This window comes from Terrabacter sp. Soil811, from assembly GCF_001429655.1.
Taxonomy (GTDB): domain Bacteria; phylum Actinomycetota; class Actinomycetes; order Actinomycetales; family Dermatophilaceae; genus Terrabacter.
Genome location: NZ_LMSX01000001.1, coordinates 1,189,275 through 1,233,416 on the forward strand (window position 1 = coordinate 1,189,275; position 44,142 = coordinate 1,233,416).

The window sequence follows — 44,142 nt, forward strand, 5'->3', positions numbered from 1 at the left end:
CGGATCGCTCGCCATGACGATCGTCGGGAAGAACTTCGTCGACCGCGCCCGCCCTCCGGCCTCGCTCGCCGTGCCACCGCTCGAGCTCTCGCCGTCGTTCCCGAGCGGCCACACCCTCAACGCGACGGTGCTGACGACGATCGTCGTCTACCTCGTCCTCATCGAGACGACGGCCGCCTGGCAGCGGACCCTCGCGATCACGGTCGGCACGATCTTCGTCCTAACGATGGGGCTCTCTCGGGTCTTCCTCGGGCACCACTGGCTCACCGATGTGCTCGCCGGCTGGCTCATCGGCCTCGCCTGGGCCCTCGCGGTCATCACCGCGCACCGCCTCTGGCTCACGCTGCGCCAGCGACCTCAGGCGGCGGGTGGGCCCATCACCCCTTGACGCCTCCCTCGTTCGCACCCCGGATGAAGTAGCGCTGGAGCGCGAAGAAGAGCAGCGCGACCGGGATCGTCGTCAGCAGGGCGGTGCCGAGCTTGAGCGGGTACTGCGTGCCGGCGCCGAGCTGTCCGCTCGTCATGCTGGCCAGACCGGTGACGAGCGTCTGGTGCTCGGGGGTGCCCTTGGTCACCACGAGGAAGTGTGAGAACTCGTTCCACGAACCCTGGAACGACAGGATGGTCAGGGTGATGAGCGCCGGCTTGGCCATCGGCAGCACCACCGACCAGAAGGTGCGGAAGATGCTCGCGCCGTCCATCCGGGCCGCCTCCTCGATCGAGATCGGCACCGAGTCGAAGAACTGCTTCATGATGAAGATGCCTGCGGCGTCGACGATGAGGGGCAGGATCATCGCGGTGTAGGTGTCGTAGATGCCGAGGTAGTTGACCATGAGGAACTTCGGGATGAGCAGGGCCACACCCGGCACCGCCATCACCGCGAGGAGAGCGGCGAAGACGGCCTTGCGGCCACGGAACTGCAGCCGCGAGAGCGCATACCCGGCCAGCGAGTCCAGGAAGACCCGGCAGGCGGTGACGACGAGGGTGATGAGGACCGAGTTCTGTGCCCAGGTGGTGATCGGCACCGACGAGTCGCCGGTCTGGCCGAAGATGCGCTGCCACACCTGGGTGGTGAAGGGATTGGGCACGAGCGACAGCGGGTTGTTCGCGGCGTCCGGATCGGTCTTGAACGAGGTCGCGATCTGGATCAGGAACGGGTAGATGAAGAGCACGGCGAACGCGAGCACTGCCACGTAGAGCAGGATCGTCTTCACGGGGTTGGACCTGCGAACGTTCATCTGCGGCCTCCGCGTCGGAAGAAGGGCTTGCGCTCGTCCTTGTCGGTCAGCACGTACCGCTGGACGCGCGTCAGGACGACGATGATGAGGAACACGACGAACGCCATGGCCGCGCCCGAGCCGTAGCGGAAGTTGCCGAAGCTCTGCTGGTACGACAGGAAGGCGGGGCTCAGTGTCGTCCCCGCGGGAGCGCCCTTGCCCATGACGTAGATCTGGTCGAAGACCTGCCACGTGCCGATGAGCCCGAGGGTGATGACGAGGAAGAGCGCCGGTTTGATCATCGGCAGCGTCACGTGCCGCAGCTTCTGCCAGCGCGAGGTGCCGTCGAGCGCCGCCGCCTCGTCGATCTCGACGGGCAGGTCCTGCAGCGCCGCGATGAACATCAGCATGAAGGTGCCCGACGTCGTCCAGATGACGAGGAAGATGATCACGAACATCGCGACCGACGGCCCGGAGAGCCAGTCCCAGAGACTGCGTCCGAAGATCTCGCCCTGGGCCCACGCGGGGTTGTCGATCCCGACGGCGTTGAAGGCGAGGTGGAGCAGGCCGCGGCTGTCGCTGAACCACTGTGGGCCGTCGATGCCGAAGAATCCGAGGAAGGCGTTGACGGCGCCGGTGTTGGAGAAGAGGAAGAGGAACACCGTCGCGATGGCGATCGAGCTCGTCACCGACGGGAAGTAGAAGGCGGTGCGGAAGAAGCTGCGGCCCTTGAGCATCGTGTTGTTCACGAGCAGCGCGAGCGCGAGTGCGAGGACGGTCTGCAGCGGGACGACGAGCAGCACGTAGTAGAAGGTGTTGCCGATCGACTGCATGAAGTTGTCGCGGGTCAGGCCGTCACGCGCGAAGAGGTCGGTGTAGTTCTTCAGACCCACGACGTCGGTGCCCTGCCCGACCACGAACGGGTTGGTGTTGCCCTGCCAGTTGGTGAAGCTCACCCACAGGGCCATCCCGATCGGGATGACGAGGAAGAGCCCGAGGATGACGATCATGGGAGCGACGAAGATCCAGCCTGCCGCACCTTCACGCCCCCGTATGCCGCTACCGCTGCGGCGTGGGGCACGTCGGGCTCCGGGGGCGCCGGCCGGCCCGGTCGGGGTGCCCGCGGAGGCCGCGGCCACCTGTCCGGCTCGCGCGCCGGACGCGGAGACGTCGTCCTGCGGACGTTCGTCGATGGATGCCATGGAGCCCTCCTGGGGATCGGCGACCGTGGGGAGAGGGCGTCCGCCCGCCGCGCCATGGGGCGGGCGGACGCCGTGGCTGGGTCAGTCGGAGATGGCCGAGGTGCCGTTCTTCTGAAGCTCCGCGAGCCAGGCGTTCGGGTCGCCGCCCTTGCCCAGGGTCGCCAGCTGCGAGTTGAACTTCGTCATGACCTCGTCGAAGCCCGGCAGGTTGACCGGGCCCTGCGCGTACTCGCCGCCGGCGACGAAGGCCTGCTGGTCGGGGAACTTCGCCGCGAACGCCTTGGCGCCCTCCTCGGTCGAGGGCATGACGCCGAACGCGTCGGCGAACTTCATCTGCTGCTCAGTCGTGATGAGCGACTTGACGAGGTCGACGGACTGCGCCTGGTTCTGCGACTTGGCGGCGATGCCCCAGCAGTTGCTGAAGAGCAGCGTGCCCTTGCCGGCCGGGCCCGCGGGGAGCTCGACGACCTTGTACTTGAGGTCGGGGAAGTCCTTCTTGGCACCGCTGATCCAGTTGCCCTCGATGGTCATGGCCGCAATGCCCTTGCCCAGCGCCTCGCCGCCCCAGCCGGTGGCCGGGGAGGTGTCGGAGCTGAACTTGAGGACGCCGTCCTTCATCATCTTCTGGACCTCGGCGAGGCCCGCCTTGGCGGGTGCGCTGTCGGCCGTCATCGTCTTGCCGTCCTCGGAGACGATCCACCCACCGGCCTGCTTGATGAAGGCTCCGCTGCGGTTGATGTCGTTGCCGATGACGAGACCGGTGACCTTGCCCGACGTCAGCTTCTTGGCGACGGCCTCGAGGCCGGCCCAGTCCTTGGGGATGTCGGCGTCGGTGAGCCCGGCCTTGGTCCACAGGTCGGGGTTGATCTCAAGAGCGAGGGTCGAGTAGTCCTTGGGGGCGCAGTAGAACTTGTTGTCGTAGGTGAAGGCCTTCACGAGGGCCGGCAGGAAGCCGGCGTCCTTGACCTGGTCGCCGTAGGCGTAGAGGTTTCCGGCCTTGGCGAACGTGCCGACCTTGGAGGCGTCGGTGTAGAAGACGTCGGGAGGCGTCGTCGACGCGAAGGCCTGACCCAGCTGCTGGCCGAGGTCCGAGGCGGCGATGACCTCCACGGTGTTGCCGGTCTTCTTGGCCCACGCCTCCGTGGCCGCCTTGACCGCGTTGGTCTCGGCGTCGCCCGAGCTGCCGATCATGACTGTGAGCTTGACCGGGCCCTTCGCGGTGGCCTGCGGCGCGTTGTTGCCACCGCTGAAGCCGCCCCCGCCGCAGGCGCTCAGGGCGAGCACTCCGGTGAGGCAGGCCGCTGCGGCGGCCGTGGTGGTCTTGCGTGACATCGTTCTCTCCTGTTTTCGGGTGTGGTGTGGTCAGCGGCACGTACCCGTGGATCACGGGCGTATGCCGGGTGGGTCCTCGTCGGGCCGCGCTTGCTTGGCGGTGGGTCGGGTGTCGGCACGCGCGGGGGCGGCCGGTTCGCGCACGCTCGAGGCGCGCACGGTCAGGGAGGGCTCGAGGAGCACCGGTCCGGGTGTGGTCGTGGGGTCGACGAGCATGTCCCAGGCGGTGCGGGCGGCCTCGGCGACGGGCTGGTGGACGCTCGTCAGCTGCATGGCGGCAGCCACGTCGGTGTCGTCGAAGCCGACGACCCCGACGTCGCGTCCGGGCTCGAGGCCGCGGTTGCGCACGGCGCGCAGCACCCCGAGGGCGAGCAGGTCGGAGGCGCAGACGACGGCGGAGTCCGGACCGAGCCGGTCGAGCAGTCGGGCGGCGGCGTCCGTCGCCTCGTCGAGGTCCTGGACCGCCTCGGCGGTCGGGGCGTCGCCCGTGACGCCGAGCTCGGCGAGGCCGTCGGACCAGCCCTGCCGGCGGTTGTCACCCACGGGTGAGCCGGTGGGCCAGCCGAGCCAGCCGATCTGGGCGTAGCCGGCCTCGGCGAGGTGCCGCACGGCCTGGAGCACGCCGGCGTGGCCGTCGACGTCGACCCAGCGGGTCAGCTCCGGCAGGTCCCAGACGCGTCCGAAGGACACGAAGGGCACGTGCTGCTCGAGCAGCCAGGGCGGACGGGGGTCGGAGTGCCGGGTGTCGGCGAGGACGAAGCCGTCGACGAGACCGCTCGCGAGGGTCTGCCGGTAGCCGGCGATGACGTCATCGGGGTCGGGTGCGAAGGCCACGAGGTGGCTGGCGTGCGAGGGCGCCGACACGGTGAGCTCGACGAGGAACTCGTCGAGGATGTGGCCGAGGCGGCGGTGGCCCGACGGGTTGACCTCGAAGCCGTAGGCCGAGGCACGCTGACGGCGCAGCTGCTGCGCGGACACGTGCGGGGTGAAGCTCAGCCGCTCGATCTCCCGGAGCACGCGCTCGAGGGTGTCGGGGGCGACCTTGTGCGGTCGGTTGAGGGCGTTGCTCACCGTCTGGCGCGACACGCCCGCGGCCTCGGCGACGTCGACGATGGTCGGGCGCGACGGGGCGGCGACAGCGTCTCGCCGGGCCTCTCGGCTCTCGTCGGTGCTCACCCGTCACGCTCCCTTGCGCTTGGTCGCGGCCCGCCACGGGCCGTGTTGATCGTTCAAAACGGAACAGACTTGAACGTTCATACGTGAGGGAGCATGCTCTTGTCTGCCCCGATGGTCAAGCGTGCTTGACCATTCCGTGACAGGTTGGTCGGGCGCCCTCGGCGTCCCCCCGCACCTCTCCGGCAACGACCCCTGCTCCCGACGGAAGGCCCCTCGGTGTCCGAGCGCGACGCGCCGCTCCCCCCTCGCCAGCCCTGGCTGCACGAGCTGTCCATCGTCGTCGACGGGAACGCGACGGTGCTCTCGGACCGCTCGGGTGACGTGCTCCCCGGCACGAGCCAGGGGCTCTACGTCGACGACCGGCGCATCCTCGGCACGCTGCGCCTCGAGATCGCCGGCGAGACGCCGGCCTTCGTGGCCGAGCGCGCGTCGGGCGCCGCCGCCGACTACGCCGCGGCCGCGCGCGCGCTGGGCAACCCCGGCCCCGACCCGACCGTCGAGGTGCTCCGCAGCAGGCGCCTGCTCGGGTCGGGCACCCGCACCCTCACCGAGCACGTCGCCATCACCTCGCGGGCCGCGCAGACCGTGCACGCTCCCCTTCGCCTCGTCGTCGCCGGCGACGGCCTCGACATCGGCGCCGTGAAGTCCGGCCACCTCAGCGGGCCCGCCACCGCGGCCACCGCGACGGCCGACGGTCTCGTCCTCACCGACGACTGGCACCGCACGACCGTCGCCCTCGAGGAGCTCCCCCCGGGCGCCACCGTGGCCGTGCGTCCGGGTGACGACGGTTCCGTCGCTCTCGAGACGACGCTCGTCGTCGAGCCCGGACTCACCGCCTCGGCCTGCCTGCGCATCACGACGGAGCGGCTGCAGGCCTCCGCCTTCGACGCCGACCCCGGCTCCGACGCGCTGGCGTGGGACGACGTGCGCGTCACCGCCCAGGACCACCGGCTCGCCCGCACCGTCGAACGCGGCCTCGACGACCTGCGCCACCTCGTCCTGCGCGACCCGGCATCGCCCGAGCACGTCTTCGCGGCCGCCGGAACCCCCTGGTACCTCACGCTTTTCGGCCGCGACTCCATCTGGACGGCACGCATGCTGCTGCCGTTCGGCACCGAACTCGCCGAGGGCACGCTGCACACCCTCGCCCGACGCCAGGGCACCACGCACGACCCCGTCACGGGCGAGGCGCCCGGCAAGATCCCACACGAGCTGCGGCGCCACGTGCACCGGGACACGACCACCGGCATGACGCTGCCGCAGGTCTACTACGGCACCGTCGACGCGACCGCCCTCTGGGTCTGCCTCCTCGCCGACGCGTGCGACTGGGGCCTCCCGCTCGAGCGCGCCCGCCCCCTGCTGCCGGCCCTGCGGGCAGCAGTCGCCTGGCTCACGGGCGACGGGCAGCCCGACGACGACGGCCTGCTCAAGTACCTCGACACGTCCGGCACCGGCCTCGCCAACCAGGGCTGGAAGGACTCCGGCGACTCGATCCGCTGGCGCGACGGCACCGTCGCCGACGCCCCCATCGCGCTCGTCGAGGCGCAGGCGTATGCCGTCGAGGCCCTCCGCGCCGCCGCACGCCTCCACCGGTCGCTCGGTGACGACACCGCGGGAGCCACCGAGGCCGACGCCGCGGACGCCGCGGCGACCGCTCTCGAGGGCCGGTTGCGCGCCCGCTTCTGGGTCGACACCGACGCGGGCCACCACCTCGCCATCGCGCTCGACGGCGCGGGCCGAGCGGTCGACGGGCTCGGCTCCAACATGGGCCACGTGCTCGGCACGAGCGCCCTGTCCCCCGACGAGGCCGCCCGGGTGGCGGCCACCGTCACCGGCCGCGAGCTGCTCGACGACTTCGGCGTGCGCACCTTCGGCACCGGCAACGGCGGCTTCAACCCCATCGGCTACCACACCGGCTCGATCTGGACCCATGACACCGCGATCACGGCGATCGGCCTGTCCCGTGAGGGATTCGGCGCCGAGGCGAGCGAGGTCGCGCGGACCCTGCTCGCGTCGGCCGAGGCCTTCTCCTACCGCTGGCCCGAGCTCTACTCCGGTCTCGCGCTGGCCGGTGCGCCGACGCCCTACCCGGCGTCGTGCCGGCCCCAGGCGTGGTCGGCGGCCTCCGCCGTCGCGTTGCTCACGGTGGCGCTCCGTCCCCGACCCGACGCGGCCACCCGCACGCTGCACCTCTCGCCGGTGCGGCCCGCCCCCTACGGGGCGCTGCGCGTCGAGGGACTGCGCTTCTGCGGCGGCCGCGTCGACCTCGCCGTCTCGGCCGACGGTGACGTCGAGGTGCTCAGCGCACCCGACGACGTCACGGTCGTCACCGACTGAGGCGACGGCATACTCCACGGCATGTTCCCGGGGGGCCGGGGCTCCTAGGATCGGCAGGGTGAAGCCGGCGATCATCCTCGTGTCCGAGACCCGCTGCGACGAGCTGCTCGACGAGTTCGGGCGCTACGCCCGCGACTACGAGCTGCCCACGGCGACCTCCGCCCACGAGGCCAAGCTGGCCGCGAAGCGCGTCGTCGCCGAAGGCGGCCAGGTGGCGATGATCGTCACCGAGTCCCGCCTGCCCGACGCCGACGTGCACGAGGCCTTCCACTGGTGGCGCCAGACGGTGCCGACCGCCCGCCGGGTCATCGCCGCGCACGTGTCGACCTTCAGGGAGGACGCCGAGCGCCTCCGCGGTGGCATGGCCAAGGGCAAGTACGACGCCTACCTGCTCGCGCCGCGGGGTGCCCGCGACGAGGAGTTCCACACCGCCATCTGCGAGCTGCTGTCCGACTGGGGCTCGACGGTGGCCGAGCCCGAGGTCGTGGCGGTTGCCCTCGTCTCGCCCGTCGAGGACGCCCTGACCCTGAGCATCCGCGACTACCTCGACCGGATGGGCCTGCCCAACCGCGTCTACGCGCCCGAGAGCGAGAAGGGCCGGCACGTCCTCGCGCTCGTCGCTGCCGAGGGCGGCGAGGCGGAGTTCCCGCTCTTCATGGACCTCAACCAGCGCGTCGGCAGTGCCAGGAGCGTGCGCGACGTCGCGTCCGCCATCTACGGTCGCCCGGCCGACGTCGATGTCGACCGCGTCGTCGACGTCGCCATCGTCGGAGCCGGCCCGGCGGGTCTCGCGGCCGCCGTCTACGCCTCGTCCGAGGGACTGAGCACCGTCGTGCTCGAGGCCGAGGCCGTCGGCGGACAGGCGGGCACGTCGTCGATGATCCGCAACTACCTCGGCTTCCCGAGGGGCATCAGCGGTATGCGGCTCGCCCAGCGGGCGCGCAACCAGGCGATCCGCTTCGGCACGCAGTTCTTCTCCGGCTGGCCGGTGACGTCACTCGTGCCCGGCGAGGTGGACGCCGAGGGCGTCCTCGCGCCGCACCGCCTCCGCACCGAGGGCGGCGACCTGCTCGCCCGCGCGGTCGTCGTGTCGGCCGGGGTGAAGTACCGCCGTCTCGACGCGCCGGGCATCGAGCGCCTCGTCGGGCTCGGCGTGCACTACGGCAGCGCCATGACGGCGGCCCGCGAGATGGAGGGGGCCGACGTCGTCGTCGTCGGTGGCGGCAACTCGGCGGGGCAGGCGGCGATCCACCTGGCCCGCTTCGCCCGCACGGTGACGATCCTCGTGCGGCGCGCATCGCTCGCCGAGACGATGTCGAGCTACCTCGTCGGCGAGATCGCCTACAACCCTCGGATCTCCGTCCTCGCCTGCTCCGAGGTCCTCGAGGGTGGGCCCGGCGAGGACGGCCGGCTCGGATGGGTCACCGTGCGCAACACCGCCGACGGCACGCAGGAGCGGCGCGAGTGCCGCGGCCTCTTCCTGCTCATCGGCGCGGCGCCGCACTGCGACTGGCTGCCCGACGAGGTGGTCCGGGACGAACGGGGCTTCGTCCTGACCGGCCGCGACGTGCCCCAGGACCGCTGGCGCGACGGGCTGCCGCCCGAGAGCCTCGAGACGACGGTGCCGGGCGTCTTCGCGGCCGGGGACATCCGCGCGGGCTCGATGAAGCGCGTGGCGTCGGCGAGCGGCGAGGGCGCCTCGGTCGTGCCGCTCGTGCACGCCTGGCTCGACCCGTCGCACTGACGACCGGGACGGGGACGAGTGGTCAGAGGCGGATGAGCTGGCCGTCGCGGAACGAGTAGCGGTAGGCCGTCGTCGTCGCCGCCGGCAGGTTGGCCGGGTGAGCCGCGTGGTTGCGGTGCGGGTGCGGCGTCGGCGCGGACGCCGTGCGGACGGGCGTCAGACCGCCGGAGACCCCTGCGGCGTGTGCCTCCCCGGCCCCCAGGGCCGTGGTGCCGACGAAGGCGACGGCGACGGCAGCGCCGGCTGCGCCGAGGCCGCGACGGAGCGTGGCACGGAAGGTCGAGGGAGCATTTCCGGGGCGGGGTGTCGTGTCCATGTCCCCACGTTCGCGCCGGCGCCTGTGGGGCGTCTGTGCCCAGGTGATGCGTTCGGCATGGGCTGGGCGGCCTTGTGCCGCAGCGGCGTTCAGCCCCGGAGGGTGCGTTCCATCTCGTCGGCCACCACGAGCGCGGCACCGGAGCCCTCGGCACGCATCCCCGCGATCGCTCCCTCGCGGTCGGCGTCCGACCGGTTCTGGCTCAGCTTGGCCTTGCCCTCGACCGACTCGACGACGACCTCGATGCCGACGATGGCCCGCAACCGCCCGCGGACGTACTTCGACGGGGCATCGGTGACGGACCACGGCAGCTCGCGCCCGGACTCGTGCCGCTCGGTGAGCCGGGTGACGACGTCGAGCACCCAGTCGGGGTCGTCGTGGACGGTGACGGCGCCACGCAGCTGGACCTCGGTGTAGTTCCACGTCGGCACGACGCGTCCGTGCTCGGCCTTGCTGGCGTACCACCCCGGGGAGACGTAGGCGTCGGCACCGCCCACGACGACGAGTCCCGGCGACCCCGGCGCGATGCGCGCCCAGTGCTCGTTCGCCCGGGCGAGGTGGCCGACGACGCGGTCGCCGTCGACGATGACGGGCAGCAGGGTGGAGTCCGGACGACCGTCGGGCCCGACGGTCACGAGGCGGGCGGCCGGATGGGTCGCGAGGAAGGCCGTGACGTCGGGTCCGGCCATGGCGTTCGCCGTGGGCACGTACATCCTCCGATGGTGCCACGCGCCCGGTGGGCGGAGATGCACGGAGCCCGCCGACGGGGGTCGACGGGCTCCGTGGGGAGGGATGGGCTTCAGCTGTGCCGGTGCGGGGCCCGGCGGGGTGCTGCGGTCCAGGGACGCGGGCTGCCGGCGTGCGGCGCGGGCACGACGTGCAGGTCGGCGCGCCCGGGACGCTCGGCGGAGGGGTCGAGCCGCTCGGCGAGGCTGCGCAGCAGGAGCGCGGCCCGGACGTGCCGGCGGGTGCGACCCACCTTGGGGGCGTGGTGACGGGCGGCGACGCGCTCGACGATGCGGTCGCGGGCGATCGCCTCCTGGGGCGACAGGCTCAGGGTCCCGGTGCTCATGCGAGGCTCACCTGCGCCCGCTTGACCCGGATGTCGCCGCTGCCCGAGTGCACGACGAGGCGCGCCTGGGCCTCGGAGTCCCCCGGTCCCGAGGTCTCCTCGAGGTCGATGTCGACGTCGCCGGTGACGGTGTTGAGGTCGAGGTAGGCCGCGACCCCGTGGGCGACGGCGATGGTGACGTCGCCCGTGCCGGTCCTGGCCCGGACCTCGCCGCCGTGCACACCGTCGAGGCTGACGTCGCCCGTGCCGGTCGTCAGCTCGAGGTCGCCGGTCGAGGCGCCGATGTGGAGGTCGCCCGAGCCCGTCTTGGCCTTGACCGCCGCGTCGGAACGGCGGAGGGAGATGTCGCCGCTGCCCGACGTCAGGTCGAGGCGACCCCCGCCCGTGCCGACGGTGATGTCGCCCGAGCCGGTCTTGGCGTCGAGGTCGCCGCTCGCCGACTGGAGCGTGATGTCGCCAGAGCCGGACTTGAGGCGAGCCGAGCCGACCTCGTGGAAGGTGAGGTCACCGGCCCCGGTGGCCGCACGGACCTCGCCGAGCAGCCCGGCCGCCGTGATGTCGCCGGCCCCCGTCTTGGCATCGACCGTGCTCGACGCGGGCAGCTCGACCTCGACGTCGACCGAGCCCTTGGTGCCGAGCGAGAAGAAGCTGTCGCGCAGCTTCGGCGCCAGGACGGACACGTCGTTGCCGTGGGCCTCGACCGTGAACTTCTCGGCGATCTCGGCGCCGTGCTTGCCGTGCGGGTGCAGGCGGACGGTCGTCGTCGGACCGGTGCCGACGGTCAGCGTCAGGTCGCCGACGAGGAGCTCGGCCTTGAGGGTGATGGGACCCGTCGTGTCGAAGCGGGTCTCGAGGGTGGTGCCCATGGGAAATCCCCTTTGCTCTGCGGTCGTGAGGGTGGCGGTCGTGCTGTCGGTGCGCTGGCCGTGAGGCGTCTCGGTGCCGGTCATCGGACCCAGCCCTGCACGCGCTTGTTGGAGGAACGGTTGCGGCCGGGCGCGCCGGGCCCGAACTGCGGGCCGGGCGGCATCGGCGGGAAGCCGGGCATCGGCGGCACGCCGCTCCCGGTGGCGGCGCGGACCGCGTTGACGATCCACGTGTTGAGCGACTGGCCGCGGCTCGTCGCGAGCTCCTCGGCCCGGACCTTGAGGGCCTCGGGCAGTCGGAGCGTGATCCGCGACGTCTCGGCGCCCTCGTCCTCGGGTGACACCACGGTGGTGTCAGCGGTGTCGATCGCCTGGGTGTCGTCGGCGAGGGCCGACGGGCCGCCCCCGACGACGACGAAGACGGGCTCGCGGCCCTGCAGGCGGACCTCGACGGACGTGCCGTCGAGCTCGTTGGTGATCTCGGCCGCAGCGTGCGAGAGGGCGTCCATGAGAGCCAGGCGTGCTGACGAGTCGAGCGCGAAGCCGATCCGCTCGGCGGCCTGCTCGGTCTCCGGACCCATCGCCCTGGCCGCCTGGGCGAGATCCCGACGCAGTGCGTCGACGTACTCGGTGATGTCCATGTGCATCACTATGACACCACTGTGGTGTCACGTCAACACCATGATGACGCCGACGTGTCGCGGGGTACGTTCACCCCACTCCTCGCCCCTCGTTGAAAGGTGCCCGATGCGCAGCCTCGGAACCTCCGACCGCCCGTCCGTCCGCACCGTCTCGTCCGCCATCGAGAAGGTCTCCTCGCGCACCCGGGCGCGCCAGTTCGTGCGGGTCATGAACCGGATGGGCGCGTCGCCCGCGGCGATCCTGCCGTTCGTCCAGGACTCCCCGAACTTCACGAACCGCCGCTTCGAGGGCGAGGAGCCGTCCCTGCGTCCGCGGGTCAAGGCCCAGACCAGCGCCCTGCTCGCGGCGATCCGGGTCAGCGGCCGCGGCCAGCCGGCGAGCACCGTGCCGGTCGTCACCGCGAAGCCGCCCCGCCAGCCGGGCGATCTCGCCGTCACGTGGTACGGCCACGCCACGAGCGTCCTCGAGATCGACGGTGCCCGCTTCCTCATCGACCCCGTCTTCAGCGAGCGCGTCTCGCCGATCCGGCACTCCGGGCCGAAACGGATGCACCCGGTCCCCGGGTCGATCGCCGACCTCCCGAGCATCGACGCCGTCCTCATCAGCCACGACCACTACGACCACCTCGACCAGCCGTCGATCGTCCGGCTCGAGGAGACGCACCGGCCGCACTACGTCGTGCCCCTCGGCGTCAACGCCCACCTGCTCGCCTGGGGCGTGCCCGAGTCGCGCATCACCGCGCTCGACTGGCGCGGCCAGACCGAGGTCGCCGGCATCCGGCTCACGTGCACCGAGGCGCGGCACAACTCCGGCCGCGGGCTCGTCGACAGCCAGACGCTGTGGGCGGGCTGGGCCCTGCACGGCCCGCGCCACACGGCCTACTTCGCCGGGGACTCGGGCACGTCGAAGCGCTTCGCGGCGATCGGCGCGGACCTCGGCCCGTTCGACGTCACCCTGATGCCGGTCGGGGCCTACGACTCGTTCTGGCCCGACATCCACATGGACCCGGAGCAGGCCCTCGCCGCGCACCGCGACGTCAACCGCATCGGCGACGAGGCCCACGCCCTCACCGAGGACGCCGCAGGCGTGGCCGACGACTTCATCGAGGGCGACCAGCGCATCGACACGCCGGGCGGCACCCACGAGGAGGGCGATCCCACCGAGACGACCCGCACCGTGCAGACCGCCGCACGCGAGTCGCTCCTCATCCCGATCCACTGGGCCACCTTCAACCTCTCGATGCACTGGTGGGCCGAGCCCGTACGCCGCATCCGCCGGGCCGCGGTCGAGGCGCGGGTCCCCGTCGCCTTCCCCCGCGTCGGCGAGCGCGTCGACCTCACGACCGCTGACGCCGTCAGCGTCGCGGCCGCCCACGCCGAGCCGTGGTGGGAGGACTGCGCGGCGCCCGAGGACCGCGACTGAGGGTCGGGAACTCGGGCGGCCCGCCCGACGCTGGACGAGAATGACGGCAGCCCGCACTCGCGTGGCCGCCCGAGCCGTGAGGCACGACAGGCAGGAGAAGCCCGTGCAGCTCCCGATCCTCCGACGGATGGGCGCGTCGACCGCGACCCAGCGTCAGCGCGCGAGCGCGTCGCCGAACTACCGTGAGGGCGAGTTCCGCTCCCACGAGCCCACGCACGTCGTCGCGACGTCCGAGGCCGAGGGCCCGGGCAGCATCCTGACGACGATGGTCCGCGAGTTCGGCCGCGGCCGACCCCGGGGCACCGTCCCGCTCGTGACGCCCCGGCACCCGCACGAGCCCGCCGACCTGGCGGTCACGTGGTACGGCCACGCGACGAGCGTCGTCGAGCTCGACGGGCGACGCTTCCTGCTCGACCCCGTCTTCGGCAAGCGGGCCTCGCCGTCGCTCGTCGCGGGGCCCAAGCGTCTGCACCCGGTCCCGGGCCGCATCGCCGAGATCCCGCACCTCGACGCGGTCGTCATCAGCCACGACCACTACGACCACCTCGACGAGCCGTCGATCCGGCAGCTCGAACGCACCCACCGCCCGCACTACGTCGTGCCGCTCGGGGTCGACGCGCACCTGCTGGCGTGGGGCGTGCCCATCGGGCGCATCACGAGCCTCGACTGGCGCGAGGAGACCGAGATCGCGGGCATCCGCATCACGTGCTCCGAGGCCCGGCACTTCTCGGGCCGCGGCTTCGTGCGCAACCAGACGCTCTGGGCGGCCTGGTCGCTGCGCGGGCCACGCCACGCGGTCTTCTTCGGGGGCGACTCGGGGCCGACCCACCGCTACGCCGACATCGGTGCCGACCTCGGTCCGTTCGACCTCACGATCATCCCGATCGGCGCCTACAGCGTGCACTGGCCCGACATCCACCTCAACCCCGCAGAGGCGATCGACGCGCACCTCGACGTCAACAAGGGCGAGACCGACGCGGTCCTGCTGCCCATCCACTGGGCCACCTTCAACCTCGCGACCCACTGGTGGAGCGAGCCGATCCGCTGGGCGCGACGGGCTGCCGCCGAGCGTGGGGTGCGGATGGTCTCCCCTCGCGTCGGGACGCGGATCCAGCTGAGCGACAACGACATCGACGAGGTCGTCGCCGCGCACCAGGACCCGTGGTGGGAGTCGTGCGCCGACCCCGAGGACCACGACTAGGAGCCCATCCGCTCCGACGGAGCGCCGTCAGCGCTCGCCCTGCGGGCTCTCGAGCACGCCACCGCTCGCGTATGCCGGGTCGTGACGGTCCGTCGGCTCGCCCGGCGTGCGGAAGATCCACCGGCGCATCGCCAGGAACCTCGCCGCTGTCGACAGCACGTTGGCCACGGCGACGACGAGGGTCTGGACGAGCGTCCCCGCGGAGGGGGCCACCGTGCCGAGCACGGCGAGCGCGACGGTCGTGGCGGCATACGTGATGGCGAAGATGACGAGCGCCTGGCCGTGGTGCGTCACGAGGTTGCGGCGTCCCGACACCCCGAAGGTCCAGGCCCGGTTGAGCCCGGTGTTGACGACGGTGGCGATGACGAGGGCGATGCCGTTGGCCAGCTGGGACGGGGCACCGCCCCGCACCAGGGCCGCGAAGAGGCCGAGGTGCAGGGCGGTGGAGATGACTCCGACGCCGGCGAAGCGGATGACCTGCTGCGAGAGGCGGGCTCGGGACACCGAGGTGGAGTCCGACATGCTCGTCACCCTCGTCACCCTCGTCACCCTCGTCACCGTCGTCGCCGTCGTCACTGGAGGGGCTGGGTCAGGTCGTAGAACGTCGAGCCGTCGATCGTCACCGAGGTGAAGTTCGCCTGCACCCACGAGCTGATCTCCGACGAGGCGCTGCTGCCACCGTTCTGGTTGCCGAATCCCCTTCCGCCACCGGCGAAGTAGTGGATCTGGCCGTTCGCGACGTACTGCTGGAACTGCGCGAGCGTGGGGCTGGGGTCGGAGCCGTTGAAGCCGCCGATCGCCATGACGGGCAGCTGCGTGCCGAGCTGGAGACCGGCCGCCGTCTGGGATCCGACTGCTGCGGCGACCCACGTGTAGCTTCCGGCATCGGCCGAGAGGGCCGCGACGACTGCGGTGCTCGGCGTCGAGGCGTCGAGCAGACCGCCCATGCCGCCACCGGTTCCTCCCGTCTGCGGACCGCCCTGCGTCGTGCCGTTGGCGCCCTGCTGGGTCGTGCCGGTCTGGCCCGGCAGCTGCGGCGGCGTGCCACCCATGCCGCCGCCACCGGGGCCCCGGCTCGACCCGGCGGGACCGGCCGTCACGATGGAGCCGCTGTGGCCCTGGGCGGTGGTCGAGACGGCATACGCCCCCGAGCCGGCCAGGCCGGCGACGAGCGCGGCGGCGAGGACGAACGGGACGGCGCGGGCGTGCATCCAGCGGGTCGCGAGGATGAGCAGGGCGGCAGCCATGCCGACCGCGAGGACCGAGATGCGCAGCCAGTCGCCGTAGGCCGTCGTCCGCGACAGGAGGATGAAGCTCCACGTCGCGGCGGCCGCGGTCGCGGCGGCGAGGGCGATGGTGCCGACCGCGCTCGAGCGGCGCTGCCAGGCCTCGACCGCACCCATGCCGACGACGGCACCGATCGCGGGGGCCAGGGCCACGGTGTAGTACTCGTGGAAGATGCCGGCCATGAAGGAGAAGACGAGCATCGTGACGACGAGCCAGCCTCCCCAGACGAGGTAGGCGGCGCGGCGCAGGTCGGTGCGCGGGCGACGGCCCCGCAGCCACAGGCCGGCCGCGAGGAGGATCAGCGCGCTCGGGATGAGCCACGAGATCTGGTCGCCGACACTCGAGGAGAACATCCGGAAGAGACCGGTCGAGCCCCACATGCCGCCACCCGCGGTCGCGCCGCCGCCGCCGACCGAGCCGGTCTCGTCACCGCTGAGGCGACCGAGGCCGTTGTAGCCGAAGGTCAGCTCGAGGAACGAGTTGGTCTGGCTGCCACCGATGTAGGGACGGGCCGAGGCCGGGACGAGCTCGACGATCGCGACCCACCAGCCGGCCGAGAGCACCATCGTGCCGACGGCGAGCAGCGAGTGGACGATCCGCTTGCGCAGCGTCGTCGGGGCGGCGATGAGGTAGGCGAGCCCGAAGAAGGGCACGACGAGCAGGACCTGGAGGGTCTTGGTCAGGAAGCCGAGGCCGATGAAGACGCCGACGATCATCATCCACTTCGGCGAGGCCTGCTCGATCGCCTTGATCGTGGCCCAGGCGCCGAGCGCCATGAGGAGCGTCAGGAGCGCGTCGGGGTTGTTGAAGGTGAACATCAGGGCCGCGACGGGTGTCAGCGCGAGGACGACACCGGCGATGAGTCCGGCCGCCGCACCGAAGTGGCGCTTGACCGTCGTGTAGACGACGCCGACGGTCGCGACGCCCATGAGCGCCTGCGGCAGCAGGATCGCGAAGGAGCTGAGGCCGAGGAGCCGCACCGAGAGGGCCATCACCCAGAGGGAGGCCGGCGGCTTGTCGACGGTGATCGAGCTCGCGGCGTCGGAGCTGCCGAAGAAGAAGGCCTTCCAGCTGTCGCTGCCGGCCTGGACGGCCGCGGAGTAGAAGGAGTTCGCGTAGCCGCTCGCCGTGAGATTCCACGTGTAGAGCACGAGCGTGACGAGCAGGAGGCCGAGGAGCGCGGGGCGCGCCCACGACGGGTCGGCGTCGGCTCCGCGCCACAGACGCTGGAGTCGGCCGGGACGACCCGCACGGCTGGCGGGATGCGTGGTCTGGGGGCGGGCGTCCGCCGGCCCGACGGGCGCCGGCGCGGTGCTGCCCGCTGTGCCGGTCGCGCCCGTGGTGGTGAGGGTCATCGTGTCCATGGCTCAACGTTCGGGCGGGCGGCTGTGCCGTTCCTATGACCCGACTTTGGTGCCGGCATGAGGTCCGGGTCGCACTCCGGGCTCACGCCGGAAGCGCGCCATGGCGCACGTCCGGCGGCGTCGAGGTCGGGATGACGGCGGGAAGTGCGCCACGGCGCTGGTCGGCCGGGAGGGTCCCCCGGGGCGCGGTCAGGGGGCGGCGGGGAGGAGCAGGCTGAAGGTCGTGTCGCCGGGGCGGCTGTCGAGCTCGACGTGACCGCCGTGCGCCTTGCTGACGGCGGCCACGATCGAGAGACCCAGACCGGTGCTGCCACCGGCTCGCACGCGGGCGTCATCGCCACGGGCGAAGCGCTCGAACACGTTGGGCTGCAAGGCATCCGGCACACCCGGGCCGTCGTCGTGGACGGCGACCCGCACCCACTCACCCTCGGGGCGCACCGACGTCGTGACGCGGGTGCCGTCCGGGGTGTGCGTACGCGCGTTGGCGAGCAGGTTGGCCACGACCTGGTGCAGGCGGGCACCGTCACCCGTCACCTCGACGGGCTCGGGCGGCAGGTCGAGGTCCCAGCGGTGGCCCGGCGATGCTGCGTGCGCGTCGCTCACGGCGTTGATGACGAGCATCGACATGTCGACCGTGGTCTCCTCGAGGGGGCGGCCGGCGTCGAGGCGCGCGAGCAGGAGCAGGTCCTCGACGAGCGAGCTCATCCGGTCGGCCTCCGACTCGATGCGGCCCATCGCGTGGGTCACCGTCGGCGGGACGGGGTCGGGCTCGCGGCGCGACAGCTCGGCGTAGCCCTTGATCGAGGCCAGCGGCGTGCGCAGCTCGTGCGAGGCGTCGGCGACGAACTGCCGCACCCGCTGCTCGCTCTGGTGGCGCGCATTGAGCGCCTCGTCGACGTGGTCGAGCATCTCGTTGAAGGCGGCGCCCACCTGGCCCACCTCGGTTCGGGTGTCGGTGTCGGCGGGGTCGACCCGCTCGGCGAGCGCGACCTGGCCGGAGTCGAGCGGGGTCTGCGAGACCTTCGTCGCCGTCGCGGCGAGCCGACGGAGCGGTTCGAGGTTGCGTCGCACCAGCCACGTCCCGATCAGGGCCACGAGGATGAGGCCCGCCGCGACCGTGCTGATCGCGAGGACCACCATCTGCTGGACGGTGCGCTGCTGCTGCGCCATCGGCAGTCCGACCACGAGGACACCCGGCGACGCATCAGGTGACGTTGGAAGGCTCCCCCTCGGCCGGAGAGTCTGGTAGGTCGCGATGACGCGGTACGTCCCGAGGTTTCCACCGAGGTCGATGTCCGTGGCGTTGGGACCGAGTCCCGCCCCGGCAAGGACCTGCAGCTGGGCCGCGGTGAGGTTGGTCGGCTGCTTGTCCAGGGACGTTGCCTTCCCGATGTCCGTCGGGAACAGACCCGTCGGTTTCGTGGGGAGGAAGGCGTTGAGCCCTTCGTCGCCCGGCCCCCCGAAGCGCCGCTCATCGTCCCCGCTCACGCTGAAGTCAGGGAGGGGACCCCCGCTCAGGATGCGCGAGAACGACTCGTGGAGCTGGTCGTCGACCTGTCCGGTCAGCTGGCGGTCGAGGGCGACGACGGTGAAGGCTCCGGTCGCGAGACTGAGGACGGTGAAGAGTGCGAGCATCGAGGCGACGAGCTTGGCTCGCAGCGTCCAGGCCGACCACGGCCGCGCCTGGCCACGCGCGTCAGCGAGCCGCCGGCCCAGCGGCACCCGGGCGTCGGCGTCGCCGTCCACGCCGTCCACGCCGTTCACGCCGTCCACGCCGTCCTCGGGACGCGGCGTGGCCGCGGAGGGTGCCGAGACGGCATACGTCATCGGGTCGTCGGTCTCGTCACGGAAGCCGACGCCCTCGGGGAAGATGTCGGGCGCGCCCGCACCGTCGTCGTCGGGCAGGTCCGCGCGGTCCGGCAGCTCGGTGCCTGCCTCAGGCGGCCGGCTTGAGGACATACCCGGCTCCTCGCATGGTGTGGATCATCGGCTCGCGACCCGCGTCGATCTTCTTGCGCAGGTAGGAGATGTAGAGCTCGACGACGTTGGCCTGGCCGCCGAAGTCGTAGTTCCACACGCGGTCGAGGATCTGCGCCTTCGAGAGGACCCGCTTGGGGTTGCGCATGAGGTAGCGCAGCAGCTCGAACTCCGTTGCGGTCAGGTGGATCTCCTCGCTGCCGCGCATCACCTCGTGGCTGTCCTCGTCGAGGGTGAGGTCACCGACGACCAGCACCGAGTCGGACGCCGACACGGCGATGGTCGTGCGGCGCATGAGGGCACGGACGCGTGCGACGACCTCCTCGAGCGAGAACGGCTTCGTGACGTAGTCGTCCCCGCCGGCGGTGAGGCCCGAGACGCGGTCCTCGACGGCGTCCTTGGCGGTGAGGAAGAGGACGGGCACGTTGCTGTTGTCGGCACGCATGCGTCGCAGCACCTCGAGGCCGTCGAAGTCGGGGAGCATCATGTCGAGCACGACGGCGTCGGGGTCGAACTCGCGGGCCGCGCGCACGGCCTCCATGCCGGTGCCGGCGGCGCGCACCTCCCAGCCCTCGTAGCGCAGGGCCATGCCGAGCAGCTCGGTGAGGTTGGCCTCGTCGTCGACGACGAGCACCCGCACCGGGGATCCGTCGAGTCGCTGGAGTCGGGCCGCTGCAGGCTTGGTCTTCTCGCTCATGTCATCCAGTGAAACCCCTGGGCCTGTGCCGTGACCAGTACCTTCCTGTGCGAATCCTGTGGAGTGACTGTCCCGAAGTCCCAGCGGCTCGATGGCTGCGCCACAGCACCCGCACAGGCAGCCGCCCGACCGTTGGCCCCATGAGCAACGAGTCCACGCCACAGGTCCCGGCGTCGCAGCCGACGCCCGCGCTGCCGCAGTTCGACCCGAACGCGCCGGCCGCCCACCACACCGACGACACCCAGCAGCTCCCGTCGGCGACGACGACCGAGATGCCGGTGACCCCGCCGGCCACGCCGTACGCGTATGCCGTGTCGCCGGGGGCCGCGACCCCCCTCGCCGGTCCCGACGTGCCGCTCTCACCCACCGGCCTGCCCGTCCGCGAGAGGGCGGTCCGCGAGAAGGCGGTCCGCGAGAACCCGGCCGGCGTCGCGGGGACCGGTGACGGTCCTCGCTGGAACGCGAAGAAGACCGCGGTGACCGCCGGGCTCGCGCTCGTGCTGACGTCTGCGGGCGCCATCGGTGCCGCAGCCGCCATGCCGGCCGGGTCGACGGGCGGGGACACGGGCTTCCGCGGCCCGGGCGGCGGCCGCGGCTTCCAGTTCCCCGGGGGCCAGCAGGGCCTGCAAGGCCAACAGGGTCAGCAGGGTCAACAGGGTCAGAAGAACCAGAACCCCAACCTGCAGGGCACGACCCCGCAGCAGCTGCCCAACCTGCAGAACGGCGTGCCGGGTGGCGGACTGAGCGGCATCGACCCGAACCAGCTGGGCCAGCTCGACCCGCAGGACCTGCTCCAGCAGCTCGGTCAGGGCATCGACCCGTTCTCCGGCCAGGACCCCAGCCAGGACCCGAGCCAGGACCCGAGCCAGGACCCGAGCCAGGACCCGGGCCAGGACGACTCGAGCTCGTCGGGAAGCACCACGACGACCTGATCAGCCACGCAGCGCTGCCGCGTACTCCTCGAGCGCCCTCGCCGCCCGGTCGACCTCGTCCTCGACCCGGGCGACGAGGGCTTCGTCGGCCAGGCGTCCCGCGGCCCCGAGGTCCTCGACCTGGTGGCACAGGTCGGCGAGGGCCGAGGCCCCGAGGTTGGAGGCGGTCCCCTTGAGCCCGTGCGCGATCCGGCCCTGCATCTGGGCGTCGCCCTCGGCGCGCGCGTCGACGAGGTCGGACAACCGCTGACGCGCACCCGAACCGAAGCGGTCGATGAAGCGCAGCAGCATCGAGGGGTCTCCGGGGTCGAGGTCGCGCAGCTCGTCGAGGCGGCTCAGGTCGAGCACCTCGGCGCCGGCCGCCGGCGCATCAGCCGCCCCGGAACGCGGGCGCGGCGCGGGTCCCGAGCCGGTCCAGCGCTGCAGGGTCGAGGCGAGCAGCGCGACGTCGATGGGCTTGGTCAGGAAGTCGTCCATGCCCGCCTGCAGGCACCGCTCCCGCTCGCCGGCGATGGCCGAGGCGGTCATCGCGATGACCGGGAGGCGATGACCCGGCTCCTCCTGGGCCCGGATCGCCCGGGTCGCCTCGTAGCCGTCCATCTGGGGCATCTGGCAGTCCATGAGCACCGCGACGACGTCGTCACCCCGGGCGGCATGGGCCGCGACCCCCTCGACACCGTTGCCGGCGAGCACGACGGCGTAGCCCAGGCTCTCGAGGACACCCTGCGCCACCAGCTGGTTGACCTCGTTGTCCTCGACGACGAGGACCGTGCCGAGGTGCCCGTCGGGACCCGGCGGCGCGACGACGGACCTGGCCGTCGGGGGCTCGGGCACGAGGTGGCGACCGGCGACGTCGGCCATGGCGTCGAAGAGCGAGGACGGCATGACGGGCGCCGTCAGCGTCGCGTCGACGCCGGCCTCCTTGAGCGTCGCCACGTCAGGAGGCGGGACGTGCGCGCACACGAGCACGACGCGTACGCCCGCGAAGCGTTCGTCGGAACGGATCATCCGCGCGACCTGCAGGCCGCCTGCGCCCGAGCCGGGGTCGTCGAGCACGACGACGTCGAGCGGGGTGCCACCGCGGTCGGCCCGGTCGAGCTGGACGAGACCGTCGACGCCGGAGCCGGCCGACGTCACCGACATCGACCACGCGGAGAGCTGCTCCTCGACGCGGACGCGGTGCGGCACGTTGGAGCCGACGACGAGCGCCCGGAGCCCCGACACGGCCGCGGCCTGCGACTCGGAGCGGCCGAGGCTGCGAGCCGAGGCAGGCTCGAACGCCGCGGTGAACCAGAAGGTGCTGCCCTCCCCCGGCTCGCTCTCGACGCCGATCTCACCGCCGAACGCCGTGACGATCTCCCGGCTGATGGCCAGGCCGAGCCCGGTGCCGCCGTACTCGCGGGTCGTCGACGAGTCGCCCTGGGAGAAGGACTCGAAGAGCCGGGACCGCACCTCGGGTGCGATGCCCGCCCCGGTGTCGGTGACCTCGACCCGCAGCACGGGTCCGGTGTCGGTCACGTGGTCGAGCGTGAGGTGGATGACGACGCTTCCCGAGTCGGTGAACTTCACGGCGTTGGTCGTGAGGTTGGCGACGACCTGCCCGAAGCGCACAGGGTCGCCCGAGACCATGAACGGCACGTCCGGACCGTGGGTCACCGAGAGGTCGAGCGACTTGGCCCGGGCCCGCTCGGCGAGCAGCGCGACGCCGCGTTCGAGCACCGCGGCCGGGTCGAAGTCGACCGACTCGAGCTCGAGCCGGCCGGCCTCGATCTTGGACAGGTCGAGGATGTCGTTGACGAGCTCGAGCAGCACGTGGCCCGCCTGGTCGATGCCGTCGGAGAGCCGTCGCTGGTGCGGGGTCAGCTCGGTGCGTCCGAGCAGCTCGCTCAGGCCGATGACGCCGTTGAGCGGGGTGCGGATCTCGTGGCTCATCGTCGCGAGGAACTCCGACTTGGCCCGGGAGGCCTCCATGGCGGCGTCGCGGGCCGCGGCGAGGTGCTCGGCGGTCCACTCGCGGTCGGCGACCCGGGCGAAGAGCGCGGTGATCTGCGTGATCGTCACGGCGTCGGACTCGACCGGCGGCGCCGCGCTGCGCATGTCGAGCACGACGACGCCCGCCACCCGGCCCTCGTGGACGATCGGCACGGCGACGATCGTCGAGCCCTCCGGCGACGGTTCGGCCACGACGGCGCGGCTCTGGGCGGCACGGGCGGCGAAGTCCAGGCCGACCTCGACCGGCAGCCGGCTCGACTCGGTGCCCTCAGGGGCCCGGACCGGCTCGCCGAGGGCTCCCTCGGCGTCGACGACGGTTGCGAGCACGGGGCGCCACGTCGTGTGGCGGGCCACCTCGACGAGCACGGCGGGCAATGCCTCGTCCAGCGTCGCGGCCTCGTTGGCGGCGGTCGCCATCGCCGTGACGAGGCCGAGTGCCTGCTCGGCGTCCTTCTTCTCCGTGATGTCCTGGGTCGTGCCGCCCATCCGGATCGCACGACCCTCGGGATCGCGCGTGACGAGCCCTCGACCGCGGATCCAGGCGATGTCACCGGACGTGCGGACCACGCGGGCGTCGAACTCGAACGAGTCCGTGGCGACGAGCGCCGCGCCGACGACCTCGGACACGTGGGCCCGGTCGTCGGCGTGGATGCGGGCGAGGAAGCCCTCGTAGGTGGGGGTGAGGTCGGTGCGGTCCAGCCCGTAGATGCGGTAGAGCTCGTCGGACCACGACACGCGGTCGGCCGTGACGTCCCACTCCCAGCTGCCGATCTTGGCGATCGACTGCGCCTCGGCGAGCTGGTCGAGCAGCTTGCGCTGCGCGCTGTGCTCGCTGACCCGGTGCATCCAGCCCCGCCGCGCGCCCGAGTCGTCGACGAGCGGCGTGTGCGACACGAGCGCCCAGAAGCGGTTGCCGTGGGCGTCGAGGAGGCTGCACTCGATGTTGTCGCCGGGTTCGCCCCGGGCCGCGAGCTCCCCGAGGTGGTGGCGGAACTGCTCCTTGCCGATGTCGTCGACGGCGTCGAAGACCGAGAAACCGACCATGTCGTCGGGGTCACGACCGAGCAGCTCGGCCATCCGGGCGTTCGCGAAGAGGGTGCGCCCCTCCCCGTCGAAGACCCACAACCCGTCGGGCGAGGCGGCGACCATCCAGCGGAAGAGGTCGTCCCCCGCCGACTCGCGACCGCCCGCAATGCCCGACATGTCCCGATCCTCGCGCATGTGGGGCCGCGGCGCCCGGATGGCGCGCTCTTTTCGGCACGGGAGGCCGGGCGAGGCGCAGGTGAGCCTCGCCTTCGGTGACAGCGTCCCCGGCGGGTGCCACGATCGACGGGCACCGCCCCACCGTCGATCGGAGCACCACCCATGTCCGACGTGCGAGCGTCCGACGAGCCCACGCCCCTCGACAACGGCCACGACCGGGAAGAGCCGCACGACGCCAACGTCGGCGCGCGCCTCAACTGGCTCCGGGCCGGCGTCCTCGGCGCCAACGACGGCATCGTGTCGACCGCCGGCGTCGTCGTCGGCGTCGCGGGTGCGACCGCCGACAAGGCCGCGATCATCCTCGCGGGCATCGCCGCCCTGTCCGCGGGTGCCATGTCGATGGCTGCCGGCGAGTACGTCTCGGTCAGCACCCAGCGTGACTCGGAGCGGGCGCTCCTGACGCTCGAGCGCAAGGAGCTGCACGAGGACCCGGAGGGCGAGCTCGAGGAGCTGACCCAGCTCTACGAGGCCAAGGGGATGCGACGCGAGCTGGCCGCCGAGGTCGCGCGCGAGCTCACGGCCCACGACGCGCTGACCGCGCATGCCGAGGCCGAGCTCGGCATCGACCCGACCGACCTGACCAACCCGTGGCACGCCGCCGGCGCCTCGATGCTCGCCTTCGTCGTCGGCGCGATCCTGCCGATGCTCACCATCACCTTCAGCCCGGCCTCGATCCGGATCCACGTCACCGTCGTCAGTGTCGCCGCGGCCCTCGCCCTCACCGGCGCGGTCAGCGCCCGCCTCGGACGCAGCCCGGCCACCCGGGCGGTCCTGCGCAACGTCGCCGGCGGCCTGCTCGCCATGGGCGTGACGTATGCCATCGGCGCGGTCGTCGGGGTCAACATCGGCTGAGCGCGCGGCCACTTCACGGCCTGCACGCGGCATACGACCCGATCAGCGCCCAGCGGGCTGTAGAGTCGAGGTGTCCCAAGCGCCCGTCCGTGGCGCAACCGCCGGTCCGGCGCTCGGGGCACAGGGCGCGCGATGCGCGTCCACCGGGACTCGAGCCGAGTCCGCCGCCGACACCGACCCAGTCAGGCACGGTGTCGTCCGGGGGCCCAGCCCGCTCGACGTCCTCCGCGTCATCAGGAGGAACATGGCAACGCGCGTCCGCCGCCGACCGACCGACGGCCAGGGCCACAAGCAGGGGCAGAACGGCCAGAACCAGGGTCAGCGGAAGGCCACCCAGCGCAAGGACGACCCTGCGCCGCTCATCCCCGTGCTCGCACGGCGGGTCCGCGAGGTCGAGTCCCGCGTCTCGAGCAAGGGCAAGGCCAGCCCGACGAACCGGACCAAGTTCCTCGTCGTGGCCACACTCATGCGGTCCGAGCGCGCCCGGGTCCGCGAGGACGCGTCGATCCCGTCGGCCACGCGAGCCGACCTGCTCAAGCGCCTCGACGGCATCGCGACGATCCTCGCGCAGATCGCGGCCCGTGACACGAGCCTGCTCACGCTGCTCGACGCGAACGCCAAGCCCGGCCCCGCGGCCCAGCAGATGCGGCGCGACTGGCTCCTCGAGTCGGGCGCCGAGCTCGCCGAGGAGGACCTCGTCATCCAGGCGCCCGAGCCCCCGCGGCCGGTCGTCCCGCCGCAGATCGCGGCCCGCCAGGTGATGCCGCAGTCGGTGCCGTCGCGGGCGCTCGCCAACCCGTTCCTGACGCCCGACGTCGGTCGCGCCCAGAGCGACTACCTTCCCAACCGGCTCGCCGGGTGGGACCTGCTCAGCCCGCTGTACCGCGCCTTCGAGCAGGGCGCCGGCGGAGAGGCAGCGTCGATGGACCTGCCGCCGACGCCGCAGATCGACCGCTTCTCCCCACCCGGGTCGCAGCTCATGGTTCACCAGTCCCGCTTCCTCCAGAGCGTCCAGGAGGGCCACCGCACCTTCCTGCTCGCCGACGAGCCCGGTCTCGGCAAGACGGCCCAGTCGGTCATGGCCGCCTCGATCGCCGGCGCCTACCCGATGCTCGCCGTCGTGCCGAACGTCGTGAAGATCAACTGGGCCCGTGAGGTCGAGCGGTGGACGCCGCAGCGCCGGGTCACCGTCATCCACGGCGACGGCAACGACGTCGACGCCTTCGCCGACGTCTTCGTCGTCAACTACGAGATCCTCGACCGGCACTTCGGGTGGCTCTCGAGCTTCGGCTTCCGCTCGATGGTCGTCGACGAGGCCCACTTCATCAAGAACCTCCAGTCGCAGCGCTCCCAGCAGGTCCTGGCGCTCGGCGACCGGCTGCGGTCGACGACGCCCGGCGGCGACCCGCTCCTCATGGCCCTCACCGGCACTCCGCTCATCAACGACGTCAAGGACTTCGACGCGATCTGGCGCTTCCTGGGCTGGATCAAGGACGGCAAGCCGACCGCCGAGATCACGCGGCGCCTCGACGACACCGGGCACACGCCCGCCGACCGCGCCTTCTACCCGGAGGCCCGTCGCGCGGTCATCGACATGGGCATCGTGCGCCGCCGCAAGGTCGACGTCGCCAAGGACCTGCCCGACAAGCGCATCGCCGACATCACCGTCGAGCTCGACGACGACCTCGGTCGGTCCATCCGCGAGGCCGAGCGCGCCCTGGGTCGCCGTCTGGCCCAGCGCTACCAGTCCCTCCTGGCTGCCGGCGACGGTCGCGAGGAGGACGGCGAGCCCGACACCGCCCTCATGCGTCGGGTCGCCGCCGCGGAGCTGCGTGCCGCGTCGGCCGAGAAGGGCACCGACAACGTCTTCTCGCTCGTGCGCCGCATCGGCCAGGCCAAGTCGACGCTCGCCGCCGACTACGCCGTGCAGCTGTCGCACTCGGTGGGCAAGGTCGTCTTCTTCGCCAAGCACATCGACGTCATGGACGCCGCCGAGCGCGTCCTCGCCTCGGCCGGCCTGCACACCGTGTCGGTGCGCGGCGAGCAGACCTCGAAGCAGCGCCAGGAGGCGATCGACGCCTTCCAGAAGGACCCCGAGGTCGCCGTCGCGGTCTGCTCACTCACCGCCGCCGGCGTCGGGCTCAACCTGCACGCCGCCTCCAACGTCGTGCTCGCCGAGCTGTCGTGGACCGCGGCCGAGCAGCAGCAGGCGATCGACCGGGTGCACCGCATCGGCCAGGACGAGCCCGTGACGGCCTGGCGCATCCTCGCCTCCGGCACCATCGACTCGAAGATCGCCGAGCTCATCGATGCCAAGCAGGGGCTCGCCGCGCGCGCCCTCGACGGCAGCGACGAGGACATCACGTCGGGCGACACGCTCCAGCTCGACGCCCTCGTCGAGCTGCTGCGCCAGGCCCTCGTCGAGCCCTGACGCCCAGCTGACTCGGGACCCTGGTCCCGTCCCAGCAGCCCCGGGGCGGGACGTATGGCCCTACCTCCTCACCGGTCCCCGCGATGGACTGGACCCGCGCCGCTGACCTGCGGCCCGAGGAGGAGACATGAGCACCATGCACGCGATCGTCTACCACGGCCCCGGCCGGAAGACCTGGGACGAGGTCCCGAAGCCGACGGTCCAGGCCGACACCGACGCCGTCGTCCGGGTCGACAGCGTGACCATCTGCGGCACCGACCTGCACATCCTCAAGGGTGACGTCGCGGCCGTCACCGAGGGTCGGATCCTCGGCCACGAGGCGGTCGGCACCGTCGAGGAGGTCGGCCCGGGTGTCAAGAACGTCAAGCCCGGCGACCGCGTGCTCGTCTCCTGCATCACCGCCTGCGGCGCGTGCCGCTACTGCCGTGAGAGCAGCTACGGCCAGTGCATCGGCGGCGGGGGCTGGATCCTCGGCCACACGATCGACGGCACACAGGCGGAGTACGTCCGCGTCCCCTTCGCGGACACGTCGACGTATGCCGTCCCCGAAGGAGTGACTGACGAGGAAGTACTCATGCTCGCCGACATCGGGCCCACGGGCTACGAGGTCGGTGTGCTGAACGGCCGGGTCCGTCCCGGTGACGTCGTAGCGGTGGTGGGCGCCGGCCCGGTCGGGCTCTCCGCCATCATGGGTGCCAAGCTCTTCAGTCCGGCGCACGTCGTGGCCATCGACCTGGCCGATGCCCGACTCGAGGCGGCCAAGCAGTTCGGGGCCGACATCACGGTGAACCCCTCCCGCGAGGACGCCGTCGCGATCGTCCGGGACCTGACGCAGGGTCTCGGCGCCGACGTGGCCATCGAGGCGGTGGGGGTGGCATCGACGTTCGAGCAGTGCGCGGCTCTGGTGCGCCCCGGTGGCACCGTCGCCAACGTGGGCGTGCACGGCGGCCCGGCCACCCTGCACCTGGAGGACCTCTGGATCAAGAACGTCACCATCACGACGGGTCTCGTCGACACCTACTCGACGCCGACCCTGCTCCGGCTCCTGGCCACCCACCACATCGACCTGGCGCAGTTCGTGACGCACCGCTTCCCGATGGCCGACTTCCTCGACGCCTACGACACGTTCGCCCGCGCGGCGGACACCGGAGCCCTCAAGGTGGTGCTGACGCGCTGAGGGGCACGCGACGTCAGAGGTCGACGTGCATGATCCGCAGGCCCACGCGCTCCCCGGTCGGGAGCTCGTGGGCCCGCGGCACGGTGCCGACGACCGTGAAGCCGAGGCTCTCGTAGAGCCGCACCGCGCCGGTGTTGGTGGCGACGACGGCGTTGAACTGCATGGCGGCATAACCGGACTCGCGGGCCCAGTCGAGGGAGTCGACGACGAGCGCGCGCCCGGCGCCGAGACCTCGGGCCTCGGCCGACACCATGTAGCTCGCCGTCGCGACGTGCGACCCGGGGCCGGGACGGTTGCGCCCCATCTTCGCCGTGCCGAGGACGCGGTCGCCGTCGACCGCGACGGTGACACGTCCCCCGGGACCGTTCTCGAGCCAGATGCCGCGCGCCTCCGTCTCGGTGAGGTCGGTCGGGAAGGGGAAGGTGTCGCCCGCGCGGACGACCTGCTCGATGACGGGCCACACGAGCGGCCAGTCGGCCTCGTCGAAATCCCGGACAGTGATGGTGGAAGCCACTCGAATCGCCTTACTTCTCAGGAACATTCGCGTCCAGTTCACTCAGCCACGCCACCGACGTCGCGTCGGACGGCATACGCCAGTCACCCCGCGGCGACAGCGAGCCTCCCGCCACGACCTTGGGCCCGTTGGGCAGCGCGGAGCGCTTGAACTGGTTGGCGAAGTAGCGCTTGACGAAGACCTCGAGCCAGTGCCGGATCGTCGCGAGGTCGTATGCCGTCCGGTCGGCCTCGGGGTAGCCCGCGGGCCACTCCCCTGCCTCGCTGTCCCGCCACGCGTTCCACGCGAGGTAGGCGATCTTGGACGGGCGGTAGCCGCGGCGCAGCACGTGGAAGAGCGTGAAGTCCTGCAGGGCGTAGGGCCCGATCATCGCCTCCGTGCTCTGCGGCTTCTCGCCCTCCTTGGCCGGCACGAGCTCGGGCGTGATCTCGGTGTCGAGGATCGAGGTCAGCGTGCCGGCGACCTCCTCGTCGAACTGGCTCGACGACACGACCCAGCGGATGAGGTGCTGCATCAGGGTCTTGGGCACGCCGGTGTTGACGCCGTAGTGGCTCATCTGGTCGCCGACGCCGTAGGTGCACCAGCCGAGGGCGAGCTCGGACAGGTCGCCGGTGCCGAGGACGATGCCGCCGCGCTGGTTGGCGATGCGGAAGAGGTAGTCGGTGCGCAGGCCGGCCTGGACGTTCTCGAAGGTGACGTCGTAGAGCTCCTCGCCCCGGCCGAACGGGTGGCCCATCGCCTCGAGCATCTGGGTCGCCGCCGGTCGGATGTCGAGCTCCTCCCACGTGACCTCGAGCGACTCCATGAGCGCGATGGCGTTGCTCTTCGTGTGGTCGCTCGTCGCGAAGCCGGGCATCGTGAAGGCGAGGATGTCGCTGCGGGGCCGGTCGAGCCGGTCCATGGCCTTGGCCGCGACGATGAGCGCGTGGGTGGAGTCGAGGCCGCCGCTCACGCCGATGACGACCTTGGGCTGGCCGATGGCGCGCAGGCGCTGCTCGAGACCGGAGACCTGGATGTTGTACGCCTCGTAGCAGTCGAGCGCGAGGCGGTCCTCGTCGTCGGGCACGAAGGGGAAGCGGTCGACCTTGCGGAGCAGGCCGAGGTCGCCGGCCGGCGGGTCGAGCTCGAGCTCGACGGTGCGGAAGCCGTCGGTGCGCGCGGCGTGGGTGCGGCGGTTGTCGTCGAAGGTGCCCTGCCGCTGGCGTTCCTGGCGCAGCAGGTCGAGGTCGATGTCGGCGACGGAGGCGCGGGCACCCTCGGGGAAGCGCTCGCTCTCGGCGAGGAGGGCGCCGTTCTCGTAGACCATCGTCATGCCGTCCCACGACAGGTCGGTCGAGCTCTCGCCCTCGCCGGCCGCGGCGTAGAGGTAGGCGGCGAGGCAGCGGCCCGACGCGCTGCGGGCGAGCAGGTGACGGTCCTCGGCGCGCGAGACGGTGATCGGCGAGCCGGAGAGGTTGGTGAGGATCGTCGCGCCGGCGAGCGCCGCCTCGTGGCTCGGCGGGACCGGGACCCACATGTCCTCGCAGACCTCGACGTGCAGGACGAAGCCCGGCACGTCGGTGGCCCGGAAGAGCAGGTCGGGGCCGAACGGCACCCGGTCGCCCGCGACGTCGATCGTCTGGCCGCGCTGGTCGTCGCCGGGCGCGAAGTGCCGCCGCTCGTAGAACTCGCGGTAGTTCGGCAGGTAGGACTTCGGCGCGACACCGAGGATGCGACCGCCGTGGATGACGACGCCGCAGTTGTAGACGCGCGTGCCCTTCTCCAGCGGCGCGCCGACGATGACGACGGGGCGGAGGTCAGCGGTGGCCTCGGCGATGCGGGCCAGGGCGTCGTCGACGGCGTCGAGGAGCGGGTCCTGCAGGAGCAGGTCGTCGATGGCGTAGCCCGACAGGCACAGCTCCGGGAAGAGCACGAGGCCGACACCCTCGTCGTCGAGCTCGCGCAGCTGCGTGATGACGGCGTCGGCGTTGCGCTCGGGGTCGACCGCCACGATCGGCAGGGTGCACGCGGCAACGCGGGCGAAGCCCTGGGCCCAGGAGCTGTAGAAGTCCATGGGCACAGTCAATCGCACGCCGTGCGGGCAGTGCGTGTGACGCGGGACTCGCCGCGAGCGCGGGCGTGTCCGGGACCATCTTTACTACCATCAGTAGTAGTCGGACACTCGCCCGACGAGCAACCGAGGAGGTCACCATGTCGGACCAGAACCCGGTCCACGTCCTTCACCCGGAGGAGTCCTGGGGCTTCCTCCGCGCCCACGAGTTCGGTCGCCTGGCCTTCCACCTCGTCGGTGAGGTGCACCTGACGCCGATCAACTACGCCCTCGACGGCGAGCGCATCGTCTTCATGACGGCCGAGGGCAGCAAGCTCTTCGGCGTGACGGCCAACCCCGACGTCGCCTTCGAGGTCGACGAGATCGTCGGTGAGCGCGCCACGAGCGTCATCTGCCGGGGCCGGGCGCGCACCCTCGAGGGACAGGCCGCCTACGTCGTCGAGCGCCTCCCCGTGCGGCCGTGGGTCGACACCCCGAAGTCCGTCGTCGTCGCGATCGAGGTCGACGAGATCTCCGGACGCCGCTTCGACCTCACGAGGCCGTGGCTGCGGGACCTGCCCACGGGCTGACCGCCTGACCGCCTGACCGCTGGGCAGGCACGCGCCCTCGTCTACCCTTGGCGCGTGCCCACGTCCGCCCGGAGCCCGCGCGCGCAGGCCCTGCGCGCGCTCGTGCTGGCGCTCGTCGCCTCCGGCGGAGCCACGGCCGCGCACGCGGTCGGTGGCGGCCACCTCGTCTCGGGCGTCGGCGTCCTCGTGGCGACGGCCCTCCTGACCGGCGCCACCCTGCCGTTCGTGCGCTTCGGCCTGACGGCCGTCCGGTCCGCGGTCCTGCTCGCCGCCCTCCAGGCGGCTGCGCACGTCGTGCACGGCCTCGCGGCGATGGCCGTGGGCTCCCCCGTCCACGGGACCGGCGGCGGCCCCTCCCACGCGGCACACGGCATACGCCCCCTCGGTCGCATCGACACGGGCAGCGGCACGGTCGCCGGCGCGGCTGACCCCGGTGGCGCGGTGGCGACGAGCGCGCTCACCGACCTGCTCCCCTCCCCGACGATGCTGCTCGCGCACGTCGCGGCTGCGGTCACGATCGGCGTCCTGCTGACCCGCAGCGAGGAGTCGTGGCGGGTCGCCTGCGCACTCGTGGCCACGGTCGGCGTCGCGCTGACCCGTGCGGTGCTGTCACTCGCCCACGGCGCCGGTGCCCTGATCCACGCTGTCGTTGCCAGGTGTGCGGGACTCCGCGACCCCCGACCTCGGCCGTCGGACGTGCGAGTCCCGGCCGACGTGTGGCGCGCCCGCACCCCGGTGCGTCGCGGCCCGCCCGCCTTCCTCCTCACCTGACACCACCTCGCAGCGCCGGCCACCACCCGGCCGCTGCCCCCTACCGTCATGCCCGAGGAGCACCATGTCCGTCATCGATCCCGCACGTCCGAAACCCCTCGCCCGCAAGGGTGCCCGCCCGACCACCGGCCTGTTCCGCGCCTTCTGGCGGTGGCACTTCTACGCCTCCGTCGTCGTCGTCCCGGTCCTGCTCGTCCTCGCCGTCACCGGCCTCGTCTACCTCTTCCGTTTCCAGATCGAGCCGCTCGTCCACCCGGACCTCATGCGCGTCGACCACGCGGAGGGTCAGCTGACGCAGCCGTGGCAGACCCAGCTCGAGGCGGTCCAGGAGGCGTCTCCGGGGGCCACCGTCGTCTCGTTCACGGAGCCGACCGGCGCCGACGCCAGCGCCCGCTTCACCGTCGAGGCGGCCGAGGGCCTGACCCGCGACGTCTTCGTCGACCCCTACACGGTGCGGGTGCTCGGCTCGCTCGACCCGGACTCGACGATCAGCGGCACCGCCGTGCGCCTGCACGCCGACCTCATGGCCGGCCGGATCGGCGACACCGTCATCGAGCTCGGCGCGTGCTGGGCGATCGTCATGGCCGTCACCGGCTACTACCTCTTCGTCCGCGGTCGGCGAACGCGGCGTCGGCAGCGTGAGGTCGATGCACCCGGCGCCCGCCTGCGGACGACCCACGCCCGCACCGGAGCGTTCGTCGGCGCCGGGCTGCTGCTCCTCGTCGTCTCGGGCCTGCCGTGGACCGGCATCTGGGGCGAGCAGGTGCAGAAGCTGGCCACCGACCGCGGCACGTCGATGTGGGCCGAGGACCCGGGCGCCCTGTCCAACCCGACCTCGACCTTGGACGAGTCGCTACCGCACAGTCACCACGCCGTCCCATGGGCACAGGGCAAGAGCCTTGTGCCGCAGTCGGATCCGGTCTCGGCCGGAGACGAGGTCAGCGTCGCGAACCTCGACACCGCAGTGGAGGTGGGTGACCGTTCGGGGCTGGCGCACCCGGTGACGGTCGCGCTGCCGTCGGACGACCGCGGCGTCTACTCGGTCATCGGCTACGCCTTCGAGGACCCCGGGGCCGAGCGGACCGTGCACGTCGACCGCTTCGGCGGCCAGGTCGTGAGCACGTACGGCTACGACGACTACCCGGCGCTCGCAAAGGTCGTCAGCCAGGGCATCGCCGTCCACGAGGGGCGCCGCTTCGGCACGTTGAACTTCTGGCTCACCGCGCTCTTCTGCGTGGCCGTCGTCGTGTCGTGCGTGACCGGGCCGGTCATGTGGTGGCGTCGCCGTCCGCGCGGCTCGGGTGCCGTCGGCGCACCCAGAGGGCGTATGCCGCTCGCCTCCTCGCCGCTGCTCGCCGTGCTCGTCGTGGGGCTGGCGGTCCTGCTGCCGGTCTTCGGCGCGTCACTCGTCGTCGTGCTGCTGCTCGACCGCGTCGTCATCCGGCGAGTGCCGCGCCTGCGCCAGGCGTTCAACACCGCCGACCGGTAGCGGTCAGGACAGGTGCACGCTCACCCCAGAGGTGCCCGGTCCCCGCAGGAGTGCGCGGTGCAGCGCGCACTCCTCGCGGGAACCCGCACCTCTGGCACGGGCGCGCACCAGCTCGAGCGCTCAGCCGACGGCGTCGCGGGCCGCGACGAAGGCGTCCACGCACGCGCGCACGTCGGCCTCGGAGTGCGCGGCCGAGAGCTGCACGCGGATGCGGGCCTTGCCCCGCGGGACGACCGGGAAGCTGAAGGCGATGACGTAGACGCCGTTGCCGAGCATGTGGTCGGCGATCTGCGCGGCCTGACGGGCGCCGTCCTCGCCGGGGAACATGACGGGACGGATCGGGTGCGTGCCCGGGAGCAGCTCGAAGCCGGCCTCGGTCATGAGCGTGTGGAAGAGCGCCGTGTTGGCCTTGAGCGTCTCGCGCTTCTCGGCCGAGCTCTCGACGAGCTCGAGGGCGGCCATGGAGCCGGCGACGACGGACGGCGCGACGGAGTTGCTGAAGAGGTAGGGACGCGAGCGCTGGCGGAGCAGGTCGACGATCTCCTGTCGCGAGCTCACGTAGCCGCCGGACGCACCGCCGAGCGCCTTGCCGAGCGTGCCCGTGATGATGTCGACGCGGTCCATCACACCGAAGAGCTCGGGCGTGCCCCGGCCGCCGTCACCGACGAAGCCCACGGCGTGGGAGTCGTCGACGAAGACGAGCGCGCCGAACTCGTCGGCCAGGTCGCAGATCTCGTCGAGCGGGGCATACGACCCGTCCATCGAGAAGACACCGTCCGTGACGACGACGGTCCGCCTCGCGTCGGCCTCCCGGGCCGCCTCGAGCTGGGCCCGCAGGTCGGTCATGTCGGCGTTCTTGTAGCGGTAGCGCATCGCCTTGGACAGTCGCACGCCGTCGATGATCGAGGCGTGGTTGAGCTCGTCGCTGATGATCGCGTCCTCGGCGCCGAAGAGCACCTCGAAGACGCCGCCGTTCGCGTCGAAGCACGACGAGTAGAGGATCGTCGCCTCCGTGCCGAGGAACTCGCTGATCTTGTGCTCGAGGGAGGTGTGCAGCGTCTGGGTGCCGCAGATGAAGCGCACCGAGGCCATGCCGAAGCCCCACTCGTCGAGCGCCTTCTTCGACGCCTCGACGACGCCCGGGTCGTTCGCGAGACCGAGGTAGTTGTTGGCGCAGAAGTTGAGCGCCTCCGCCTTGAGGGTCGTCACGTGCGCCGACTGCGGCGACGTCAGCTCCCGCTCGTTCTTGTAGAGGCCGGCGTCCTTGATCTCCTGCAGCGTCGCGGCGATCTCGTCCTTGACTGAGCCGTACATCGGTGTCCTTCGCGGGTCGGTGGGGCGTGTGGCGCCACCCAGCGTATGCCCGGCCGTGTTCGCGGAACCGCTGACGTCCTGGGCGACAGCGGAGGACGCTGGAAGGACGCCCGCGTCCGCGGGCCGGAGGAAGGAGTGAGGTCATGACGACACGACAGGGAAGCCTCGCACTGCTCGAGGACGAGGTGGCGCAGCGGCTGTTGCGGTCTCCCCTGCCCGCGCGGCTGGCGTACTCGTGGACCGACGGGTCACCACGGGTGGTGCCGATCGGTTTCCACTGGAACGGGAAGGAGCTCGTGTTCGGGACGCCGCCCGACGCGCCCAAGATGAGGGCTCTCAAGGACGGTGACCGCGCGGCCGTGTCCATCGACACGGACGAGATGCCCTACAAGGTGCTGCAGATCCGCGGGCGGGTGCGCACCGACACGGTCGAGGGGATCGCCCCCGAGTACGAGGAGACGACGGTCCGCATGCTCGGCGAGGAGCAGGGGCGCGCGTGGCTCACGAACCTCCGGGCCATCACCACCCACATGAGCCGCGTCTTCGTCACGCCCGAGTGGGTCGCGATCCTCGACTTCGAGACCCGTTTCCCGAGTGCGATCGAGCGGGCCATGGAGGAGGCGGCGAGCGCCTGAAGGACTCACGCCGAAGTCCCTACCGGCGCACGCGACGCGGCGTAGCGTGGAGCCACCGTTCATCGGGGGATCGACGACCTAGCGAGGCGATCACATGCCAGAGTTCATGGACGTTCACACCAACATGCCGGGTGTGACATCGGAAGCACTGATGGAGGCCCACCAGGCCGACCTCGACATCCAGGACGACGAGGGCGTCGTGTTCAAGCACGCCTGGGCCGACCCCACGAGCGGCCATGTGTTCTGCCTGTCCGAGGGACCGAGCGCCGACGCCGTGAGGCGCATCCACGAGCGCACCGGTCACCCGGCGGACGAGATCCACGAGATCACGGTCACGGCCTGAGCCTGCAGACCCCGTCGACCGGCCCCAACCGTTCCTCCTGAACCGGCTGTATCAGCAGCCCCTCAGGAGAACACTGGATCGCAGGGGCCGTCGCGCCCACTGCGCGGCCCGGGTCGAAGGAGTCCACCATGTCCAAGCGCGCGCTGCTCATCGGGGTCAACGAGTACGCGATCCCGGGGGCGAACCTCCGGGGCTGCGTCAACGACGTCCATGCCGTCGCCGGCGCGCTGACGGACCTCTACGGCTTCGCCGCGTCCGACATCACGATGCTCCTCGACGGCGCCGCGACCAAGGCCGCGATGGCGCAGGGCATCGCCGACCTCGTCGACACGGCCCGGCCCGGTGACGTCCTCTACCTCCACTACTCGGGCCACGGCTCGAACGTCCCCGACACCAGCGGGGACGAGACGACCGACCACCGCGACGAGATCCTCTGCCCGCACGACCTCGACTGGAACGACCCGCTCACCGACGACTGGCTCCGCACGACGTTCGACCGGCTCGACCCGGGCGCGTCGCTCACCGTCGTCATGGACTGCTGCCACTCCGGCAGCAACACCCGCGAGCCGGTGCTCCTCGGCGGCCCAGCGCCGGAGGTCGTGTCGCGCTTCCTGCCCAACCCCGACGACGAGGCCCGCGGCGGCGGCTTCACGGGGACGCCACGACGCGTCCGCCGCCGTCGCCGCGCCGAGAACGTGCACGTCGTCGACATCGCCGAGACCCTCGTCAGCGGGTGCCGCGACGACCAGACCTCCGCCGATGCGCACATCGACGGCGACTACAACGGCGCCCTGACCTACTACCTCGTCCGGGCCATGCGCGAGGACCCGCAGTCGACCTACCGGGCCCTCCACGCCCGCACGCTCGCCGGTCTGCGCGGCAACTACGACCAGGTGCCGCAGCTCGAGGGGCGCGCCCCGCGCCTCGACGAGACCTTCCTGTCGGGGGTGGGCTGAGCCGTGTCGACCCTCGTGGGCGCCACGCCCCCCGCAGACCACGAGCCGTATGCCGTCCCGACCGACGCGCACGCGCCTGTCCTCCCCGAGCAGCCGCTGCCCGACCCGCCGAGCGCCGAGGCCACGGAGCCGGCACCCCAGCACGTGGTCACCCCGCCACCCGAGCCGAAGCCGGCCGCCGACGCCGTCCCCGCCCCGGCCCCCGACGCCGACCCCGACCCCGACGCCGACGCGTCGCGGCCGCTGACCCGGGTCCGCATCTCGCACGGCGACCTGCGCTTCGCCCGCCACCACGTCCTCGTCGGGCACTACCCGGGCAGCACCCTGGTCGGCGGCGAGGGCGCCCTCGACGAGCTGCTCGACGGCCGGCTCTCGCGGGCCGCCCTGCTCGGCATCTACCCCGGGCCGATCGAGACGTGCCAGGTGTTCACCGACCCCGACGAGTGGACCCGCCCGCCGGGGGCGGTCGTGGCCGGGCTCGGCCCCATCGGCGGCCTGAGCGCCGCGTCGCTGGCGCGGGCGACCGCCCACGCGGTGCTGACGTCGGCCCTCGGCCACCTCACGGCCGGGGCGTCGGCGACGAGCACCGAGGTGCGACAGCTGAGGCTCTCCAGCCTGCTCATCGGCACCGGTCAGGGCGGACTCCCGGTCCGCGACAGCGTGCAGGCCCTGCTGACCGGGGTGCAGCGAGCCAACGACCGGCTCGCCGACACCGACCTCGGGGTGCACATCGCCGAGCTCGAGATCATCGAGCTGTGGCAGGACCGCGCGCTCCAGGCGGTCGAGGCCCTCGGGTCGTCGCTGACGAGCGGCGAGCTCGCCGACTCCTTCACGGCCGGCCTGCGCCTCGAGGAGCGCCCGGGCCGCCAGCGTCGGCTGCTCTTCCAGGAGCCGACCGGCTGGTGGCAGCAGGTGCGGGTGCGCAGCGAGCCCGACGGGGGTCTGTCGTTCGAGGCGTCGATGCGACGGGCGGGCACGCCGACGCGCACCGTCCCGACGCAGCGGGCCCTCGTCGACCGGCTCGTCGAGTCGCTCGTCGACTCCCCCTCACCCGACCCGTCGGCGGCCCGGACGCTCTTCGAGCTGCTCTTCCCCAACGACCTCAAGGCGCAGGCGCCCGACACCGACAACCTCGTGCTGCTCGTCGACCGGGGCTCGGCGCACTACCCGTGGGAGCTGCTCGACGACCACGGCACCGAGGAGGACCGCGAGCCGCTCGGCGTCCGGCGCGGGCTCGTCCGCCAGCTCGAGGGCTCCTCGATGCGAAGCCACGTGCTCTCGGCCACGAGCAGCCGAGCCCTGGTCGTCGGCGACACCGCGAGCGGTCTGAGCGCCCTCCCCGCCGCCCAGAGAGAGGCCCGCGGGGTCGCAGATGCCTTGCGACAGAGCGGTTTCGAGGCCGAGCCGCTCATCGCCGAGAGCGGCACCAAGGTCATCCAGGCCCTCTTCGCGACGTCCTACCGCGTCGTCCACCTCGCCGGTCACGGTGTCTTCGAGTGGCCGCTCGGCGACGGGACGGACGCCACGGTCACCGGCATGGTGCTCGGCAACGGGATGTACCTCACGGCAGGTGAGGTCGGCCAGATGCGGCAGGTGCCCGAGCTCGTCGTCGTCAACTGCTGCCACCTCGGGTCGATGGGACCGAGCACTCCCGTCGGCCCGGCAGTCCCGGGTGCTCCGGGCATGCCGACCGAGCGCGCCGGCAACTACCACCGGCTCGCCGCGAGCTTCGCGACCGAGCTCATCGACATCGGCGTGCGGGCCGTCGTCGCCTGCGGCTGGGCCGTCGACGACGCCGCGGCCTCGACCTTCGCGGCGACGCTCTACGACCGGCTGCTCTCCGGGCTGACGTTCGGCGAGGCGATCGCCGCGGCCCGCTGGCAGACGTGGAACGACCACCCGGCCGTCAACACGTGGGGCGCCTACCAGTGCTACGGCGACCCCGACTACCGCCTGGCACCGGACGCGGTCGTGCATCGCGCGACGACGGTGCGGCGGGCACCCGCGAGCGCCGAGCAGGCCAGGGTCGAGATCGAGAACCTCGGGCAGTCGGTCGACGTCAGCCGCAACACCCGCTTCGGGCTCGACCGGCTGAGCGAGCTCTACGAGGCCCTCTCGCCCGAGGACCGCGAGGACGACGCGCTCCAGGTGCTCATCGCCCGGACGTACAACAAGTTCGGCGACTTCGGGCACGCGACGCAGTACTTCGAGCAGACCCTCGAGCGGGGCGGGACGGCCCTGACGGTGCGCGACTTCGAGGTCTGGATCGACCAGGTCGTCCGGGCGGCGGCGACGAGCGACGACCCCGTCGACGACGCGGTCGCGACGATCGAGTCGGCCATCGACCGGCTGCGCACGCTCCTCGACAACCCCGCGTCCCTCGTGCTCGGGTCGCACGCACCCGAACGGGTCGCCTTCCTCCCGGGCGACGCCCCCGGGGCGTCGGGCGGCGTCGGCATCGATCGGCTGTGGCGGGTCGCGAGCGCCTACAAGCGGCTCGCCCTCGTCGCGTGTCCCGAGCGCCCCGGCTCGACCCGCAGCGGCGACTGGACGCGCACGCACGACGCGCTGACGAAGATGTCCGACTGGTACGCCGCGGCCCGGACCGCCTCGGGAGCGACCGACCGACGTCGCCACGGCGCGCTCGCCAACTGGCTCGCCGCCGAGCTGGCCCTGCGCTGGCGACCGGTCGAGGGACGCACCGGCCTCGACCGCTCCGAGGCGCGCCGGCTCATCGACGAGTCGACCGGTGCCGCCCGCGAGGAGGCCTACCTCGCGCCGACCTTCTGGACGGTCGCGGTCTACGGCGACCTGCTCGTCCTCGACGCGCTGTGGAGCCCCCGCGCCACCGACGCGGAGGCCCAGCAGGCCCTCGACCTCTACCGCCGGGCGAGCGATCTCGGCAGCGAGGAGCAGCTGCGCCAGGTGCGCGACCAGGTGGACTTCCTCATCGTCATGGCCGGCACGGAGGCGCAGCGCCGCGCCGAGTTCCTCCAGACCCTGCGCGACGGTCTCGTGGCCCTCGACGCTCCTCCGCCCGGCACGGACGACACGGACGGCACGGTCACCGCGTGACGGCATACCTCGCGTAGGTCGTGCCGCCGGCGAAGCGGCGGTGCTCGAGCAGCTCGAGGTCGAGGCGTATGCCGTCCGGCAGGGTCCGCGTGCCGCCACCGACGACGACGGGCACCGTCAGCAGGCGCAGCTCGTCGACGATGCCGGCGCGCAGGGCCTCGGCCGCGAGGGCGGGGCCGCCGATGCTGACGTCGCGGTCGGCCGAGGCCACGAGCGTCGCGGCGGCGGCGGGGTCGAAGTCGCGCTCGAGCCGCGTCCGCGGGCCCGACACGGCCTCGAGGGTGCGCGAGTAGACGACCTTCTCGGCCGCCTGCCAGATGCGGGCGTAGTCGTGCTCGACGGCGTCGTCCGGATCGTCGGAGTCCTCGGTGGGCACCGTCTGCCAGTAGACCATCACGTCGTGGAGGCGGCGTCCGGTGAGATAGGTGCCGACGTCGCGCTCGAGGTCGTTGACGAAGGTGTGCACCTCCCGGTCGGGGGCGGCCCACTGGAAGCCGCCGGCGGCGTCGTTCACGTAGCCGTCGAGCGAGGCGATGGTCGTGTAGATGAGGCGGGCCATGTGTTGACTCTGTCACTCACGCACGCTCAGGGCACCTCGTTCGAGTGGGTCCTGTGCCGGCCCGAGGTCTAGCATTACCGGGGTTTGCGCCCGGCCACCCCGGGCCGATCCCCCTCCATCCCCCACCCTCAGGGAACGCTCTCGTGCTCCGACGCCTCACCCTCGCCTGCGCCACGGCCGCCCTCGCCCTCCCCCTCGCGGCCTGCGGTGGCAGCTCGCCCGCCTCGTCCCCCGAGGCCGCCGCGCACCCCGACTGGGCCGTCGTCGCCGAGCTCGTCTGCCCGTCGAGCGGCGACACGCAGGGGTCGCTGGCCGAGCACAAGATCACGTGCACGGGAGCGCAGGGCAAGCCGGTCGAGGCGGCCTTCTACGACCAGGCCGTCGAGCTCGACCGGCGGGTCAGCACGTTCGAGTGCACGAACGGCGTGAAGTCCGTGGCCGGCAAGAACTGGATGGTGCCCGCCGTCACGGACGAGAAGGTCGTGGCCAAGCTGCTCGACGCCGGCGGCATCAACCTCTGCTGAGCGCCGGTCAGTCGAAGTCCCGCAACGCCCGGTTCTCGATGTCGCGCAGGACCTCGTCGGCACTCGCCGCGCTCACGTCGCCACGTCGGCGCGCGTCGAGCACGAGTCGGCGTTCGGCGTCGCTGGCACGTCGGAGCACGGACTCGAGCGCCCTTCCCCGTCGGGCGTCCTCGTCGTCGCGCGCTCGGGCGTGGGCCATCGTCTCCTGCGCCGAGAGGTAGCCCTCGTACTGCGCGATCGCGGCACGACGGACGTCCTCGTCGAGGGAGGCCTCCTCGTGCCTGATCTGCGCCAGGCCCGCGGTCATGGCGCGGATCCGCAGCCGCGAGACCTCGGCCGTCTCGTCGACATCGCTGCCGACGTGGAGGTACTTCGTCAGAGGGGTGAGCGTCAGGCCCTGCACGACGAGGGTGACCAGCACGGAGACGAGGGCAACGGTGACCACCTCGTCGCGGGCCGGAAGGGGCTCACCCGTCGCGACGACGGTCGGTAGCGCCACGGCCGTGGCCACGGTGACGACACCGCGCATGCCCGCCCACGCCACCACCGTCGACTCCCGCCAGCCGGTGGGCAGCGGGGAGTCGCGACGGCGGGCCCGAAGGCGGGCCAGCCAGGCGGCCGGGTAGATCCAGGCTGCTCTGAAGACGATGATCGTGCCGACCACGAGGGCGGCCAGACCCATGGTTCCCGCGCTCGTCTCGGTGGAGCGGATCACCGCGACGAGCTCGAAGCCCAGCAGCGCGAAGACGAGGCTGGTGATGAGGAAGTCGGAGAAGGACCAGACGGCACGTCCGAGGAGCCAGCCCGCCGAGGTGGTGGCGTCGTGACCGAAGGTGCGCAGGTAGAGACCGAGCACGAGGACGGCCAGCACGCCTGACCCGTTGAGGTGTTCCGCACCCACGTAGGCGACGAAGGGCACGAGCACGGTCACCGTCGTCTCGGCGTAGCCGTCGTGGATACGGCCCAGTACGACCTTCGAGACGTAGCCGACGACGAGTCCGACGAGCACACCGAGGACCACCGCTTCCCCGAGCTCGAGGGCGACGTCCGCTCCCGTGATGTCTCCCGTGACGGCAGCCACGATGGCGACCTTGTAGGCGACGAGTGCTGTCGCGTCGTTGAACATCCCCTCGCCCTCGAGGATGGTGACCAGCCGGTGCGGCAGGCGAAGCCGACGAGCCACGGCCGTCGCTGCGACCGGGTCGGGTGGGGAGACGATGGCACCCAGCACCCAGGCCACTGCCCAGGGCAGCCCCGCCGCGTGGGCCACGACGGCCACGACGGCCACCGTGGCCAGCGTCAGGCCGACCGCGAGCACGAAGACGGCACCCGCATGCTCCCTGAACTCGTTGACCGTCGTGCGCTGGGTCGCGGCGAAGAGCAGCGGTGGCAGCACCACGGGAAGGATGAGGGCAGGGTCGAGGGACAGCGGGTTGGCCGGGGTCACCAGGGCAATCACCAGCCCGAAGATCGTCAGCAGCACCGGCTGCGGGACCCGGATCCGGTCGGCGACCGGAGTCAGCACGATGATGCCCACCACCACCACGAGGGCCAGTACGGGTCCGTCCACGGTCGAACCCTAGGTGTACTGACCCGACAGGTTGGTTAAGCGGGTGATGGGTGGCTTGTTCCCGCAGGCGGTGTGGGGTCGGTGGTGGTTGTACTCGTGGAGCCATGCTGGCANCTCGCGGCCGCCGGTGCCTTAGGCCAGTACGGGTCCGTCCACGGTCGAACCCTAGGTGTACTGACCCGACAGGTTGGTTAAGCGGGTGATGGGTGGCTTGTTCCCGCAGGCGGTGTGGGGTCGGTGGTGGTTGTACTCGTGGAGCCATGCTGGCAGGGCCGCCCGTCGCTCGTCCTCTGAGGTGTAGCAGTGGGCGTATCCCCAGCCGTCGGCGAGGGTGCGGTGGAAGCGTTCGATCTTGCCGTTGGTCTGGGGCCGGTAGGGCCGGGTGCGTGAATGCTTGATGGCCAGTTCGGCGCAGGTGTCGCGCCACAGGTGGGAGCGGTAGGCGGAGCCGTTGTCGGACAGCACCCGCTCGGTCCTGATCCCGCGGAGGGCGAACCAGTTCACCGCGCGGCGTAGGACCGCGACAGCGGTGGTGGCGGTCTCGTCGTCGTGGACCTCGGCGTAGGCCACTCGGGAGTGGTCGTCGATGACGGTGTGCACGAATGCGTGGCCCATTTTCGGGTTGCGGTGGTCGTTCCTGGGTTTGCCCGGCGTTGCGGCGCGGTTGCGCTTTCCCTGGGTGCGCCCGACGTAACGCCAGCCGCCGCCGTCGGGGATGTTGCCCAGCTTCTTGACGTCCACGTGCAGCATCGCCCCCGGGTGCTCGTGCTCGTAGCGGCGCACCGGCTCACCGGTGGCCCGGTCGACATGCGAGAGCCGGTTCAGGCGGCAACGGGTCAACACGCGGTGTGCCGTCGAGGGCGCGACGCCGGTCAGGGCGGCGAGCTGGACCGGGCCCAGGCGTTTACGCAGCCGCAACGCCACGATCCGCTTGGTCGTCGCCGGGAGGGTCTTGGCCGGCATCGACCGGGGTCGGCTGGACCGGTCGGTCATCGTCTCCCCGGCGGCGTACCGCTCGGCCCAGCGTTTGACCGTGGGCCACGAGCACTGGAACCGGGCCGCAACCTCCGCGATCGGCACGTGCTGGTCGACGACGAGCTGGGCCACCCGGAGCCGGGCGCGTGGGGTGAGGGCAGCGTTAGCGTGGGACACGAGGGCCTCCTGTTTGGCGAAGTGAACCTTGAGCAGTTCCACTCCACCGCGGGAGGCCCTCCCACGTCAGCAGCTCAGAGCGATGAGTCGCATTCCCTCAACCAACGTGCCCGGTCAGTACA

38 protein-coding genes (1 of these 38 cut by a window edge) are annotated in these 44,142 nt (G+C 72.0%); 17 read left to right on the forward strand and 21 right to left on the reverse strand.

The features are described 5' to 3' along the window. Nucleotides 1–388, forward strand: partial view of a phosphatase PAP2 family protein gene (locus ASH01_RS05565; protein WP_056772307.1) — the end only. 458 nt of this gene lie to the left of the window's left edge; 388 of the gene's 846 nt are visible here — the last part of the coding sequence; its start codon lies off the left edge, out of view; it ends in the stop codon at nt 386–388. Here the strand turns inward: ASH01_RS05565 and ASH01_RS05570 are convergent. The 4 genes from ASH01_RS05570 to ASH01_RS05585 all read right to left on the reverse strand — a co-directional run bounded on the left by ASH01_RS05570 (nt 378) and on the right by ASH01_RS05585 (nt 4,927). Next, on the reverse strand, nt 378–1,238 hold the full coding sequence (locus tag ASH01_RS05570) for a carbohydrate ABC transporter permease (RefSeq protein ID WP_056772310.1): 861 nt from the start codon (nt 1,236–1,238) through the stop codon (nt 378–380). The two genes, ASH01_RS05565 and ASH01_RS05570, sit on opposite strands and share 11 nt — an antisense overlap. Then, complete coding sequence (locus ASH01_RS05575) at nt 1,235–2,419, reverse strand: carbohydrate ABC transporter permease (RefSeq protein WP_235508521.1); 1,185 nt, start codon at nt 2,417–2,419, stop codon at nt 1,235–1,237. The genes ASH01_RS05570 and ASH01_RS05575 overlap by 4 nt, the downstream gene beginning before the upstream one ends. An 81-nt stretch (nt 2,420–2,500) precedes the next feature. Beyond that, nucleotides 2,501–3,751 carry a sugar ABC transporter substrate-binding protein gene (locus ASH01_RS05580; RefSeq protein ID WP_056772315.1) on the reverse strand — a complete coding sequence of 417 codons (1,251 nt, stop codon included), beginning with the start codon at nt 3,749–3,751 and terminating at the stop codon, nt 2,501–2,503. A gap of 51 nt (nt 3,752–3,802) precedes the next feature. Continuing rightward, on the reverse strand, nt 3,803–4,927 hold the full coding sequence (locus ASH01_RS05585; protein ID WP_056772318.1) for a LacI family DNA-binding transcriptional regulator: 1,125 nt from the start codon (nt 4,925–4,927) through the stop codon (nt 3,803–3,805). Between the two features lie 216 nt (nt 4,928–5,143). On the opposite strand from ASH01_RS05585, the gene ASH01_RS05590 reads away from it, so the two are divergent. Together ASH01_RS05590 and ASH01_RS05595 are read left to right on the forward strand one after the other, a co-directional pair. Then, on the forward strand, nt 5,144–7,264 hold the full coding sequence (locus tag ASH01_RS05590; protein WP_056772321.1) for a glycogen debranching N-terminal domain-containing protein: 2,121 nt from the start codon (nt 5,144–5,146) through the stop codon (nt 7,262–7,264). 58 nt (nt 7,265–7,322) lie between these two features. Further along, on the forward strand, nt 7,323–9,008 hold the full coding sequence (locus ASH01_RS05595) for an FAD-dependent oxidoreductase (RefSeq protein ID WP_082619410.1): 1,686 nt from the start codon (nt 7,323–7,325) through the stop codon (nt 9,006–9,008). Nucleotides 9,009–9,030: 22 nt separating this feature from the next. Here ASH01_RS05595 and ASH01_RS05600 read toward each other — a convergent pair whose 3' ends face one another. The 5 genes from ASH01_RS05600 to ASH01_RS05620 all read right to left on the reverse strand — a co-directional run bounded on the left by ASH01_RS05600 (nt 9,031) and on the right by ASH01_RS05620 (nt 11,903). Further along, a complete protein-coding gene (locus tag ASH01_RS05600; RefSeq protein ID WP_056772324.1) occupies nt 9,031–9,324 on the reverse strand; it encodes a hypothetical protein in 294 nt (97 codons plus the stop codon). A gap of 89 nt (nt 9,325–9,413) precedes the next feature. After that, nucleotides 9,414–10,037, reverse strand: coding sequence for an FMN-binding negative transcriptional regulator (locus tag ASH01_RS05605; protein ID WP_056772326.1), 624 nt, complete (start codon nt 10,035–10,037; stop codon nt 9,414–9,416). An 86-nt stretch (nt 10,038–10,123) separates the two neighbouring features. Further along, complete coding sequence (locus ASH01_RS05610) at nt 10,124–10,396, reverse strand: hypothetical protein (protein ID WP_056772329.1); 273 nt, start codon at nt 10,394–10,396, stop codon at nt 10,124–10,126. Next, entirely contained in the window at nt 10,393–11,262 is an 870-nt protein-coding gene (locus ASH01_RS05615; RefSeq protein ID WP_056772331.1) for a DUF4097 family beta strand repeat-containing protein, read from the reverse strand. Before ASH01_RS05615 ends, ASH01_RS05610 begins: the two co-directional genes overlap by 4 nt. An 80-nt stretch (nt 11,263–11,342) precedes the next feature. Further along, a complete protein-coding gene (locus ASH01_RS05620) occupies nt 11,343–11,903 on the reverse strand; it encodes a toxin-antitoxin system HicB family antitoxin (protein ID WP_056772334.1) in 561 nt (186 codons plus the stop codon). Nucleotides 11,904–12,009: 106 nt separating this feature from the next. On the opposite strand from ASH01_RS05620, the gene ASH01_RS05625 reads away from it, so the two are divergent. Both ASH01_RS05625 and ASH01_RS05630 read left to right on the forward strand, forming a co-directional pair. Further along, on the forward strand, nt 12,010–13,326 hold the full coding sequence (locus tag ASH01_RS05625) for an MBL fold metallo-hydrolase (protein ID WP_056772336.1): 1,317 nt from the start codon (nt 12,010–12,012) through the stop codon (nt 13,324–13,326). A 103-nt stretch (nt 13,327–13,429) separates the two neighbouring features. After that, complete coding sequence (locus ASH01_RS05630) at nt 13,430–14,527, forward strand: MBL fold metallo-hydrolase (RefSeq protein WP_235509532.1); 1,098 nt, start codon at nt 13,430–13,432, stop codon at nt 14,525–14,527. 27 nt (nt 14,528–14,554) lie between these two features. Here the strand turns inward: ASH01_RS05630 and ASH01_RS05635 are convergent, their stop codons facing one another. The 4 genes from ASH01_RS05635 to ASH01_RS05650 form a co-directional block, all read right to left on the reverse strand. Next, nucleotides 14,555–15,049 carry a GtrA family protein gene (locus ASH01_RS05635; RefSeq protein WP_156415440.1) on the reverse strand — a complete coding sequence of 165 codons (495 nt, stop codon included), beginning with the start codon at nt 15,047–15,049 and terminating at the stop codon, nt 14,555–14,557. Between the two features lie 50 nt (nt 15,050–15,099). Next, entirely contained in the window at nt 15,100–17,178 is a 2,079-nt protein-coding gene (locus ASH01_RS05640) for an ArnT family glycosyltransferase (protein ID WP_056772343.1), read from the reverse strand. Nucleotides 17,179–17,367: 189 nt separating this feature from the next. Continuing rightward, nucleotides 17,368–19,137, reverse strand: coding sequence for a sensor histidine kinase (locus tag ASH01_RS05645; protein ID WP_056772347.1), 1,770 nt, complete (start codon nt 19,135–19,137; stop codon nt 17,368–17,370). After that, nucleotides 19,115–19,852 (reverse strand): response regulator transcription factor, encoded by a 738-nt coding sequence (locus ASH01_RS05650; RefSeq protein ID WP_020142123.1) that lies wholly within the window; start codon nt 19,850–19,852, stop codon nt 19,115–19,117. Before ASH01_RS05650 ends, ASH01_RS05645 begins: the two co-directional genes overlap by 23 nt. 140 nt (nt 19,853–19,992) lie before the next feature. Here ASH01_RS05650 and ASH01_RS05655 point away from each other — a divergent pair, with 140 nt between their 5' ends. After that, entirely contained in the window at nt 19,993–20,784 is a 792-nt protein-coding gene (locus ASH01_RS05655; protein ID WP_056772349.1) for a hypothetical protein, read from the forward strand. On the opposite strand, the gene ASH01_RS05660 is transcribed toward ASH01_RS05655, so the two are convergent. Further along, on the reverse strand, nt 20,785–23,979 hold the full coding sequence (locus ASH01_RS05660; protein ID WP_056772352.1) for a response regulator: 3,195 nt from the start codon (nt 23,977–23,979) through the stop codon (nt 20,785–20,787). Between the two features lie 162 nt (nt 23,980–24,141). On the opposite strand from ASH01_RS05660, the gene ASH01_RS05665 reads away from it, so the two are divergent. From ASH01_RS05665 to ASH01_RS05675, 3 genes are all read left to right on the forward strand, one after another. Next, a complete protein-coding gene (locus ASH01_RS05665; protein ID WP_056772354.1) occupies nt 24,142–24,891 on the forward strand; it encodes a VIT1/CCC1 transporter family protein in 750 nt (249 codons plus the stop codon). 244 nt (nt 24,892–25,135) lie between these two features. Beyond that, on the forward strand, nt 25,136–27,322 hold the full coding sequence (locus ASH01_RS05670) for a DEAD/DEAH box helicase (protein WP_056772356.1): 2,187 nt from the start codon (nt 25,136–25,138) through the stop codon (nt 27,320–27,322). 127 nt (nt 27,323–27,449) lie between these two features. After that, on the forward strand, nt 27,450–28,499 hold the full coding sequence (locus tag ASH01_RS05675) for a zinc-dependent alcohol dehydrogenase family protein (RefSeq protein WP_442297613.1): 1,050 nt from the start codon (nt 27,450–27,452) through the stop codon (nt 28,497–28,499). A 13-nt stretch (nt 28,500–28,512) separates the two neighbouring features. Here the strand turns inward: ASH01_RS05675 and ASH01_RS05680 are convergent, their stop codons facing one another. Then, nucleotides 28,513–29,013 carry a GNAT family N-acetyltransferase gene (locus ASH01_RS05680; protein ID WP_200958954.1) on the reverse strand — a complete coding sequence of 167 codons (501 nt, stop codon included), beginning with the start codon at nt 29,011–29,013 and terminating at the stop codon, nt 28,513–28,515. Between the two features lie 10 nt (nt 29,014–29,023). After that, on the reverse strand, nt 29,024–31,066 hold the full coding sequence (locus tag ASH01_RS05685) for an NAD(+) synthase (RefSeq protein WP_056772358.1): 2,043 nt from the start codon (nt 31,064–31,066) through the stop codon (nt 29,024–29,026). Between the two features lie 137 nt (nt 31,067–31,203). Between ASH01_RS05685 and ASH01_RS05690 the strand changes: the two genes are divergently transcribed. From ASH01_RS05690 to ASH01_RS05700, 3 genes are all read left to right on the forward strand, one after another. Next, a complete protein-coding gene (locus ASH01_RS05690) occupies nt 31,204–31,632 on the forward strand; it encodes a pyridoxamine 5'-phosphate oxidase family protein (protein WP_056772360.1) in 429 nt (142 codons plus the stop codon). Between the two features lie 54 nt (nt 31,633–31,686). After that, a complete protein-coding gene (locus tag ASH01_RS05695) occupies nt 31,687–32,403 on the forward strand; it encodes a hypothetical protein (RefSeq protein ID WP_056772361.1) in 717 nt (238 codons plus the stop codon). A 64-nt stretch (nt 32,404–32,467) separates the two neighbouring features. Continuing rightward, nucleotides 32,468–33,892 carry a PepSY-associated TM helix domain-containing protein gene (locus tag ASH01_RS05700; protein ID WP_056772364.1) on the forward strand — a complete coding sequence of 475 codons (1,425 nt, stop codon included), beginning with the start codon at nt 32,468–32,470 and terminating at the stop codon, nt 33,890–33,892. A 120-nt stretch (nt 33,893–34,012) separates the two neighbouring features. Here the strand turns inward: ASH01_RS05700 and ASH01_RS05705 are convergent, their stop codons facing one another. Continuing rightward, entirely contained in the window at nt 34,013–35,206 is a 1,194-nt protein-coding gene (locus ASH01_RS05705) for a glycine C-acetyltransferase (protein ID WP_056772366.1), read from the reverse strand. 143 nt (nt 35,207–35,349) lie between these two features. On the opposite strand from ASH01_RS05705, the gene ASH01_RS05710 reads away from it, so the two are divergent. From ASH01_RS05710 to ASH01_RS05725, 4 genes are all read left to right on the forward strand, one after another. Next, nucleotides 35,350–35,841 (forward strand): pyridoxamine 5'-phosphate oxidase family protein, encoded by a 492-nt coding sequence (locus ASH01_RS05710; protein ID WP_056772368.1) that lies wholly within the window; start codon nt 35,350–35,352, stop codon nt 35,839–35,841. Nucleotides 35,842–35,947: 106 nt separating this feature from the next. Further along, nucleotides 35,948–36,184, forward strand: coding sequence for an SCO4226 family nickel-binding protein (locus tag ASH01_RS05715; RefSeq protein ID WP_200958956.1), 237 nt, complete (start codon nt 35,948–35,950; stop codon nt 36,182–36,184). Between the two features lie 128 nt (nt 36,185–36,312). After that, a complete protein-coding gene (locus tag ASH01_RS05720) occupies nt 36,313–37,140 on the forward strand; it encodes a caspase family protein (protein ID WP_056772375.1) in 828 nt (275 codons plus the stop codon). Between the two features lie 3 nt (nt 37,141–37,143). Next, nucleotides 37,144–40,215: a CHAT domain-containing protein gene (locus tag ASH01_RS05725; protein ID WP_056772379.1), complete on the forward strand. Its 3,072-nt coding sequence runs from the start codon at nt 37,144–37,146 to the stop codon at nt 40,213–40,215. Here ASH01_RS05725 and ASH01_RS05730 read toward each other — a convergent pair. After that, a complete protein-coding gene (locus tag ASH01_RS05730) occupies nt 40,205–40,774 on the reverse strand; it encodes a dihydrofolate reductase family protein (RefSeq protein ID WP_056772382.1) in 570 nt (189 codons plus the stop codon). The two genes, ASH01_RS05725 and ASH01_RS05730, sit on opposite strands and share 11 nt — an antisense overlap. A gap of 143 nt (nt 40,775–40,917) precedes the next feature. On the opposite strand from ASH01_RS05730, the gene ASH01_RS05735 reads away from it, so the two are divergent. Further along, nucleotides 40,918–41,298 (forward strand): hypothetical protein, encoded by a 381-nt coding sequence (locus tag ASH01_RS05735; protein WP_056772384.1) that lies wholly within the window; start codon nt 40,918–40,920, stop codon nt 41,296–41,298. A 7-nt stretch (nt 41,299–41,305) separates the two neighbouring features. On the opposite strand, the gene ASH01_RS05740 is transcribed toward ASH01_RS05735, so the two are convergent. The 3 genes from ASH01_RS05740 to ASH01_RS05745 form a co-directional block, all read right to left on the reverse strand. Further along, a complete protein-coding gene (locus tag ASH01_RS05740) occupies nt 41,306–42,868 on the reverse strand; it encodes a Na+/H+ antiporter (protein ID WP_082619413.1) in 1,563 nt (520 codons plus the stop codon). A gap of 9 nt (nt 42,869–42,877) precedes the next feature. Continuing rightward, the coding region (locus ASH01_RS22835) for an integrase core domain-containing protein (protein WP_156415457.1) at nt 42,878–42,981 on the reverse strand (104 nt) is incomplete at its 5' end. A gap of 52 nt (nt 42,982–43,033) precedes the next feature. Next, nucleotides 43,034–44,020 carry an IS481 family transposase gene (locus ASH01_RS05745; RefSeq protein WP_056772792.1) on the reverse strand — a complete coding sequence of 329 codons (987 nt, stop codon included), beginning with the start codon at nt 44,018–44,020 and terminating at the stop codon, nt 43,034–43,036. Between the last annotated feature and the right edge of the window lie 122 nt (nt 44,021–44,142).

Coding starts and splice junctions, on each gene's coding strand:
- ASH01_RS05715 (WP_200958956.1), top strand. CDS start 35,948: ATGGACGTTCACACCAACATGCCGGGTGTGACATCGGAAGCACTGATG.
- ASH01_RS05660 (WP_056772352.1), bottom strand. CDS start 23,979: ATGTCGGGCATTGCGGGCGGTCGCGAGTCGGCGGGGGACGACCTCTTC.
- ASH01_RS05575 (WP_235508521.1), bottom strand. CDS start 2,419: ATGGCATCCATCGACGAACGTCCGCAGGACGACGTCTCCGCGTCCGGC.
- ASH01_RS05655 (WP_056772349.1), top strand. CDS start 19,993: ATGAGCAACGAGTCCACGCCACAGGTCCCGGCGTCGCAGCCGACGCCC.
- ASH01_RS05690 (WP_056772360.1), top strand. CDS start 31,204: ATGTCGGACCAGAACCCGGTCCACGTCCTTCACCCGGAGGAGTCCTGG.
- ASH01_RS05615 (WP_056772331.1), bottom strand. CDS start 11,262: ATGGGCACCACCCTCGAGACCCGCTTCGACACGACGGGTCCCATCACC.
- ASH01_RS05600 (WP_056772324.1), bottom strand. CDS start 9,324: ATGGACACGACACCCCGCCCCGGAAATGCTCCCTCGACCTTCCGTGCC.
- ASH01_RS05620 (WP_056772334.1), bottom strand. CDS start 11,903: ATGGACATCACCGAGTACGTCGACGCACTGCGTCGGGATCTCGCCCAG.
- ASH01_RS05610 (WP_056772329.1), bottom strand. CDS start 10,396: ATGAGCACCGGGACCCTGAGCCTGTCGCCCCAGGAGGCGATCGCCCGC.
- ASH01_RS05625 (WP_056772336.1), top strand. CDS start 12,010: ATGCGCAGCCTCGGAACCTCCGACCGCCCGTCCGTCCGCACCGTCTCG.
- ASH01_RS05635 (WP_156415440.1), bottom strand. CDS start 15,049: ATGTCGGACTCCACCTCGGTGTCCCGAGCCCGCCTCTCGCAGCAGGTC.
- ASH01_RS05675 (WP_442297613.1), top strand. CDS start 27,450: ATGAGCACCATGCACGCGATCGTCTACCACGGCCCCGGCCGGAAGACC.
- ASH01_RS05645 (WP_056772347.1), bottom strand. CDS start 19,137: ATGTCCTCAAGCCGGCCGCCTGAGGCAGGCACCGAGCTGCCGGACCGC.
- ASH01_RS05580 (WP_056772315.1), bottom strand. CDS start 3,751: ATGTCACGCAAGACCACCACGGCCGCCGCAGCGGCCTGCCTCACCGGA.
- ASH01_RS05640 (WP_056772343.1), bottom strand. CDS start 17,178: ATGGACACGATGACCCTCACCACCACGGGCGCGACCGGCACAGCGGGC.
- ASH01_RS05730 (WP_056772382.1), bottom strand. CDS start 40,774: ATGGCCCGCCTCATCTACACGACCATCGCCTCGCTCGACGGCTACGTG.
- ASH01_RS05665 (WP_056772354.1), top strand. CDS start 24,142: ATGTCCGACGTGCGAGCGTCCGACGAGCCCACGCCCCTCGACAACGGC.
- ASH01_RS05650 (WP_020142123.1), bottom strand. CDS start 19,852: ATGAGCGAGAAGACCAAGCCTGCAGCGGCCCGACTCCAGCGACTCGAC.
- ASH01_RS05670 (WP_056772356.1), top strand. CDS start 25,136: ATGGCAACGCGCGTCCGCCGCCGACCGACCGACGGCCAGGGCCACAAG.
- ASH01_RS05705 (WP_056772366.1), bottom strand. CDS start 35,206: ATGTACGGCTCAGTCAAGGACGAGATCGCCGCGACGCTGCAGGAGATC.
- ASH01_RS05710 (WP_056772368.1), top strand. CDS start 35,350: ATGACGACACGACAGGGAAGCCTCGCACTGCTCGAGGACGAGGTGGCG.
- ASH01_RS05720 (WP_056772375.1), top strand. CDS start 36,313: ATGTCCAAGCGCGCGCTGCTCATCGGGGTCAACGAGTACGCGATCCCG.
- ASH01_RS05685 (WP_056772358.1), bottom strand. CDS start 31,066: ATGGACTTCTACAGCTCCTGGGCCCAGGGCTTCGCCCGCGTTGCCGCG.
- ASH01_RS05700 (WP_056772364.1), top strand. CDS start 32,468: ATGTCCGTCATCGATCCCGCACGTCCGAAACCCCTCGCCCGCAAGGGT.
- ASH01_RS05570 (WP_056772310.1), bottom strand. CDS start 1,238: ATGAACGTTCGCAGGTCCAACCCCGTGAAGACGATCCTGCTCTACGTG.
- ASH01_RS05605 (WP_056772326.1), bottom strand. CDS start 10,037: ATGTACGTGCCCACGGCGAACGCCATGGCCGGACCCGACGTCACGGCC.